Here is a 56,716-nt window from a genome sequence, read left to right as displayed (position 1 = left end):
CGGCTCCAGCGCACGTACAGGCGCTCCGTGGCGACGTTCAGGCTGGCCGCCTGCACGCCGGGCAGGCGCGTCAATTGACGTTCGATCAGCCAGACGCAGGCGGCGCAGCGGATGCCCTCGACGGAGAGCGTTGCTTCGCAACTGCTGGCGTCGCGCGCGAATTGCGCGTCGTCATTGCTGTACAGGCGCAGCTCGGGCGGCATCAGGGTGGCGTCAAACGCGTTGACGGCATATTCGTCGCGGTCGCGGTAATACGCGCTCTGGCCGATGTCGACGATGGTTTGCGCCACCGCTTCGCAGCCGGGGCAGCACATGGCACGCGGCACGTCGTCGATGGTGACGTTCCAGTTCGAGCCGCTGGGCACGGGCAAGCCGCAATGGAAGCAGGCGGACGGTTTTAAGACAGCATTCATACAATTCTTTTCATGGATGGCCCGTGACGCACAGGGCGTCGAGCCAGCCCAGCGACACGCCATTGGCGGCGCGCAGCAGGCCCAGCAAGCCAAAGCCCAGCACCAGCAAGCCGCTGGCGATGCGCACGGGGCGGCGCTGCATCTGCGTGCGCAAGCGCGTGCCCAGCAAGCCCATGCCCAGCAGGGTGGGCAGGGTGCCCAGGCCGAAGGCGGCCATGGCGGCCGCGCCGCGCAATGCCGAACCTTGCAGCATGGCCGTCAGCAGCGCGCTGTAGACCATGCCGCACGGCACCCAGCCCCACAGGCCGCCCACGGCCAGCGCCTTGAACGGCGTATCCATGGGCATCAGCGGTTTCAACAGGGGGCGCACGCGACGCCAGACGACGTTGCCCGCCGCTTCGACTCTAGCCAGGCCGCGCCAGGCGTCCATCAGGTACAGGCCCAAAGCCACCAGCATCAGGTTGGCCAGCCAGTAGCCGGCCACTTGCAGGGACGCCAGGTGCAGCATGCCCGCGCCCGCCAGGCTGCCGGCCATGGCGCCAGCCAGCATGTAGCTGCCTATGCGCCCGCCGTTGTAGGCCAGCACGCGCAGGACGTTAGCCTGCACGGTTGTCTGCAATGCCGGGCGCGCCACGGCGATGGCGATCACGGGACGCGCTGGTGCCGGCGCTCCGCCGCTGATCGACAGGGCGCCCACGATGCCGCCGCACATGCCGATGCAGTGCACGCTGCCGGCCAGGCCGACCATGAACATGGGCACGAGGCTGAGGGCGTTCATCGGGCGGTATTACACCGTTTTCGAGTAGCGCAGCGGCTGCGGCGCATCCGGCGTGGCGTTCGCGCGCGCCAGGGTCAGGTAGCGGTCGAAGACCATGCAGATATTGCGGATCAGCAAGCGCCCTTTCGGCGTCACCGTCAGCCAGTCTTCCTCGATGACGAGCAAGCCGTCACGCGCCAGTTCGCGCAGCTTTTCCAGCTCGGCGGCGAAGTAGCTGCGGAATTTCACGGGGTGGGCTTGCTCGATGGTGGCGATCGACAATTCGAAGTTGCACATCAGCATCTGGATGATGATACGGCGCAATAAATCATCGGTATCGAGCTTGATGCCGCGCGCGATCGGCAGCACGCCTTCGTCGAGCTTTTCGTAGTAGGCGTCGAGCGTCTTTTCATTCTGGCTGTAGACGGCGCCGACGGAACTGATGGCCGACACGCCGCAGGCGATCAGGTCCGCTTCCGCGCGCGTCGAGTATCCCTGGAAATTGCGGTGCAAGCGGCCCTGGCGCTGCGCCACGGCCAGGTCGTCCGTGGGCTTGGCGAAATGGTCCATGCCGATGTAGACATAGCCGGCGGCCGTCAGGCGCGCGATGCACAGGCCCAGCATGGCCAGCTTGGTGGCGCTGTCGGGCATGTCGGCGTCGAGGATGCGGCGCTGCGGCTTGAACAAATGCGGCATGTGCGCGTAGTGGTACAGGGCGATGCGGTCGGGGCTCGCGGAAATCACCTTGCGCAAGGTTTCCGTCATCGTTTCCAGGCTTTGCTTGGGCAGGCCGTAGATCAGGTCGATGCTGATCGAGCGGAAGCCGGCGTCGCGCGCCGCCTGCATGATGGCCACCGTTTCCGCCTCCGGCTGGATGCGGTTGACGGCTTTTTGCACGTCCGCGTCGAAATCCTGCACGCCCAGGCTGATGCGATTAAAGCCTTGCGCGCGCAGGGAAAACACGCGTTCGCGCGACACGGTGCGCGGGTCGATCTCGATCGAATATTCGCCGTCCTCATCGGAAGCGAATTCGAAATGCTGGCGCAGGTGCGCCATCAGTTCGTCCATCTGCTTTTCGCTCAGGTAGGTGGGCGTGCCGCCGCCGAAATGTAGTTGCTCGATCTGGTTCATGCCGGCAAACAGCTTGCCCTGCATGGCGATTTCCTGTTTCAGGTAGCTGAGGTAGGTGGCGGCCTTGCTGCGGTCTTTCGTGATGATCTTGTTGCAGGCGCAGTAGTAGCACAGGGTGTCGCAGAACGGCACGTGCACGTACAGCGACAGGGGACGGCGGCCGCCGCGCATGCGCAGCGCGGCCAGCGCTTCGAGGAAATTGCCATAGCCAAAGTCGGCGTGAAAACGGTCGGCGGTCGGATACGACGTGTAGCGGGGGCCGGACTGGCTCATCTTGCCGATGATGACCGGGTCGAATTCGACGACCGCATCGAGTTCGGCGGAAGCACTGCTGAGTAGTGTAGGCATGATGTGTTTTTTATGTCTTGAAAGGTTTAGGCGGCCAGGCGTTTCATGGCAGGTTTGCCGGCGTTCGCGGCGCCCGCAGCGCCCGATTTGCCGCCAGGCATGGCGACGCGGCGCGGTGGCGGCATCTTGCCGAAATTGAACAGGCTCACGGCTTGCGACAGGCTGGCTGCCTCTTCCGCCAGGCGCGTGGCGGCCGCGGCGGCTTCTTCCACCAGGGCCGCGTTCTGCTGCGTCACCTGGTCCATGTGGGCGATGGCCTGGTTGACCTGGTCGACGCCGATGCTCTGTTCGCGCGAGGCGATGGAAATTTCCTGCATGATGGCCGTCACCTGCTTGACTGAGCCGACCACTTGCTCCATGGTGGCGCCCGCGCGGTTCACCTGCAGCATGCCGGCGCCCACCTTGCCGACGGAAATTTCGATCAGTTGCTTGATGTCCTTGGCCGCCACGGACGAGCGCTGCGCCAGGTTGCGCACTTCGCCCGCCACCACGGCGAAGCCCCGGCCCTGCTCGCCGGCACGGGCCGCTTCCACGGCCGCGTTCAGGGCCAGGATATTGGTCTGGAAGGCGATGCCTTCGATCAGCGCGATGATGTCGACGATCTTCTTCGACGAAGTGTTGATCTCGTCCATGGTGGTGATCACTTCGGCCACGATCTCGCCGCCCTGCACGGCCACTTTCGAGGCGGCCACGGCCAGTTCGTTGGCTTGCACGGAGTTGTCCGCGTTCTGTTTCACCGTCGACGAGAATTCTTCGATGCTCGAGGCCGTCTCTTCCAGGCTGGCCGCCTGCGATTCCGTGCGGCCCGACAAGTCCATATTGCCGACGGCGATTTGCTTGGTGGCCACGGCCATGGTTTCCACGTTGATGCGCACATCGCGGATGGTGGCGATCAGGTTGCTGTTCATCTGTTGCAGCGCGCGCAGCAGCTGGCCCATTTCATCCGTGCTGTCCGTTTCGAAACTGCCCGACAGGTCGCCGGCGGCAATCGCCCGCGCGCCGTTCAGGGCCTTGCCCAGCGGCTTGAGCACGGACATGCGCAAGGTGTACCAGAGGAAGACGTTGATCAGGAAACCGAACAGGGTGGCGCCGAAGATGGCGTAATTGGTGATCTTGCCGCCGCTGGCGAACAGGCTGATGACGCACACCAGCAACTGCAGGCAGTTGACGATGGAGGTGGCGGCCCAGATGCGCAGGTTGAGCGACATGTGCGTCAGGTTGTGCAGCAGGTGCGCCAGGCCCGGACGCACGATCTGCCCGTGCTTGATGACGATGTTGCCGCCTTCCTTGTTGCGGATGGCCGCGTAGGCTTCCTCGGCCGCCTTGACCTGGTCCTTGTCGGCTTTCACGCGCACCGACATGTAGCCGATGGTCTTGCCCGCTTCGCGGATGGGCGTGACGTTGGCGCGCACCCAGTAGAAATCGCCGTTCTTGCAGCGGTTCTTGACCAGGCCCGTCCATGGCGTACCCGCCTGGATCGAGGCCCACAGGTCGGCAAACGCTTCGGCCGGCATGTCCGGGTGGCGCACGATATTCTGGGGCGAACCGAGCAGCTCTGCCTCGCTGAAGCCGCTGACCTGGCTGAAGTACGGATTCACATACACGATATTGCCGTTCATATCCGTTTTCGACACGATGGCCTGATCGTCCAAGACGAGGACTTCACGGTTAGTCACTGGCAAATTTTGTCGCATGGTCGCGGCTTCCTGATCGGTTAAATGAGCAATTGGTAAGTAAGACTTGCACGATTGCAAGAATGGAGATCAGTGTAAGGAGTCGCCTGCGCAAATTTATTGATGTAGATCAAAATCCTCCAGATTGGTCGTGCTTGTACGCATTTAGCGATAGCAATGCGGCATTGTTTGAAAGGTACTGCTTGCCGGCGGCGGCTAATCCACGCCCGCCGTCAGGGGGCGCAGGCTGCCCACGGCGTAGCCTTGCGCGTAGTCGATGCCCAGCTCGCGGATGACGGCCAGGGTTTCTTCGTCTTCCACATATTCGGCCACCGTTTGCAAGCCCATCACGTGGCCCACTTCATTGATGGCCTTGACCATGGCGCGGTTGATGGCATTGGTGGCGATGTCGCGCACGAAGACGCCGTCGATCTTCAGATAGTCGACGGGCAGGGCCTTCAGGTAGCCGAACGAGGAAAAGCCGCTGCCGAAGTCGTCGAGCGAGAAGCGGCAGCCCATGGCCTTGAGCTGGCGCATGAATATTTGCGCCTTGGGCAGGTTGGCGATGACGGCCGTTTCCGTGATTTCAAAGCAGATCTGTTCGGGCGCAATCGCGAATTGCACGAACTGTTCGGTGATGTAGTCGTGCAAGCCCGTGTCGGCCAGCGACATGCCCGACAGGTTGACGGAATACAGGGCCGGTGCGCGGCGCCGGCTTTCGGCCAGCGCTTCGAGCGGCGGCAGGCTGTCGCGCACGCTTTCGATATGCGCGCAGACGGCGCGGATGACCCAGCGGTCGATGGGCAGCATCATGTCGTAGCGTTCGGCGGCGGGGATGAAGGCGCCGGGCAGTATCAGGTCGCCCTTGCTGTTGCGGATGCGGATCAGCACTTCGTCGTGGTGTTCTTCGCTGTCGTGCAGGTGCACGATGGGCATGGCGTACAGGCGGAAATAATCGTGGGCGAACGCTTCGTTCAGGCGCGAAATCCACAGCATTTCGCCATGCCGCTGCGCCAGCATGACGTCCGATTCCTGGTAGACATGGATGCGGTTGCGGCCCTGCTCCTTGGCCAGGTAGCAAGCCTGGTCGGCGGCGCTCAGCAGCTCGCTCATGGATTTGCTGTCCTGGTTGATTTCCACGATGCCGATGCTCACGCCCAGCTCGAAGCTGCGGTTATCCCAGGCGAAGCGGAATTCGCGGATCGACTGGCGCAGCTGTTCGCCGATCTGGCGCGCGTGGTCGAGCGGACAGTGGGGCAGCAGCACGCCCAGTTCGTCGCCGCCCAGGCGCGCCAGGATGTCGCTGTCGCGCATGCGGCCCTGTAGCATCTTGGCCAGCAGCTGCAGCAGCACGTCGCCGGCACCGTGGCCGCAGGTGTCGTTGATGACCTTGAACTGGTCCAGGTCCAGGTACAGCAGCGCATGCGTGTGGCCGTCCTGCTTGGCCGTGTGCAGGGCGCCGGCCACCAGGTGTTCGAATTCGCGCCGGTTGATCAGGCCCGTCAGGGCGTCGTGCGTGGCTTGCCACGACAGCTGCTGGCTCAGCTTGCGTTCGTGGCTGACGTCGCGAAACACGACGACGGCACCGAGGATCTCGCCATCGCGCGACCAGATCGGTGCGGCCGAGTCTTCCACGGCGATATGCCGCCCTTCGCGCGTGACCAGCTGCGCATGCGTGGAAATGCCGATGGCCTGGCGCTGGCGCAAGCACTTGATGGCCACGTGTTCGAGCGCTTCGCCCGTGTGTTCATCGACGAGCTTGAGGGTTTCCCAGATGTCCAGGCCCTGCGCCAGCTCGTTGCTCCAGCCCGTCAATTGCTCGGCCACCCGGTTCAGGTAGCGCGTCTTGCCCTGAGGATCGGTGGTGATGACGCCATCGCCGATGGAGCTGAGCGTCACTTCGGCCAGTTCCTTGCTTTCGGCGATCAGAAGTTCGCGCTCCATGTGCTCGGTGATATCCCAGATGATGCCCAGGGTGCGTTCGGGATGCCCGTCGGCATCCATGAAAATTTGCGCCTTGGCTGCTAGCCAGTGTTCGCTGGCGTCGGGCCAGACGACGCGGTATTGCAGGGCATAGCCTTCGCAGCGGCGTACGCCGTCCTCCAGCACGCTCAGCACCTTCTCGCGGTCGCCGGGGTGCACGCAGTCGAGAAAGGCGCGGAACGGCTGCGTCAGGGGGCGTTCTTCCAGGCCCAGCAAGGTAGCGCCCTTGGCCGACCAGCTGACCGTGCCGTCGATGACCTGGCCATCGACGATGCGCGAATCCCAGATGGCCATGTGCGCCGCCTCCAGTGCCATCTGCAAACGTTTCTGCTGGTCGCCCATCATCCCCTCCCGACATGGATACGGAGATAGACGGGGCGGTGGCGTTTAAGTTCCCGGCACGTCCAGCGGTGCGAGCGGCGTGGCGCGGGCCACGTCGCGCACATTCTTTTGCACGGCCACGGCGGCGAACAGGCTGAGTAAGAACGCCATGGCATAAAACCCCTTTTCGCTGTTCTGCAGAGTGGCGTTCCACAGGCCCACCGTCAGCAGCAGCAAGGCCAGCAGCACGGAAATCCAGCACAGGCCAAAATAAATCCCCGTCACGGCGATGCCTTCCGCGCGGTCGCGCACGGATTTTTGCAGCGAGATGGCGGCGAACAGGCCGTACATGAGGATCGTAAAATAATAGCCCTTCTCGTTGAGGGCCATGCCGGCGTTCCACAGGCCGGACAGATAAGTGACGATGCCGATCAGCAATGCCGCCCAGGAAGCGCCGATAAAGGCGCTGCTGGGGCGTGGGGCGGGGGAAATCTGCATAGGGTCTCCATGGGCAGCGGGCGCCGCCGGCATGGCCGGGGCGGCAGGCACGGATGCGCCTGCCGCCTCATCAGACCAGAAAGTTTATTTGCCTGGCTTGATCATGCGCAACAAAGCCGACACGGCGGTGACGCCGGCCAGCACCAGGCCGCCGGCGATCAGGCCGGCCACCGCATTGATCAGGCTGGGCGTGACGGCGGCCAGCACGGGGCCGATGCCGGCCACGCTGCCCACCGCTTCTTCCGCATGGTGCAGCATGGCGCTGGCCCACGGCCAGCCGTGCGTCAGGATGCCGCCGCCGACCATGAACATGGCCAGGGTGCCCACGACGGACAGGAATTTCATCAGTTTCGGCGCCGCCGACACGAGCATGCGGCCAAAGCCGCGCACGCCGTCCATCAGCGCGCCCGCACCCTTGCGCGCGGACAAATAAAAGCCCGCGTCATCGAGCTTGACGATGCCGGCCACCAGGCCGTACACGCCCACCGTCATGATGATGGCGATGCCGACGACGACGGCCACCTGCTCGGCAAAGGTGGCTGCGGCCACGGTGCCCAGCGCGATGACGATGATTTCCGCCGACAAAATGAAGTCGGTGCGGATGGCGCCCTTGATCTTGTCCTTTTCCAGGGCGACGAGGTCGACCTGCGGGTCGCGCAGCGCCTGCGCCAGCTCGGCCTTGTGGCTGTCGTCCGGATGCAGGTATTTATGCGCGATCTTTTCGAAACCCTCGAAGCACAGGTAGGCGCCGCCCACCATCAGCAGCGGCGTGATGGCCCACGGCGCAAACGCGCTGATGGCCAGCGCGGCGGGCACGAGGATGGCCTTGTTCTTCAGCGAACCGACGGCGACGGCCCAGACGACGGGCAGTTCGCGCTCGGCGCGCACGCCGGCCACCTGCTGCGCGTTCAGGGCCAGGTCGTCGCCGAGCACGCCGGCCGTCTTCTTGGCGGCCACCTTGGTCATCAGGGAAACGTCATCGAGGATGCTGGCGATGTCGTCGAGCAGGGCCAACAGGCTGGAGCCGGCCATCTCAGCGCGCTCCCACGGTAGCGGCAGGAAATTGTGGAGCGAGGAAAGTGTTGTTTTTCATGATGTTATTCTTGGTTGTACGGCAAGGAAGTGTGTGACTGCGATCTTACCTCAGGGCGGGCCGGCAGGGCCGCACCGACCGGGTTAAAATTGCTCATCGTCACCATTTTTTGGACACCGCATGCATTTCGCCACCTGGATCACCTTTGTCATCGCCGCTTCCATCATCGCCGTCTCGCCCGGATCGGGCGCCGTGCTGTCGATGTCGCACGGCCTGTCGTACGGGGTCAGAAAGGCCAGCGCCACGATTCTGGGCCTGCAGCTGGGGCTGCTGGTGGTGCTGGGCATCGCCGGCGCCGGCGTCGGTTCCCTGCTGCTGGCCTCGGAAGTGGCGTTCAATATCGTCAAGACGGTGGGCGCCTTGTACCTGATCTATCTGGGCCTGTCGCAATGGCGCGCCAAGGTGGCCGTCACGGGCGACCTGCATGCGGACGCCGTGGTGCCTTCCATGGGCCGGCGCGTGCTGACGGGCTTTCTGACCAACGTGACGAATCCGAAGGGCATCATTTTCATGGTGGCGGTATTGCCGCAATTTATCAGCCCCACGGCGCCGCTGCTGCCGCAATTGCTGATCCTGGCCGTCACCATGTGCACGATCGATCAGATCGTCATGCACAGCTACGCTTTCCTCGCCTCGTCGATGCAGCGCTTTTTCCGCGACGCGCGCGCCGTGAAAAAGCAGAACCGCTTCTTTGGCGGCTTGCTGATGGCCGTCGGCGCCGCCCTGTTCTTCGTCAAGCGCGGTGGCCAGGCGGCATCCTGAGCGAGATGAATATGCAAACATTTGTAAGCCCGCTTGCGATGCCGGCACGATGCGGATGTAATCGACAGCATGTTGTCCTTGTAAGTCCTGCCTGGAGCGCTGCCATGCGTCCTATCCTGTCTTTCCCTCTGCTCAACACCGTGTGCGCCGTGCTGCTGTCGTCGGCATGCTCCCTGGCCTTGGCCGAGGATCCGCCCGCCCGCGTGGGGCGTATTTCCACCGTCGAAGGGCAGGTGTTGGTGCGCGCCGGCGATGGCGATGCGCAAAACGCCCTCTTGAACTGGCCCGTCACGACGGATAACCGTTTGAGCACCATGCGCGGCGCGCTGGCGGAATTTCGCGTGGGCGCGGCCGCCGTGCGGCTCGATGGCGATTCCGAGCTGGAAGTGAGCGAGCTCGATGACGACAGTTTCAAATTGCACCTCGGCTATGGCACGGTCAGCGTGCGCGTGCGCAATCCCGATGCGTTGCGCGGCTTCGAGCTGACCACGGCCCAGGCCCGCGTGATCCTGACCCAGCCGGGCTGGGTGCGCATCGAGGCGGGGCGCCAGCCCGGCACCAGCGTCGTCAGCGTGCTCGAAGGCGCGGCCGACGTGGATGGCGCGACGGGCAGCGTGACCTTGCGTGCCGGCAAGCGCGCCGAGCTGACGGACGAGGAATTGCGCACGGGCACCGTGCAGCGCGTGGCGTTCGACAACTGGCCCGAAGCCTTGCCCGCCGCCGCGCCGGCCTTGCGCTATGTCACGGACGATACGACAGGTTATGAAGAACTGGACCGCTACGGCGCCTGGCAGGACGACGCGCAATACGGACCCCTGTGGCTGCCGAGCAGCGTGCCAGCTGGCTGGGCACCGTATAGCGACGGGCGCTGGACGTGGATCGCGCCATGGGGCTGGACCTGGGTCGACAATGCGCCGTGGGGCTACGCGCCCTCGCATTACGGCCGCTGGGTGCTGCTGGGCCACCGCTGGGGCTGGGCGCCGGGACGCGAGCGCGGCCGCGTGCCCTGGGCGCCGGCCCTGGTGGGCTGGGTCGGCGGTAATCATGGACCACATAACGGACCACAGCATGGCCAGCGCCCCGGCGTCGGCTGGTTTCCTTTGTCGCCGCACGAGCGCTACGTGCCCGGCTACCGCGCCAGCGCCGAGTATGAACGCCGCATCAATCGGGTGGCCGAAGGGCGCCGCCCCGTGGCGGGTGAGCGCGAACGGCGCGAAGGCATGACGATGCTGCCCGGCGAGCGTTTTGGCGGCTCGCGGACGGTTGACGTGCCGCGCCGCAACCGCACCACCATGCCGCCGCCTGTCATGCAAAGCTTGCCGTTGAGCACGGCGCCTGCGCCGGCTGGCAATTGGCAACGTCCCATCGAGGCAAGGGAGCCCCGGCGCGACTGGGTCAATCGTCCCGGCCGCTTGCAGACGGACGATGGGCAGACGCACATGGCGCCGCGTCCCATGCAGCCGAACCGGCCGCCCGTGCCAGCCCAGCCTCAGCAGCCGCAACAGCCGCCGGTGCCGCAACAGCCCCTGATGCCGGCCATGCCGGCCTTGCCGTCCGTGCAAGATCATGTGGCCCGCCCCGGGTGGCGTGGCGAGGAGCGGCCCCGCGCCGACTGGCACCGCGCCGAACGTGGCCCCCGCCGCGAAGAAGTGCTGCAGACGGCGCCGCCGGTCTTGCCTGCCCCGCCGCCTGTGGCCCAGCCGCGGCCCGCGCCGCCGCCGATGCCCGCGCCGGCCGCCCGTCCGCCCCAGGAAGCGCGCGGTGCCGAGCGCCCCAATGCGCCGCATGAGCGTAACCATGAGCGCGGCAATCCCGGTCGCAACAGCCGGCTGCAGCCGGAAGCGGAGCGCTGACGGCGGCGCTCCCGTCTGTCGCGCCGTATCGACATTCAAGCCGCAAAATGCGCAGTTCGTCACATACCGGAGGCAAAGCTGCCGTCGTTTGTCTACAGTACGACCACTGCTTATCCTCCAAGTGACAGCATCGCTTTTCCGGCTATTTTGTCCAAACGAAATAGTTTTCCGCCAGCTTACCCAGCTGGCTTTTTTTTTGCCTTGCCGTCTGCGCCATGGCGGCCGGCGCAGTCGCCCTCAAAGTTGGCTACAATACGCTTTTATGCAGCCGCCGCGCGATAAGCGCTGCCTGTTCTGACCGGCACTGATTGGATTTCCCATGCAAACGACCCCACCGACCGAAGTGACGATTCCCCCCAGCGAATCGCTGATCGAATACCCGAGCGACTTTCCCATCAAGATCATGGGCCCGACGCATGTCGACTTCGCGCCGACCATGCTCGAGCTGGTCATCAGCCACGATCCGACCTTCCACGCGGGCCGCATGGAAGAGCGCCCATCGGGCAAGGGCAATTACACGGGCTTGACCGTCACCGTGCGCGCCATCAGCCGCGAGCAGCTCGACGCCCTGTACACGGCGCTGTCGGGCCACCCGATGGTGAAGATCGTCATGTAAGACATGCCGCCGTCGTGCTGGCCCGCTTCCTCGTGAGCAGCCAGACGGCGGCAAAGGCCGCGCTGGCGGCCGCCGTCACCCACAGCAGCGGCTTTTCGCTGCCGTCCGTGATGGCGGCGATGACGGCGCCGCACACGGCCGTGATGAGCATCTGCACGAAGAAGAACAGGCCCGAGGCGCTGCCCGCTTGGGCGCCATACGGCTGCAGCACGGCCAGCTGGCAGGCGGGAATGGCCATGCCCACCGACACCATCACCAGCAGCATGGGCGCCACCAGCGAGGCCATGTGCTGCGGCGCCAACGTACCCGCCAGCAACAGGCTGGCCGCGCCCGCCACATTGATCAGTACCGCCACGCCCAGCATGTAATCGGCGCCCAGGCGCGGTCCCAGCGCGCGAAACAGGCTCGAGCCCGCGATATAGCCGCTGACCGTCAGCGCGAACACCAGCGCATAAGAGTGCGGCGACAAATGCATGCCCCTTTGCAACAGCACGGACGATTCCGCAATGAACGGAAAATACGTGCAATACACGCAGCCGATGGCCAGCGCATAGCGCAGGAAATACGCATCGCCCAGCAGGCGGCGGTACAGCGCCAGGGTATTTCCTTGTGGCGCGACGCCGGCCGGCCTGGTTTCCGACACATAGGCGGCGATCAGCCCCAGCGACAGCGCTCCCAGCAGGCACAGCACGCCAAACACGGCGCGCCAGCCGAATGCCGCGTCGAGCACGCTGCCGGCCAGCGGCGCCACGATAGGCGACAAGCCCATCACCATCGAGATTTTCCCCAGCATGCGTGCCTGCGTGGCGGGATCGAAACGGTCGCGCACCATGACCCGGCCGATGATGGTGCCGCTGCAGCCGCCGAACGCCTGCAGCACGCGCGCGGCGATCAGCACGTGCACGTCGGTGGTGACGGTGCAGACAATGCTGGCGAGCACAAAAATGCCCGTGCCGGCCAGCAGCACGGGACGGCGTCCGTAGCGGTCGGCCAGCGGCCCGCAAGCGAGCATCGAGGCGGCCGAACCGGCCATGAACAGGCTCAAGGTCAATTGCAACTGCGCATCGCTGGCATGCAGGGCATCGGCCATGGCCGGCAGCGAAGGCAAATAGATGTCGATGCTGATGCGCGACAGGCAGACCAGCAGCAGCACGATGCCGCCCCAGGCCCATAAAGCGATTTGTTTCTGCATTGTTTATACGATCCATACAAGCGTGCGCCCCGCTGGCGCACCGGAACGGTGAGAGTAGGATGGTTGTGGTGTAATGCGAAGTGCCACTCATCAGAAAACTTATTGGACCACTTGGACGATTATCATGCCGCGAGGAAAATCACCGCACGCCCTGGACTTGCCTCGCCCAACCAGCTGGCTCGACAAGGAGGGCGTCAACAAGCAGGATGGCGCGTATGAAGCGCTGCGCTCGGCCATCCTGACGAAGATGCTGCCCGCAGGCAGCCGTTTGCCGTCCAGCCGCACCCTGGCCGAACGGTGGGAGTTGTCGCGCGGCACCATCGAAACCGTGTTCGACCGCCTGCACGCGGAAGCGTACGTGACGCGCGTACCCGGCTCCGGCACGCGCGTGTGCGCCGTCGTGCCGGAACGTTTCTTGATGGCAGGCTTCGGCGATACCACCCTGGCCGTACCGGCCGCCGCGCCCGCTCCCGCTTCGGACACGGGCGTGCGCGACGGCTTGCCGTTTGTTGCGCGGCGCGCTGACGCCAGCCTGTTTCCCATGGCCGCCTGGTCCAAGTGCGCCACGCGGGCGCTGGCCGCCGCCACGCCGGAGCAGCTGTGCAGCGCCGACCCGGCCGGCTTGCCCCAGCTGCGCCAGCAGATCGCCGATTTCCTCGCCAAGTACCGCGGCATCCGCTGCGACCCGCAGGATATCGTCGTCACGACCGGCATCCGCCACGCGATCGACTTGCTGGCGCGCGGCATCGTGCGCGATGGCGATAAAGTCTGCCTGGAAGAACCGGGCTATCCTGCCGCGCGCGCCCTGTTCGCCCTGGCGGGCGCCGTGCCGGTGGACATTGCCGTCGACGCCGAAGGCATCGATTGCGCCGCCCTGGCCGCGCACGCGGATGCCTGCCTCGCGTACGTGACGCCGGCGCACCAGTCGCCGCTGGGCGTGACCATGTCCGTCACGCGCCGCCTGGCCTTGCTGGAATGGGCGAACGACCACGGCGCCTGGGTGGTGGAAGACGATTACGACAGCGAATTCAATTACCACAGCGCGCCGCTGGCGGCCCTGAAGGCGCTGGACCAGTACCAGCGCGTGATTTACTGTGGCAGTTTTAATAAAACCCTGTTTGCCGGCCTGCGCGTGGGCTTCATGGTGCTGCCGCCCGCCTTGCGTCCGCAGCTGCTGCGCATCGTGCAGTTGACGGGCCGCTCCGTGGGCGTGACGGAACAGCTGGCGCTGGCCGCCTGGATGGAGGAAGGCGCCTTCGTGCGCCATCTGCGCCAGGCGCGGCTGGCCTACAAGGAGCGGCGCGACCTGCTGCTGGCCTGTCTCGAGCAGACCGCGTCCGGGCGCTACACGATTTCTGGCCAGCAGGCGGGTTTCCATTGCGTGCTGTGGCTGCCGCCGGACAGCGACGAACGGGCGTTTTGCGCGCGCGCGGCGCAGGACGGGCTGGCGCTGCAGCCGCTCGGTGATTTTTGCCACAGTGCAAAATTGGCGCCGGCCGTGCTGCTCGGTTACACGGCCTTGAGCCTGGCTCAGGTGCGCCATGCTGCACAAAAATTGGGCAGATTGCTGTTGTTGCCGGCGCCCACGGCTGAATGAAACGGCGGCCTGGCTTATAATCACGGCTTCGCCGCAGCGTCCGCAGGGCGCCGGCAGTTGATTACAGAACCTGTCATGACCACCACCCGCACCGAAACGGCCCTGATCCGCGAGCTGGGCCGCGTCGATTACGAGCCCACCTTTGCCGCCATGCGCGCTTTTACCGACGCGCGCACGACGGAGACGCGCGACGAACTGTGGATCGTCGAGCATCCGCCCGTATTTACGTTGGGCCTGGCGGCCGACCGCGGCCATCTGCTGGCCGGCGCAGATGCGATCCCCGTGGTGCAGACGGACCGGGGCGGCGAAGTGACGTTCCACGGTCCTGGCCAGGTGGTAATTTACCTGCTGATGGACTTGCGCCGCAACAAGCCGGGCGGCAAGCTGTATGCGCGCCAGTTCGTGCATAAAATCGAGCAAGCCATCATCAACGTGCTGGCGGCGTATAATCTCGCAGGCGAGCGCATCGATGGCGCGCCTGGCATCTATATTGCCGGCGGACCAAGCAAGGGTGCGAAGATCGCCGCGCTGGGCTTGAAAGTGCGCGGCAACGGCTGCACCTACCATGGCGTATCGCTCAACGTGGCGATGGACCTGGCGCCGTTTTCCTGGATTAACCCTTGCGGCTATTCCGGACTGAAGACGGTGGACATGCGCAGCATGGGCGTCGTGGCGCCGCTGGCCGAAGTGCAGCGGGCCCTGGCCCATGAATTGACCGTATTACTCGATGTAAGCGAAGCAAACAGCGCCGCAGGCGCGCCTCAGGCAGCGGATGCCTGAGCAAACAAACCAACACTGCCCGTCAAGGGCTTGCAGCCATGACTTCTGAGACCATTTCCAGCACCGCCCCCGCCGCTCCCGCCTACAACCCGAGCGAAAAGCAAAAAGGCGCCAGCAAGACTTCGCGCATCCCGATCAAGATCATTCCGATCGAGCAAGTCGAGCGCCTGAAAAAGCCGGACTGGATCCGCGTCAAGGCCGCGTCGGCCTCGACCCGTTTCTATGAGATCAAGGACATCCTGCGCGAAAATAAACTCGTCACTGTGTGCGAGGAAGCCAGCTGCCCGAACATCGGCGAATGCTTCGGCAAGGGCACGGCCACCTTCATGATCATGGGCGACAAGTGCACGCGCCGCTGCCCGTTCTGCGACGTCGGCCATGGCCGTCCTGATCCGCTGGACAAGGAAGAGCCGGCCAACCTGTCGAAAACCATCGCCAAGCTGCGCCTGAACTACGTCGTCATCACCTCCGTCGACCGCGATGACTTGCGCGACGGCGGCGCCGGCCATTTCGTCGAGTGCATCCAGCAAACGCGCGCCCTGTCGCCGAACACCCGCATCGAAGTGCTGGTACCGGACTTCCGCGGCCGCCTGGAAAAAGCGTTGTTGTTGTTCAAGGATGGCTTGCCTGACGTGATGAACCACAACCTGGAAACGGCCCCGCGCCTGTACAAGGAAGCGCGTCCCGGTTCCGACTACATGCACTCGCTGAAATTGCTGAAAGATTTCAAGGCCATGTATCCGGACGTGAAAACCAAGTCCGGCATCATGGTGGGCCTGGGCGAGACGGACGAGGAAATCCTGCAAGTCATGCGCGACATGCGCGAGCACGACATCGACATGCTGACCATCGGCCAATACCTGGCGCCATCGAACAGCCACTTGCCCGTGCGCCGCTATGTGCACCCGGACGTCTTCAAAATGTTTGAAGAAGAAGCGTACAAGATGGGCTTCACCCACGCCGCCGTCGGCGCCATGGTGCGCAGCTCGTACCACGCGGATGAACAGGCGCACAGCGCCGGCGTGGAATCGGCGCTGAATTTCTAAGCCACTTGTGCCGCATCAAGCCGCCCGCTGCAAAGCCGGGCGGTTTTTTTTGCCTGATCGTATCGTGCCCACTTCATGCGGCTGAGCGTCTATACTGGCATGCTGAAAAAGCATGGTTGACGGATAAGCTATGAGGTGACGCATGGACGTACGCATCGACGCATCGTGGAAGGGGCGGCTGGAGGGTGAGTTTGCCCAGCCCTACTGGGAACGCCTGGCCGCCTTCGTGAAGGAAGAATACGCGGCCGGGCCGTGTTTTCCGCCGGGTAAAACCATTTTCCGGGCGTTCGACCTGACGCCGTTCGAGCAAGTCAAGGTGGTGATCCTGGGGCAAGACCCGTATCACACGCCTGGCGCGGCCATGGGCCTGTGTTTTTCGATTCCCGAAGGCACGCCGCCGCAGCCTAGCCTGCAGAATATCTTCAAGGAATTGCACAGCGACATGGGCGTGGCGCGCACGCGCACGGATTTGTCCGACTGGGCCGAGCAAGGCGTGTTCTTGCTCAACAGCGTGCTGACGGTGCGCGCGGGGGCGGCCGGCTCGCACGCGGGCAAGGGGTGGGAAAAACTGACGGACAGCGCCATCCGCCACCTGTCCGCCGAACGGGACAATCTCGTGTTCATCCTGTGGGGCGGCTATGCGCAAGCCAAGCGTACCCTGATCGACCCCGGCAAGCACCTGGTGCTGGCGGCGCCGCACCCGTCTCCCTTGTCGGCCAGCAAAGGTTTCTTTGGCAGCAAGCCGTTCAGCCAGGCGAATGCGTATTTGCAGGCGCACGGCCAGGCGCCCATCACCTGGGGATAACTCCTTAGTTGACGGCAACCGACAGCGGCAGGCGTTGCTCCCTGCCGCTGTCTTCGCGCGTAACGGTTAAAAACTGGTCGACAGGCCGGCATAGATGCTGCGGCGGGCGCCGTACTGCGGCGCTCCCACGCCCACGCCGGAACCGTCGCGCAGCAGATACGATTTGTCGAACAGATTGATCAGGGCCAGGCGTCCTTCCACCTTGCCCACCGGCGTGTTTTTCCACGTGTGCGTGAGGGCCGTGTTGACGGTGAAGTAGCTCGGCAAATGGCCGGAATTCGGGGCGCCGCCGTCCGGCGTCATGCGCAGGCCGCTACCGTAGAGGAAGTCAGCACTCACTTGCGAATCGCCAAAGTGATAATGACCGCCGCCCGACAAGGTGTATTTCTGGTCATGATCGAGGTAGACATAGTGCTTGCTGATGTAGTTCAACTCATCGGCGCCAAACAAGGCCTGGCCCGAATTGATGTTGCGGCCCTGCGCCTTTTGCGTGCTGGCGTTGAGGAACAGGCCCCAGTTTTTCTCGCTGTAGATGGCCGATAACTCCAGGCCCTTGGCGTAGCCGTCCGCATAGTTGAACGGCGTCAAAATCAATGCCTGGCCGAACTGGCCTTCGTCGAGCAGGTTGCTGATCTTTTTATAGTACACATCGGCTGTCACGGTCAGTTTCGAATTGACCTGGTGGCTGATGCCCACGTCGTAGTAATGCGTGCGCTCGGCCTTGACGTTGTCCGACTGGCCGATTTCCGGCGCATTCGTCGTGTTCGCATACAGGTCGATGCTGCCCTGCGCCGCCAATTCCTGCGGCGGCGGCGTGAAGTAGCGCGAATAGCCGGCGTGCAGGGCCGTGCCCGGCGCGATCTGGTACGCCAGGTTGACGCGCGGGCTCCATTGCTGCTCGCTCGTGTAGGCCGACACCTTGTCGAAACGGGCGCCATAGTTCAGGGTCAGCGGCTTGCTGATGTGCCATTCATCCTGCAGGTAAAAACTGGCCAGGGTACCCGTCTTGCCGCTGTTGTCCAGCACCGTGATGGGCGTGGTGGACGTTTGCGCGCCGTCCATGGCGGGGAAGACGGCCACCGTGTTGTCGCTCGTCGTCTTCTGGCGCATGTAGGCCAGGCCCGCGCGCACGGTGTGGTCCTGGTGCCATTTGTAGCTGATGTCGAACTGGACACCGGAGGCGCTGTTTGCGCGGCGCGAGTCCGAGGCCACGCCGTTGTAGATCAGGTCGCCAATGGAATCGGGCGTGAAGTGCAGTTCCGAATACTGGTGGAAGGCCGACACCTGGTAATTGACGTCGCCCAGGCTTTTTTGCAGCGACAGCACGAGGAAGCGGTTCACTTCGCGCTGGTTTTCATTGAGCTGCGACGACGGCAACGTGGCCGTGCCCGCCTGCGCATCGCTGCGGCCATCGAGCGAGAAGGCGGGCGCCTGGTTCGGGTTGTTCGGGATCTGGAAGCGGCCGTTATACGTGCCGAACATGGCGCCCAGGCGCGTGTTGTCATCGAGGAAATACGACAGGCTGCCGAACGATTTGTTCTGGCGCGTCTTGTCGTGCAGGGCGCTGCGCGTGTCTTGCGGGTTTTCCACGCCCAGGGAATTACCGAGGTAGCTGCCGGACAGGTAGTAATTGAACTTGCCGACGCTGCCGAAAAATTCGGCACTCGGCTCCACGTGGTCGTGGCTGCCGACCATAATGCCGATGCGCCCGCCAGGCGTCATGCCGCCCTCCTTCGTTTCAATATCGACAATGCCCGCCGTGCGCAGGCCGAACTGGGCCGGCAAGGCGCCCGTCATGAAATCCGTCTTGTCGATCAAGCGCGTGTCGATCGACTGGCCGAAGCCGGTGATGCTTTCCGGCAGTTGCACGCCATTGATGCGGTATTGCACGTTGGCATGGTCGTCACGCACGTGCAGGGCGCCGGAACCTTTCGAGTCCTGCGACACGCCCGGCAGGCGTAGCAGCACTTCATTGAATGGCGTGTTGTCGCCCTGGCCCAGCATGTCGACCATGTGGCTGTCGATGCTGTAGATGGTGGTGCCGACTTTCGGCGACAGCTCGATGCGCGCGCTTTTCAGGTGGGCGGACGTGACTTCGACCTTTTGCATGTCTTGTGGGGCAGCATCGGTATTGGCCTCGGCAGGCTCGGCGGCATGGGCGGAAACGGTAAACAGGCTGGCAAGGGCGAGCGACAGCGCGCTCAGGCGTGGTGTGTGTTGCATGATGAACCTCAAAATAGTCAACGCCAGGCGGCCCGGCGCGCATGATCGCGCGACAAGGGGCAGCCTGAAAAAGGAAAAACAGCGTGGGAACTACAGTGAGGCGGCAGGCGGGCCGCGCACGGGCGGCAGGATGAGGGTGGCGGCGGGCGCCAGGGTGGCGGGCGCAATGGCCAGCAGACGGTACGGCAGTAACTGGGCGGGCGGCTCGGTGATGGCCGGCGGCACGGCGATGTCGGCCACCTTGTCGATGGCCGTGGCGCACAGCGCGCATTCTTCCGCGTCGAGGGTGGTCTTGTGCAGGTGCGAGGCGGCCGTCGACAGCAGGAACACGAGGGCCAGCGCACTGAACAGCGCCACGCACAGCCGCCACGGCGTGCGCGCGAGGGCGGCGGCACCGTGATGAGCAAGCTTGCGGGTGGGCTGGCGGGAAGACATGGGCGCATAGTAGCAAGAAAATCGCCCCGCTGTCAGCGCTTGTTGCAATTCATTTGCGCTAAGAGGACCTTACAGCGTGGCGCGCAGTTCGCGTGGAGACAGGCCGTAGTGCTGGCGGAAACGGGCTGCGAAGCGCGAGGGCGAGGCGTAGCCGCAGGCGGCCGCGATATCGCTGATGGGTAAGATGCCAGATTGCAATTCCTGCAAGGCCAGTCCCAGCCGTACGTCTTCCAGAATGGCGCGGAAGTGGCGCTGTTCCAGTGCCAGCTGGCGGCGCAGGGTGGACGCGCCCAGGTGCAGATGGCTGGCAACTTTGGCCACGCTCCAGTCGGCGCCCGGGTCCAGCAGCAGCACTTGCTGCACGCGCGCGGCCAATGGATCGCGGCGGTCCAGCAACAGCGGGCCGCAATGGCCACCCAAGGCCAGGGCCAGCAGCAAGCCTTCCGCCTGGTGCGCCAGCAACGCGGGCGGTGCGCTACTCGCCAGGCTGGCCATCAACTGGTCCCAGGCCTGCGCCGCGTGGGTATCGAGCGGCACGCACAGGCTGGCCGTGGCCGCCTGGCGCAGCTGGGCATCGACGAGGCCGCCATGGCGCGCGCGGAAACGGGCGATCAGGGCCGGTGAAAAACTCAGCACTTCGGCCCGGTAGCCTTGCGCGCCGGGCAGGTTGGCCACGCCCAGTTCCTGTCCCGCCGGCATCAGCACCACATCGTGCGTGCCGGCGCGCGCTTGGCGAATGCCCCATTCCAGCAGCTTCGTACCCTGCCGCACGCGGCACAGGGCACTCTGGAAGACGGGCACGCGGCGCAGGGTTTGCGCGCGGCGCGCCTCGATGGTGCCGTGGGCGATGCGCAGTTCGCTCAGGGCCACCGCGTCGATCTCATCGGCCATACAGTCCCGTCAGCTGCGCCTTGCCCAGCGCGTTGGCGTTGAGCATGTAGCCGAGCATGGCGCCGCTGGCGTGCTGGTCCAGCGGCAGCTTGCCCACGCTCAATGCCCACACGGTGATCTGGTAACGGTGCGCCTTGTCGCCCGGTGGCGGGCAGGCACCGCCGTAGGCGCTGTCGCCGTAATCGTTGCGTCCTTGTGTGGCGCCCGCCGGCAGAGTGCTGGCCGTGGCGCCGCCTGGCAAGGAAGTGGTGCTGGCGGGCACATTAAACACGCTCCAGTGCCACCAGCCGCTGCCCGTGGGCGCGTCCGGGTCGTACAGGGTGACGGCGTAGCTTTTGGTGCCGGCCGGCGCGCCGCGCCATGACAATTGCGGCGACAGGTTGCCGCCCGTGCAGCCGAAGCCCTGGAATATTTGCGCCCGCGCCAGGGTCTGGCCAGGGGAGATGTCGGTGCTGGTGACGGTAAAGTCGGCGGCGTGGGCGCCCAGGTGCAACGCGAGACCCAGCGTGACGGCGAGCAAACGGGAGGTGGTCATGGTTTTCCTTTCGATGAAGTATAGGGGAAAGTGTATGTCCTGCAACAGTTACCCGCGATGCCGATGCGCTCGATGATGGTGCTGAAACGCTCGTTTCCACCTGATTTCAATGTTCCCATGAGCGTGTTGTTGCGTTTGCCGCTTCCTTCCTGCGCATGATTTTCACTGCCGAGCTTTCATGCTATCGTTCTGCAGCCCAAATTTCCCCGAGTCGCCTCCCCATGTCCAAACGCCCGATCAAGTGGTTGTTCACCAAGCTGCACCTGTATGCGGGCCTGTGGTTCGGCGCCCTGTTCGTTTTGCTGGGCTTGACGGGTTCCGCCATCGCCTGGATGCCGGAGCTTGACGCGTACCTGAATCCGACCCTGTTGCAGGCGAGCACGCCCGCGCCCGGCCAGGTGTTCCAGGTGACGCCGCGCACGGTGCAAGCGGTGGTCGATGGGCTCGCAGCCGACCCCGCCTACGGCAAGCCGGCCCAGCTCAATCCGCCCGCCGATGCGCGTGACGTGTACGTGGCCTCGTACCGCCAGCCGGACAAGCCTTCCCCTTTCAGCCAGGCCATCGTGCGCCAGGTGATGGTCGACCCCTACACCCTGCAAGTCAAAGGCGAGCGCGACTGGGGGCGTTTCGGCTTCACGCGTCCGCTGCTGATGTCGGGCATGTTTCATTTGCACCGCTATTTATTGTCCGGCGAAGTGGGTAAAACCATTACGGGTATCTCGGGCGTGATGCTGCTGCTGATGGCCTTGAGCGGCATCTATCTGTGGTGGCCGCGCCTGCAATGGACGGCCATCAAGCGCGCTTTGACGGTGTCGCATGGCGGTTCCTGGCCCCGCTTCAACTACACGTTTCACAAGGCGGCCGGTTTTTTTGCCGCGCCCGTGCTGGCCATGCTCGCCTTTTCCGGCATCTATTTCAATTTGCCGCAATTGGTCGTGCCGCTGGTGGAGCTCGTGTCGACGGCGCCGGACAAGGCCAAACTTAAAAATCTGCAACAGGATGGCGACCTGCTCGATGCGGGCCAGGCCATGGCCGCCGCGCAACAGCTGTATCCGCAGGCGCGCGTGTCGCGCATCGTGCTGCCGGCCAAGAAGGACCAGCCGTATGACGTGCGCGTACGCCAGCCCGGTGAAATCGCCGAGGGCGACGGCGCCACGCGCATCACCCTCGACGCGCGCAGCGGCTTGCCCCTGCGCATACGCGATCCCTTGCGGGCGCCGGCCGGAGATGTCTTCCTCGGCTGGCAATTCCCCCTGCATTCGGGCCAGGCCTTTGGCGTGGCCGGGCGCAGTTTTATTACCGCGTTCGGCCTGATGCCGTTGCTGTTCATGCTGACGGGGACCTTGGTGTGGTGGAAACGGCGGCGCGGCCGGAAATAAGCGGCCGGCAGACCGATGCGGGAAAAGTTGCTATCATCATAGTATTTTCCGGCGTATCCCGGCCTCCCCCGCACAAGGACCAGCATGAGCAATCCCGACATCACCGTAGCAATGTTGAATGAACGCGGCACGGGCCGCCTGCCCGGCCACCTGGGCATCGTCATCACGGAAGTGGGCGACGGCCAGTTGACGGCGGAATTGCCCGTGCTGCCGCATCTGCTGGCGCCGAATGGTTATTTGCACGCGGGCAGCGTGGTGACCCTGGCTGACACGGCTTCCGGCTATGGCTGCATCGTCAACCTGCCCGAAGGCGCGAGCAATTTCACGACCATCGAACTGAAATCGAACCACCTGGGCACGGCCCGTGAAGGCACGCTCACCTGCACGGCCAAGGTCGAGCACAAGGGCCGCAACACGCAAGTGTGGGATGCCGTCGTGAAAAGCAAGGAAACGGGCAAGACGATTGCCCTGTTCCGCTGCACGCAGATGATTTTGTATCCTAAATAAATCCGCACCCCAAATCAACTGCTGGGGTCAGACCCGGCGGGTCTGACCCCGGATTTTTGCATTCGGGTTAGATTTTTACCCAGTTACCCTTGTAGAGAATCGGTCCCGTCGGCCCATTCGGATTCGGCGAACCGCCTTTCGGCTCCAGGGTGACGGCCAGCAAGGCCACGTCGTTGCCGATGGCGCGCTGGGACAAGGCCAGTTTCACGTTGCCCTTGTCGGCCAATAAACCCAGGGAGCGCGGGTTGCCGCTCTTCGGCACGGCCCACAGTTCCAGGTCCTTATCGCTCGGTACGGGCGCGTTGCCGACCATGCGCACCTCAAGGGCGCCGTGGCGGCTGTCGGCCGTCAGCAGCAGGGCCGTTTGCGCCTTCTCGTCCGTCAGGCTGGCTACATAGCTGATTTGCGGCGCATCCATCACGCGCGTGGCCACGACGATGACCAGCAGTGCGGCGATGGCGCTCGAGGCCATGCCCAGCGAACGCCAGAACGACAGCGAATCGCGCAACCACGACCAGCCGCCCTGCGGCTTCAGGTGCAGGCGCTGTTCGATCTGCTGCCACACGCGCTTGGGCGGCGCCACGGGCGTGGCAAATTCCGCCATCGGTTCCAGGCGCTGGCGCCATTCGGCCGTGATATTGCGCAAGTCGGCGTCGTTGTGCAGCCAGCCTTCGAAACGCCGCCGCGCGCCCCCTTTCAGCGTGCCCAGCACGTATTCGGACGCCAGTTTCTGGCGCAGGGTGTCATTGCCGCGGATATTCATGATGCCTCCCGTTTCGCCAGACACGTGCGCAGCCGTTCCAGGCTGCGGCGTATCCAGGTCTTCACGGTGCCGATCGGCAGCGACATCTGCTGCGCCACTTCGCTGTGCGACAGGTCATGATAGAACGCCAGGGCGACCACCTGCCGGTGCAGCCCTTCCAGGGCGGACATGCAAAACGCCAGCGCCTTGGCGTCACCGCTCAGTTGCAGTGACTCGATCGGCGTGGCCTGGGGGTCTCGGAGTGCATTCATGACTTCGCTATCAAACTGTTCGGCATCGATTTCCACGGTATCGTCGCTGCGCCGCAGCACATCGAACGCCTTGTTGCGCACGATGGTGGCCATCCAGGTCATCGGCGCCGCCAGATGGCTTTGATACGTGGCGGCGTTGTTCCAGATGGCGACGAAACCCTCTTGCAAGGCTTCTTCTGCGAGCTCTTGCTTATGCAATATACGCAGCGCGAAGCCAAACAGTTTCGATGAGGTGGAGTTATATAGCTGGCGGAACGCGGTGGCGTCCTTGTTGCCGGTGGCGAGCAGCCAGGTTTTCAGTTGCTGCGGGTCGAGCGATTGAGCGGCTAGGGGCACGGCTGGCCTTCACAAGGTGAGTGGGATCACGCCTGGGAAGGTTATAACAGGTTGATAACACTTGGCAACAAGGTTTTGTGCGGTGCCGAGCCTTAGCCGGCGATAGCAGATTCAAGCAGCTTGTGCAGTTCGGCGAATTCCGGCTTGCCCACGTAGCGCTTGAGGATCTTGCCCTGCTTGTCGAGCACGAAGGTGGTGGGCGTGAGGGCCACGTCGCCATACGCCTTGGCCGCCTCGCCCGTCACGTCGAGCGCCACCTTGAACGGCAGCTGGCGCGTTTCGGCGAAGTTCAGCACGTAGTTGGCCGGATCGTATTTCATGGCCACAGCCACGAATTCCAGTCCCTGCCCCTTGTACTTGTTGTAGGTGTCGACCATGTCCGGCATTTCCGCCACGCAGGTGGTGCACGAGGTGGCCCAGAAATTGACCATCACGACCTTGCCGCGCAGGCTGGCCGACGTGATTTTTTCGCCATGGATGCCGTGGAAGGTCACGTCCGGCGCGCTTTGCTTGTCATTGAGCGACAGATAGCCTGCCGCCGCCACGCCCGCCACGAGGACGGCGATCAGGGCTGGCTTGATCCAGGACTTGCTTGCGGATGGCGAAGTTGACATGGTTTTCATTTGAAAAGCGCGACGATGCGGCCATTATAGCCGTATCGCCGCATCAAAGCCGTAGGTCAAACGGAGGAGGCGTTCGGTGGAGACGCTTATTGCTGCGCCGTGTCGCCGGTGCTGGTGGTGCGTGCTGGCGCCGGCTCGGGCTGCAATTGCTTCAGTTCCGCTTCCGAAATGTAGTCGAACAGCTTGACCACTTTCTGCACGCCGCCCACGCCGCGCGCCACGTCGGCCGCGACCGTGCCTTCGCGCTGGGTGACCCGGCCCATCAGGAAGACGGTGGCGTTTTCCGTGACGACCTTGAACGAGGCGGCCGAGATGGTTTTCATGTCGACCAGGCTGGCCTTGACCTTGGTGGTGATCAGCGCGTCGTTCGAGCGCGAGGTGTAGCTGGCCGGACCGGCGATGATCAATTCATTGGCCACCGATTCCACGCCTTCGATATTGCGCACTTCGCGCTCGACGGCGTTTTTCATCGCCTCGTCGCGCACTTCGCCCGTCAGCAGGACGCGGCGGTTGAAGCTGGTGACGTTGACGTGGCCCACGTCGCCGACGATGGAGGGGATGCGCGACTCGCCTTTGAGGGCGATCGACTTGTCTTCGGTCTGGGCGCCCAGGGTGCGGCGGTCCGCTGCGGCAACGCCGCCCATCACCGCGCCGCCGACCATCAATTCGATGCAGCCGGTGAGCGAAGTGAGCATGGCGCCGCACAGCAGTGCGGTGGCCAGCGGGCGTTGTACGCGTTTCCAGCCTGGGCCAGTACCGAATTTAGTCATTCACGTCTCCTCCGAATAGCGCGACATCGATGCCGTCGCAGATGCAATGTATGGTGGTCAGGTGGACTTCCTGGATGCGCGCCGTGCGCTCGGCCGGCACGCAGATATGCACGTCGGCGTCCGTCAGCATCTTGCCGATGGCGCCGCCGTCCTTGCCCGTCAGCGCCACGACGCGCATTTCGCGCTCGAGCGCCGCTTCCACGGCGGCCATCACGTTGGCCGAATTGCCCGACGTGGAGATGGCCAGCAAGATGTCGCCGGCCTGGCCGAAGGCCTGCACCTGCTTCGAGAAAATCTCACGGTAGCTGTAGTCGTTGGCCACGGCCGTCAGGATCGACGTATCCGTCGTCAGCGCCAGGGCAGGCAGGGGAAAGCGCTCGCGTTCGAAGCGCCCCACCAGCTCGGCCGCGAAATGCTGGCAGTCGGCGGCGGAACCGCCGTTGCCGCAGGCGAGGATCTTGTTGCCGTTGGACAATGCATAAAACATCAGGTCGATCGCCTGCGCAATGGGTTGCGCCAGTACGGTGGCGGCCTGGATCTTGAGTTCGGCACTTTCGTGGAAGTGCGAGAGGATGCGTTGATTATTCATAGTCTGCCGATTATAGTGCAGGCGCGCGGCATGGCGGACAAGCACTGTTAAAAATGCTTACATATCGAGGATGTTCTTCAGCCAGCTGATGCGCCCGCCATCGATGGCCAGCGCGTCGAAACGGCAGGGCGGCACGGTTTTTTGCCCCAGCAGCCAGGTTTGCGCGGCCACCGTCATGCGCCGCTGCTTGGCTGGGGTGATGCTGGCCAGGGCGCCGCCGAAGGCAGCGCTGCTGCGTAGCCGTACTTCGACGAAGACGATGGATGAGTCATCGCGCATGATCAGGTCCAGCTCGCCGCCCTTGCACAGGTAGTTACGTTCCAGCAGCACCAGGCCTTGCAGCAGCAGATACGCGAGCGCATCGTCTTCCCCTTGCCGTCCCCGTGCCTGTTTATTCTGGAAAGGCAGGGGTGGCATGGTGTGTCCTTATTGGGCCGGCGGCACGGCGACAGGCGCCGGCGCGGCCGGTGGCCAGGTGCCCAGCACGCCCTGCTGATAGGTGGCGGCTTGTTCCGTGCGCTCGAACACGCTTTGCTCATTCTCGAAGCGCACGGCCAGACGGCCCGTCACGCCGTCGAGGGTAAATGGCGCGTTCGGCCGCAGCGCCACTTCGCGCGCCACGCGGAAGGCATCGATGCCCAGCGCATACAGTCGTTCCATGTCGGCCGTCAGGCGGCGTTCGGCAGGCTGCTCCGGCTGTGGATACACCATCACTTGCGGATGGTCGCGCTGCACTTGCCATGGCAAGTCCAGCAGGCGCGCGCCGTCGAGTTCGGGGCCGCTGGCGCCGCGCCCGGCGCCGGGATTCAGTGACGAGGTGCCATACAGGGGCAAATCGCCGCCGATGGCCACGCGCAGCTGGCGCGCCTGGTCGGCGTCGAGCGCGGCAAACAGCAGGCCCGGCGGCGTGGCGGCCAGGCGCGCGCGCAGCTGCACCAGTTCCGCATCGCTCAGGTAGCCATTCGTGGCCGTCAAGTCCATCGTCTCGATCTTGCCGCCCTGGCGCAGCCATTCCTGCTTGAAGGCGGCGCTGATGCGGCGCTGCGAGGGCGAACCGGCCGACAGGATCAGCGCGCTGGCGCCCGGCTGTTCGCTGGCGGCCCAGGCGGCGACCTGGCGCGCTTCCGCCTCGATCGACAGGCCCATCACCAGCAGCTTGGCCGGCAGGCGCGCCTCGCCGCGGTTGTCGGGGTGGTTCAGGGCGATCGTTGGCTTGCGTACCAAATCGCTGTTGGCCACGGCTGTCACCGCCGAGCGCGACAAAGGACCCACGACGATGTCCTGCTCTTCCTGTGCTTGCGCAAATTTGTTCAGCACGTCGCTGCTGCCGTCGCCCGTATCGATCACCGTCACTTCAAAGCCGCTGCGGTCGCGTTCGTACGCGGCCATGAAGCCGGCGCGCAGCAATTCGGCGGCCGGCCCCAGGGAAGCGGAGCGCAGCGGCAGCAGCAGGCCGATGTGGTGGACCTTGCCGTCGGATGGTGCCGGCGCCGTGGCGGCCGGCATGTCTTGCGGCGTGCCGGTGGCCGGCTTGGTATTGATGGGCGACAATGGGGCGCCGTTGCCGTCGTAGGCGGTAATATCGGGCACGGCCACGGCAAACGTCACCGGTTCGGGTGCGGGCGGCTTGGGCGGCACGGGCGGAGGCAGCGGCTTCGGTGGCGGCAGCGCCCTTGTGTTAGATTCAATAGGCGCGCACAATTGCCCGGGCGCGTCGCAAGGCGTGCTGCAAGCGCTCAGCATGCCGGTCGCGGCACAAACAAGCAGTAACTTCACACTATTAGCAAGCATTTAACCTCCAAAATGACCGTACAAGAAATCAGTTCCATCGCCAGCCTGCCCATCATGACAGAGGCGGCGCACCAGGTCTATCCTATCGCAACATTGTATATAGTGGCCACGCCGATCGGTAATGTGACCGATATCAGTCTGCGCGCGCTGCATTTGCTGAGCCTTGCCGATGCCGTCGCCTGTGAAGATACGCGCAACACGGCGCACCTGCTGACGCGCTTTGGCTTGAACAAGCCTCTGATTGCGGCGCATCAACATAACGAACGCGAAGTGGCGCAGACCCTGATCGCCCGCCTGCACGCCGGCGAGCGCATCGCCCTCGTTTCCGATGCGGGTACGCCTGCCGTGTCCGACCCCGGCGCGCGCATCGTCGACGCCGTGCGCGCGGCCGGCCTGCGCGTGCTGCCGCTGCCCGGCCCGTCAGCGGCGATCACCGCCATTTCCGCCAGCGGCCTGTTGAACGACCAGTTCTACTTTGTCGGCTTCCTGCCAGCCAAGGCCAAGCAGCGTGAAAACATGCTGCACAGCTTGCGCGGCGTGACGGCGACGATGGTGTTTTATGAGGCGCCGCACCGCATTCTCGATTGCGCCACGGCCCTGGTGGAAGCGTTCGAACCGACGCGCCAGGTGGTGTTCGCGCGCGAGCTGACGAAACTGTTCGAGGAAATCCACCGCTGTCCCCTGTCCGAAGCGGAAAGCTGGATCCGCGCCGACGCGCACCGCGAAAAGGGAGAATTCGTCGTCCTGCTGGAAGGGGCGACGGAAGCGCAGGACGCGGAAGACGTGGAAGCGGAGCGCATCCTGAACATCTTGCTGGCCGAATGCAGCGTCAAGCAGGCGGCGAATCTGACGGCGCAGATCACGGGCCGCAAGAAAAACGCCTTGTATGAGCGGGCCTTGCAGTTGAAGGGGCAGGAATAAAGTGACCGCGAAATACCCAGATTGGGTATGGTCGTACCCAATCTGGGTATGTTGTCAGGCTCACCACTTGCAGCCGCTATCCTTCTTGTCCAACAACATCAACACGGGCGCCAGCAAGCCTGCGCCTGAGTAGGCGGTGCGGCAATCGCCGCGCTTGCCTTGCGCGATGTCGCGCGCCAGCTGGGTTTCCGTTTGCAGCGGCTTGTCGGGAATTTGCCCCACGGCCGTGCCCACCTTGGATGGATCGCGCTCGCCCGCCATCTTGCGCGCCGTCCTCCTGGCCGCTTCCATGTCGAATTTCGGGGTTTCTTGCGTGATGGTATCGGGACTGGCCGCCGGCGTGGCCGGTGATGCCGGTACGACCGTGATGGCTTGCGGGGTCGATGCTGGCGCCGTGGCCGCCGCCGGCGTTTCCCGGGCAGTGGCGAGTTTCGGCTTGCTGATGGGCTTGGGCTCGCGCTTCGGCTTGACGACTTCGACGGGCGGCGGGGGCGGCCTGGCGGCCAGCGGACGTATCCACACGGCGATCGACTCCACGCGCGGGGCCGTGTCCGGTGGCGCTGCTGGCTGCACGTGGCGCCACAGAGTGATCAAGGCGCCATGCAGCAGCAAGGACACGGCGATGCCCAGCACGATGCCGCGGCGGTTCGGCACGGGCTGGCCGCCGCCGCTTCTTTCTATCCTGAACTCCATTGCCGTCGTCGCCTTCATGTCTGATCGGGAAAACTTGCCAAGCCAGTGTCGCATATTTCCGGCATGTTGAAAAATACATGGGTCTCAGTGCCGCGCGTAAATAATTTACACAGAGTTTCACCTGACCCTTGACCGAAGTCGATACGGCCTGTATTATCTTGGTCTTCGGAGTGTGGCGCAGCCCGGTAGCGCACCTGGTTTGGGACCAGGGGGTCCAAGGTTCGAATCCTTGTACTCCGACCAAATTTGTAGAAAAAAACCCAAGAGTTTAGGCTCTTGGGTTTTTTTTCGCCTGTACGGTCGTGGTAGGTCGGGTTAGCGCAAAGCGCGTAACCCGACAACAGTGTTGGCCCTGGCGGCGTCGGATTACGCGCGGCCTTGCCGCGCTAATCCGACCTACGCTCAAACAGCTGCGCGCTTCGCGGCAATGGCGTTACCCGCACGGCTGGAACCCTTACGGCCCAGCTGCTGCGAGATGAACTGCCCCGCGTCCACCACCAGGTCCAGGTCGATGCCGGTGGCGATCCCCAGCCCCTGCATCATGTACAGCACGTCCTCGGTGGCCACGTTGCCGGTGGCGCCCTTGGCGTACGGGCAGCCGCCCAGGCCGGACACGGACGAGTGATAGATGGCGATGCCCGTTTCCAGGCTGGCGTAGATATTCGCCAGCGCCTGGCCATAGGTGTCGTGGAAGTGGCCGGACAGCCCGCCCACGTGGAAGGCGGCAATCGCGCGCTCCATCACCGCCTGCGTCTTGCGCGGCGTAGCCACGCCGATGGTGTCGGCGATGTCGATCTCGTCGCAACCGAGGTCGCGCATGCGGCCCACCACGTCGGCTACGGCGTCCAGCGGCACGTCTCCCTGGTAGGGGCAGCCGAAAGCGCAGCTGATGCTGCCGCGCAGGCGCAGGCCGTGTTCCTTGGCCGCCTTCGCCACGCCTTCGAAGCGGGCGATCGATTCGGCGATCGAGCAATTGATGTTCTTTTGCGAGAAAGCTTCGGACGCGGAACCGAAGATCACCACTTCATCGGCCTTCGCCGCCAGTGCCGCATCAAAGCCTTGCATGTTCGGCGTCAGCGCCGAGTAAATCGTGCCGGGGCGGCGCGCGATCTTTTCCATCACTTCCGCGCTGGTGGCCATCTGCGGCACCCATTTCGGCGAGACGAACGATGCCGCCTCGATATTGACGAAGCCGGCCTGTGTCAGGCGGTCGACCAGTTCGATCTTGACGGCGGCGCTGATGGTTTCCTTTTCGTTTTGCAGGCCGTCGCGCGGTCCCACTTCGACGATCTTGACCTGCTTGGGCAGACTGGTAGTAGGGTTCATCTCAATATCCTTGCAAACGGTTGACGATGCCGGCGACGACTTCTCCGGCTTGCAGGCGGCGCATCTTGGCGGCGATCTGCGCCACGCTTTCGCGGCGCAGGGTGGCGGCCGAAATATGCGGCGTGATGGTGATGCGGGGTTCTTGCCAGAACGGGTGCTGCTGCGGCAGCGGCTCGTTGCGGAACACGTCAAGTGTCGCGCCGGCGATATGCCCGGAGCGGATCAGGGTCAGCAGATCCGGCTCGGCGATATGCGCGCCGCGCGCCACGTTGATGACGTAGGCGCCTGGCAGCAGCATCGACAGGCGCGCGCGGTCGAGCAGGTTGTGCGTCTCCGGCGTGAGCGGCAGCATGCACACGAGCACGCGCGTACCGCGCAAGAACGCTTCGAGTCCCTCTTCGCCCGCAAAACACGCCACGCCATCGGCGTGTTTTGGGCTGCGGCTCCATCCGCGCAGCGGGAATTCGAACTGCGCCAGCGCTTGCAGCACGCGCGTGCCCAGCACGCCCATGCCCAGTACGCCGACGGGAAAGTCCGCCTTGTCGAACGCGGGCAGCGGCTGCCAGATGCCCGCGCGGCCCTGCGCCTCGTAATCGTCGAAACGGCGGAAGTGGCGCAGCACGGCGTGGCTCACATATTCGGCCATTTGCACGCCCATGCCCGCGTCGTCCAGGCGCACCAGCGGCACGTGGGCCGGCAACGCGTCGCCGAATTTCAGCAGCGCGTCGACGCCGGCGCCCGTGTTGAAGATGGCCTTGACCTTGGCCAGCTCGGGCAGCATGGCGGCGGGGGGCTGCCACACGACGGCGTAGTCGCATGGTTCAACCGCTTCGCCTTCGCGCCAGAAGAGGATTTCTGCTTCGGGCAGCAAGTCGCGCAAGTCGCTGATCCACGCCGCTTCCTTGCCGTCCGAACGTTGTAACAGGATGCGCATGTGCTTACCTTTATGCGGCAGCCTTGAAGGCCAGCAGCGGCGCGCCATCGGCCACCTGGTCGCCGACCGCATACAGCACGTCTTCCACCAGGCCGTCGTGCGGCGCGGCGATCGTGTGCTCCATCTTCATCGCTTCCATGATGACCAAAGGCTCGCCCTTCTTGACGTCCTGGCCCTTGTTCACCAGCACGGCGACGACCTTGCCCGGCATCGGCGCCGTCAGTCGCCCGCCTTCCGCTTCCACTTCGCCCGCATGCGCCATCGGATCGTTGTAGTGCAAGGTGTAATGCAAGCCGTTGGTAAATACGTGGAACTGTTCGCCGTCGCGGCGCACGGTGCCGTGCACGGCACGCTCGCCGAGCTTGATGTGCAGTTCCAGGCCAGCGTTCGCCGTCAGGGAGAGTGGCTGGCCGTTGAACAACCAGCCATCCGTTTTGTAGGCAACGCGTGCCGCGTAGGCCTTGCCCTCGCCGGCCAAGGTGAATTCATCGGCGAACGACAGGCTGCGACCCAGGGTGCTGTTCAGACGCCAGCCCAGGGCATTGCCCCACGGGTCGGCGCGGTTGGCCGATTGCGTTTCGGCCGCCGCTTTTTCTTCCAGCAGCAGGGCGACGGACGCCAGCGCCAGGGCCGTGTCGGGCGCCGCCTGCAGGGCGGGGAACAGCGACGCTTGATTGCGCTCGATGAGGCCCGTATCGAGATCGGCGCTGGCAAATGCCTGGCCTTCGACGAGGCGTTTCAAAAAGGCGATATTGCTGGCCAAACCGACGATCTGGTAGTCGGACAGCGCCTGCGCCATGCGTGCCAGCGCTTCGCGGCGGTCCGCGCCCCAGACAATCAACTTGGCGATCATCGGATCGTAGAATGGCGAGATCGCGTCGCCTTCGCGCACGCCCGAATCGATGCGCACGGCGGCGGGAACTGTCGTGCCACCGAGCTCGAACGTGACGGCCGACGGCGACTGCATGTGGCGCAGGGTGCCAATCGATGGCAGGAAACCCTTCTCCGGATTTTCCGCATAGATGCGCGCTTCGATGGCGTGGCCGTGGATGGTCAATTCATCCTGTTTTTTCGGCAGCGGCTCGCCAAAGGCGACGCGCAGCTGCCATTCCACCAGGTCGGTGCCGGTGATCATTTCCGTCACCGGATGTTCCACTTGCAGGCGCGTGTTCATTTCCATGAAGTAGAACGAGCCATCCTGGTTGGCGATGAATTCCACCGTGCCCGCACCGACGTAGCCGACGGCCTTGGCGGCGGCAACGGCCGCTTCGCCCATGGCCGCGCGTCGGTTAGCTGGCATGCCCGGTGCCGGTGCTTCTTCCAGCACCTTTTGATGGCGGCGCTGCACCGAGCAATCGCGCTCGAACAAATAAATGCAGTTACCGAGCGTATCGGCGAACACCTGGATTTCGATATGCCGCGGACGCGACAGGTATTTTTCGGCCAGCACCTTGTCGTCGCCGAAAGAGCTGATCGCTTCGCGCTTGCACGAGGCCAGCGCGGCCTTGAAATCATCGGAATGCTCGATGACGCGCATGCCCTTGCCACCGCCGCCGGCCGAGGCCTTCAGCAGGACGGGGTAGCCGATCTTGTCGGCCTGCCCATGCAGGAAGTCCGCATCCTGTTCTTCGCCGTGGTAGCCGGGCACCAGCGGCACATTGGCTTTTTCCATCAGCGACTTGGCGGCCGACTTCGAACCCATGGCGCGCATGGCCGATGCCGGCGGACCGATGAAGACCAGGCCCGCAGCGTGGCAGGCGTCGGCAAAGTCGGCGTTCTCGGACAGGAAACCATAGCCGGGGTGGATCGCCTGCGCACCTGTCGCCAGCGCCACGGCGATGATCTTGTCGCCGCACAGATAGCTTTCCTTGGCCGGCGCGGGGCCAATCAAGACGGCTTCGTCGCACACGGCGACGTGCTTGGCATTGGCGTCCGCTTCCGAATACACGGCGACGGTCTGGATGCCCATGCGGCGCGCGGTAGCGGCGACACGGCAAGCGATTTCGCCGCGGTTGGCGATCAGGATTTTAGTGAACATGGTCTCTCTCTATTCTCTCAAAAAGGGGCAGCTGTCTCTTGGCGGACCTTGTCTGCTGGTGTGTCGGCTTACGCGCTTTGCGCCAAACCGACCTACGCATGGTGAGGCGGTATTCGTAGGTCGGGTCAGCCGGCACGGCGTAACCCGACAAGGCTGGCATCAGCAGCCGCACTTCTCTTTCTGCACCGATTCGAGCATCGCGCCGCGCGTCTGCAAGCCCAGTTTGCCGAGCAAGACGCGGTCGTCTTCCGCTTCCGGGTTGTCGGTGGTGAGCAGCTTGTCGCCGTAGAAGATGGAGTTGGCGCCAGCCAGGAAGCACATGGCTTGCACGGCTTCGCCCATCTGGCGGCGGCCGGCCGACAAACGCACGCGCGCTTTCGGCATGGTGATGCGGGCAACGGCGATGGTGCGCACGAATTCGAACGGGTCCAGCGCTTCCAGGCCAAACAAAGGCGTGCCTTCCACCTGCACCAGGTGGTTGACGGGCACCGATTCCGGATATGGATTGAGGTTTGCCAGCTGGGCGATCAGGCCCGCGCGTTGCAGACGCGTCTCGCCCATGCCGACGATGCCGCCGCAGCACACTTTCAAGCCAGCTTCGCGCACGCGGCCCAAAGTATCGAGGCGGTCCTGGTATTCACGCGTGGAGATGACGTTGTCGTAGAACTCGGGCGCCGTATCGAGGTTGTGGTTGTAGAAGTCGAGGCCCGCGTTTTTCAGGCGGTCCGCTTGTCCTTCTTCCAGCATGCCCAGGGTGGCGCAGGTTTCCAGGCCCAGCGCTTTGACTTTGCTGACCATCTCTTCGACTTTATCCATGTCGCGGTCCTTCGGGCCGCGCCAGGCGGCGCCCATGCAGAAGCGCGTGGCGCCGTTGGCTTTCGCCTGGCGGGCCGCGTCGAGCACGGTGTCGATGTCGAGAATTTTTTTTGCTTCCACGCCCGTGTCGTAGCGGGCCGCCTGCGGGCAGTAGCCGCAGTCTTCCTCGCAGCCGCCCGTCTTGATCGACAACAGGGTCGCCAGTTCCACGTCGCCGTCAGGGAAGTTGATGCGGTGGGTTTGCTGGGCCTTGAACATCAGGTCATTGAATGGCAGGTCGAACAGGGCCAGCACATCATCGATGGGCCAGGTGGCCGCTTCGGGCAGGGTGATGCGCGCCGCAGGGCGGTGCAGTTCGACGGTTTTTGCTGCTTCTTGGACTACGGACATGGTGATTCCTTCGCTTCTATTTTTTAGCTACGTTAAGTGTTCGGTTTAATTCTGCTGCGCCGGCCAGTTGGGCAAGCCGGTGAAATCGAGATAGGACGCCGCCGCTTGCGCGCTGGGCTGCGCCAGACGCGGCACCCTGCCCAGCAGCGGCGCCGGGATGCGCTCGATCAGCGCATCGATATTTTCGTCGAGGAAGCGCATTTCCACTTCCAGGGTGTTGGCGACCCAGCCGATCACCGTCAAGCCGCGCGCTTCGATGGCTTCCACTGTCAGCAAAGCCTGGCTGATGCAGCCCAGGCGCATGCCGACCACGAGGATCACGGGCAGGTCGAGCTGCTGCGCCAGGTCGGCCGAATCGAAATCGCTGGAGAGCGGCACGCGGAAACCGCCCACGCCTTCGACCACGACGGCGTCCGAGGCGGCGGCAATTTCCAGGTAGGCGGCCAGGATCGGCACGGACTCGATGCTCACGCCTTCAAGCGCGGCGGCGATGTGCGGCGCGGCCGGTTCCTTCAGCATATAGGGCGTCGTCAGGCTGCGCAGCATGGTGACGTTGCCGGCGGCGATCAGGCTGTCGGCGTCTTCATTATGCAGTTCGCCGTCGCGCATTTCGGCGCCGGCGGCCACGGGCTTCATGCCGCAAGCGCGCACGCCGCGCGCGACCAGCGCGTGCAGCAGGGCCGACGACGTCAAGGTCTTGCCGATTTCCGTGTCGGTGCCGGTGACGAAACAGGCAAAGCGCGATGGCAGGCCGGTGGCCGCCGGCGCCGTTTGCACGGCTGGCGCCAGGTCCGCCAGCACGTCCGCCACGATAGGGTCATCAAGGCTCATGGCGAGTCCTTTCCAGGGTGTTGACTGCATTGATCAATTGCGCCACTTCCTGCGCCGTATGGCCGGCCGACAGGGTCACGCGCAGGCGCGCCGTGCCAGCTGGCACGGTGGGCGGGCGGATGGCGCCGACCCACAGCCCCTGTTCGTACAGTTGGGCGGCGACGGCCAGCATGTCCGCATTCTCGCCAATGATGACTGGCTGGATGGCGGTCACCGACGGCAAGGCTTGCCAGCGCTGCAGCTGCAAGCCGTCGTTCCATTGCGCCACCAGCGCGGCCAAGTGAGCCCGGCGTTGTTTTCCTTCTTCCCCGGCGATGATGTCCAGGCTGGCCAGCAGCGCATGCGCCAGCGCGGGCGGGGCCGCCGTCGTGAAGATGTAGGGGCGCGCCTTCTGGATCAGGGTGTCGATCACGGCTTCGTGCGCACACACAAAGGCGCCGCCCACGCCAGCCGATTTGCCCAGGGTGCCCACATACACGAGGTAGGGCGAACGCAGATTGAAATGTTCGAGCGCGCCGCGGCCATCGGCTCCCAGCGCGCCAAAGCCGTGCGCGTCGTCGACCACCAGCCAGGCGCCATAGCGTTCGCACAGGGCCAGCAGCGCGGGCAGCGGCGCCAGGTCGCCATCCATGCTGAAGACGCTGTCGGTGACGACGATTTTCGTCTGTGCCGTGCTGGCCGCCAGCAGGGCCGCCAGGGCATTTAAGTCCGCGTGCGGATACACGCGCGTCTTGACGCGGGCCAGGCGCGTGCCGTCGATCAGCGAAGCGTGATTCAGCGCTTCCGAGAAAATCTCGGCGTCAGGATCGCCCGCCGACAGGGCCGTCAGCACAGCCAGATTAGCCATGTAGCCGGTGCAGAAATACAGGGCGCGGGCCTGTTCCAGGTTGGCGCCCACGAACGCCGCCAGGCGTTCTTCCAGCTGCGCGTGCGCGCGGCTGTGGCCGCTGATCAGGTGCGAAGCGCCGCTGCCGGCACCATACAGATCGGCGCCCTCTTTCAGCGCTTCCACGATGCGCGGATGCGCGGCCAGGCCCAGGTAGTCATTGCTGCAAAAGGCCAGCATCTTGCGCCCATCGACCGTCAGGCGCGGCGCGCACGGCGTGTCGACGGTGCGGCGGCGGCGGATCAGGCTGCGTTCTTCCAGCCCTTGCAACTGCTGTTGTAATCGCGCGATCAGTTCCATCTCAGGCCCCGATCACATGATTGAAGACGGCCAGGGTCTGCTGGCCCAGGCCCGCGATTTCCTCATCGTCGAGGATGTATGGCGGCATCAGGTAGACGGTGGAGCCGATGGGACGCATCAACAGTTCATGTTCCAGCGCCGTACTGAAGAAGCGGCGCGAAAAATCGGGCGCCGCGTCCACCGCATCGAAGGCCCAGATCATGCCCTGCTGGCGGAAGTGTTTTACACGCTCGTGCTGCGCCAGCGGCGCCAGGGCGTGCGTGATCTTGGCGGCGCGCGCGCGGTTGGCCACCAGCACATCGTCTTCCTCGAAAATCGACAGGGTCGCCAGCGCCGCGCGGCAGGCCAGCGGATTGCCCGTGTACGAGTGCGAATGCAAGAAGCCGCGGCGCACGTCGGTGCTGTAGAACGCCTGGTAGATGTCTTCGCGCGTCATCACGAGGGACAGGGGCAGATAGCCGCCGCTGATGCCCTTCGACAGGCAGACGAAATCGGGCCAGATGCCGGCCTGCTCGCACGCAAAGAAGGTACCCGTGCGGCCGCAGCCGACGGCGATTTCATCGAGGATCAAATGGACTTGATAACGGTCGCACAGGGCGCGCACCAAGGACAAATACAGCGGATCGTGCATGGCCATGCCGGTCGCGCACTGCACCAGCGGCTCGATGATGATGGCGGCGATCTTGTCGGCTTTTTGCTGGAACAGCTGCTCGACTTCTGCGGCCGCGCGGCGCGCCACGTCCTCGGCGGACTCGCCTTCTTGCGCCTGCCGGAAGTCGGGCGACATCACCGTCTGCGTGGCGCGCAGCAGGGGGCCGTAGGCATCCTTGAACAGGGCGACGTCCGTGACGGCCAGGGCGCCGATGGTTTCGCCGTGGTAGCTGCCCTTCAGGCAGACGAATTCCTGTTTCTCGCTCTTGCCGCTGTTGCGCCAGGCGTGAAAACTCATTTTCAGGGCGATTTCCACGGCCGATGCCCCGTCGGACGCGTAAAAGCTGTGACCGAGCACGCCGCCCGTCAAGGCGGAGAGTTTTTCCGACAGCTCGATCACCGGTTCATGCGTGAAGCCGGCCAGCATGGCGTGTTCCAGGCGGTCCAGCTGGTCCTTGAGTTCCGCATTGATGCGCGGATTCGCATGGCCGAACAGGTTCACCCACCAGGAGCTGATGGCGTCCAGGTAGCGTCGGCCTTCATGGTCGTACAGCCAGGCGCCGCGGCCATGGCTGACGGGGATGAGCGGTACAGTCTCGTGATGCTGCATTTGCGTGCACGGATGCCACACGCTGCGCAGACTGCGTTCGACCCAGCCCGATTGTTTTTCTGCTTTCAAAACTGCTCCAATGATATTGCTAGCCCATGAGCCAACTCGGCTTGCGCTTGTCGAGGAAGGATTGCACGCCTTCGCGGCCCTGCTCCGAGGCGCGGATCTGCGCGATGCGCTCGGCGGTATCCGCCAGCAGCGCGTCGTCGACCGGCTGGCCAACGATCTCGCGCACCAGCGTTTTCGCTTGCGCCACGGCGTGCGGGCTGTTGCCCGTCAGCGCTTTGAGCACCTCGGCCGTTTTCGCGTCCAGCGCGCTTGCCTCGACTACCTCGTGGGCAAAGCCGATGCGTAGCGCTTCCTGAGCGGAGAATCGCTCCGCGGTCAGGAAATAGCGGCGTGCCGCGTTTTCGCCCATGGCCTTGATGACATACGGTGAAATAGTGGCCGGGATCAGTCCCAGGCGCACCTCGCTCAGGCAGAAATGCACGTCTTCCGCAGCCAGAATGATATCGCATGCGGCGACCAGGCCCATGCCGCCCGCATAACAGTCGCCCTGGATCTTCGCCACGACGGGTTTCGGACACAGGTAAATCGTGCGCAGCATCTGCGCCAGCTGCAGTGCGTCGGCCTGGTTTTCGGCATGCGTGTAGCCTGCCATCTTCTTCATCCAGTTCAAGTCCGCACCGGCGCAAAAGGCCGCGCCATTCGCCGCCAGCACGATGGCGCGCACCATGTCGCTGCGTCCCAGCCCTTCGAAGGCGCGCGCCAGTTCGGCGATCGTCGTCTCGTTGAAGGCGTTGCGCACGTCGGGACGGTTCAGGGTCACGGTGGCGACATTGCCCTCGATGACCAGCTTTAAGGTTTCAAATTCCATGGTCTTCTCCCCTTACATGCGGAATACGCCGAACTTCGTCTCCGGGATTTCGGCGTTGAGCGCTGCCGACAGGCCCAGGCCCAGCACCATGCGGGTGTCGGCCGGGTCGATCACGCCGTCGTCCCACAGGCGCGCGGTGGCGTAGTAGGGGTGGCCCTGGTGTTCGTATTGATCCTTGATCGGCTGCTTGAAGGCCGCTTCCTCGTCCGCGCTCCACTGTCCGCCTTTGCCCTCGATGCCGTCGCGCTTGACGGTCGCCAGCACGGAAGCGGCCTGGTCGCCGCCCATGACGGAGATGCGCGCATTGGGCCACATCCACATGAAACGCGGGGAAAACGCGCGGCCGCACATGCCGTAATTGCCGGCGCCGAAGCTGCCGCCGATGATGACCGTGAATTTCGGCACGGCAGCCGTCGCGACAGCGGTCACCATCTTGGCGCCGTTGCGGGCGATGCCCTCGTTTTCGTATTTGCGGCCCACCATGAAGCCCGTGATATTTTGCAGGAACACGAGCGGGATCTTGCGCTGGCAGCATAATTCGATGAAATGCGTGCCTTTCAGCGCCGATTCCGAGAACAAGATGCCGTTGTTGGCGATGATGCCGACTTTGACCCCATAGATGTGCGCAAAGCCGCAGATCAGGGTGGTGCCGTAGCGGGCCTTGAATTCGTCGAAATCGCTGCCGTCGACGATGCGCGCAATGACTTCGCGCACGTCGAACGGCTTGCGCGTATCGACGGGGATCACGCCATACAGTTCCTGCGTCGGGTATTTCGGTTCGACGGATGCGCGCAAGTCCATCTGCTGCGGTTTTTTACGGTTCAGGTTCGAGACGATGGTGCGCGCCAGCGACAGCGCATGCAGATCGTTCTGCGCCAGATGGTCGACCACGCCGGACAAGCGCGTGTGCACGTCGCCGCCGCCCAGGTCTTCGGCCGTCACCACTTCACCGGTGGCCGCTTTTACCAGCGGCGGACCGCCGAGGAAAATCGTGCCCTGCTCCTTGACGATGATCGATTCGTCGCTCATGGCCGGCACGTAGGCGCCGCCGGCCGTGCAAGAACCCATCACGACGGCGATTTGCGGGATGCCCTTGGCCGACAGGTTCGCCTGGTTGTAGAAGATGCGGCCGAAATGGTCGCGGTCGGGGAAGACGTCGTCCTGGTTCGGCAGGTTGGCGCCGCCCGAGTCGACCAGGTAGATGCAGGGCAGGTTGTTCTGGTCGGCGATTTCCTGGGCGCGCAAATGTTTTTTGACCGTCATCGGGTAATACGTGCCGCCCTTGACAGTGGCGTCGTTGCACACGATGACGCATTCCTGGCCCGAAACCCTGCCGATGCCGGTGATGATGCCGGCGGAAGGGGCCGCATCGACGCCCTTGGCGTCCTGGTACATGGCGTAGGCCGCCATCTGGGAAAACTCGAGGAAGGGCGTGCCGGGATCGAGCAGCATCTGCACTCTGTCGCGCGGCAGCAGCTTGCCGCGCGCCAGGTGCTTGGCGGCAGCCGCGTCGCCGCCGCCGGCCGCGATCTTTTCCACCTTGTCGCGCAAATCGTCGACGATGGCTTGCATGGCCGCGGCATTGGCCTTGAAATCTTCACTGCGCGGATTGAGTTTGCTTTCGATGTGCGGCATTGCGGTTCCTTTTTATTATCGCCCGGTCTCTCGGGTCGCGCTATTCGGGAAAACTGCCGTCGAGATAAAACCAGCGCATGCCACCGTCACCAGCTTCACGCACGAAGCGGCTCACTTCATGCAGGCGGTGCGCGCGGCCGTTGGCCTTGTAGCGGGCCACGAATTCCACGCTGTCGCGATTTGTCTCTTCGGCTTGATCTGCTGATGTTGCTTTACGTTGACGTAAACGTAAAGCAGATTTTACCTCAAGTCCCAGCCAGTGGACTTTTTCTTCTTCGGCAAATAAAGCATCGGTGGGACGGGTGCTGGCATGCCAGGTGGCAAGCAGATACGGCTCGTCGCGCAAGGTAAACGCCGTGTAGCGCGAACGCATCAGGATTTCGGCCGTGGGCGGCAAGGCGTCGCCCGCGATATACGGGCCGCAGCAACTGGCGTAGGCGGCGCCGCCACAGGGGCAGGCGGCAGATGTCGAGAGTGTGGGCATGCGCTGGCAAATAGGGAACTGAAAAGTTCCGCAATTATCCGCCATAACGGCGGCGCCGGTCGCCGCTGCCGCCGGTCCGCCTATTTTTTAAGCGCGAGGAAGTCCAGCGCGAATGGCGGCGCCTTGCCGGCCATCAGATCGGCCAGGATGCGCGCCGTGCCGGCGGCAAAGGTAAAGCCCAGCGGGCCGTGACCAACGTTGAGCCACAAGTTCGCCACTTTGCTGGCGCCCACCAGCGGCGCGCTGTTCGGCGTGGCGGGGCGCAGGCCGGCCCAGGCCGTGGCCTGGTCGTAGTCGGCGCCGTGCGGCATGGCTTCGCGAGCCAGCCGCGTCAGGCCGGCGATGCGGCCCCAGTCGATGCTGTTGTCGGCGCCCACCATGTCGACCATGGCAGCCACGCGCAGGTCGCTGCCGATGCGCGCATACAGCACCTTGCGCTCGAAATCCGTGATGCTGATCTCGGGCGCGCGGTGCTGCGCGCGGATGGGCGCCGTCAGGCTGTAGCCTTTCAGCGGATACAGGGGCAGGTAAATGCCTGCCGTGGCGGCCAGGTCGCGGCTCTGGATGCCAGCCGCCAGCACATAGTGATCCGCTTGCAACAGGCCCAGGCTGGTGTCGACGCCCGTGATCCTGCCCTTGTGCATGACGAGGCGGCGCGCCTCGCCTTTTAACAAGAGCGAACAATTCGGGTGCTGCAGCAGGCGCGCTTCCAGCGCCAGGCAAAAGGCGTGGCAATCGGCCACGGCTTCGCCTTCGGTAAAAATGCCGCCCGCCAGGGAACCCTGCAAGGCCGCCAGCGCCGGTTCGCGCTGCACGGCTTCCAGCGGCGACAAGACGATGCGCGCCTCTTCCGATTCGGGCCGCGCCACGGCACGCTGGAAAATCGCCGGCGAGCGGTAGACGATGAGCTTGCCCGCATCGCGCCGGGCATACGCTTCGGGCGGCACGGTCAATTCCAGTTGCGCCATGCCGGCGCGGCTCCATTCTCCCAGTTGCAGCAGCTTGGCCGTCGTGCGGGCATTGCTGGTGCTGTTGCAATTGCGCAGGAAACTGGCCATCCAGCGCCACTGGCGCCAGTCTGCCTCGGGGCGGAAGCGCAGCGGGCCATCTTTCTGCAGCAGCCATTGCAGGGCCTTGAAGGGCACGCCCGCGTCCGCCAGCGGTGCCACATAGCGATAGCTGAGCTGGCCGCCATTGCGGTAGCTGGCGGCGATCGCCACCTGTTCATTGCGCTCCAATAAGGTGACCTTGTAGCCGGCCTCGGCCAGCCACCAGGCCGATGTCAGACCGACGACGCCGCCGCCGATGATGATGACTTGTTGCTGCATGTTGCCTCGCTGCGTTGCGCTCCCATGGTGCGGGAGCATTCGGGAAGAGCTTAGAGGCTGGCCGCCAACGCAGCCAATGAAACATCATGGTGCAGCCATAACTTTCAGGAATGCACCATTTCAAGGCAAGGGCTGATTGTTGGCAATCGCACCACGGTATAGCGCGGTGAGTATCAATTCCTCGCTGCGCCCCATGGCGGAATACGTGCCCGGATAGCGTTCCGGATCGCTGCCCGTGCCGCCCACCAGCATCACCATGCCGTTCCTGTTCTTGAAATCGAGCACGAAGGCGGAGACGAGGCCATACGCGTCGCCCAGGTGGCCCACGGCCGTGAAACTGGCACCCTCGACCAGCCGGTTGCCCTGCCCGGCCACCGCATCGAACTGCTGGTTGCCCAGGCCCCAGGCGCGGTACAGGCCCCGTTCGCTGTCGCCATTGCCGGCATCGGGCGCCAGCTGCCATTGGCGGCCAAACATCAGCGCGATGCTGGCCGGCTGCAATAGCTGCGTATTCCGGTAGCGGCCGCCGTCGAGCAGCATCTGCATGACCTTGCCCAGTCCCGCGGCGGAAATGCGCAAGCCCCCCGTGGGACTGAAGACGGTGGCGTTGCTGCCGATCACATAGTTGGCCAGGCCAGACGGCGGGCGTGCATGAAAATCGTCGGCCTGCGCGATCCATGGCCCTTGCGGCTGCCAGGTTTCCGTGTCCAGGGTGCGCTTGCGGTACAGGGTGGCCGTGTTCGCCACGTCTTCCGCCGGGAATGCGGCCGGGTTGTAGCCGCCGCGCACATCGAGCGGATCGAGCAGCAGGCGCCGCATCAGCAAGTCGAAGCGCTCTCCCGTGACTTTTTCCATCACGGTGCCGATCACGCCCCAGTTCAGGTTGGCGTACGTGAAATAGCGGCCCGGCGCCGTTTGCTTGTCCCACATGCTGTTGCCGCCAGCCGTAAACACGTCGCGCAGGCTGCGTTCCGGCCCCCATGCATAGCCGCCCGCGTCGCGCAGCGAGGAGGTATGGCTGAGCAGGCTGCGCAAGGTCAGCGCTTGCAGGGGGAAATGCGGGTTGCGCAGGGAAAAGCCCAGGTAGATGCCCACGTCCTGGTCCAGGCTCAGTTTGCCCTGCTCGACCAGCCGCATCAACCCCAGTGTGGTCATCATCTTCGAAACCGAGGCGATGCGGAACAGGGTGGCCGGCGTCACGGGCAAGCTGTCCGCTGACGTGGCGCCGATGTACCGGTCGCCGAATTGCTGCTCATACGACACCTTGCCGTGGCGGATGGCCAGCACGGACAGGCTGGCCAGCGGGTGGAGCGGATCATCGACGATGGCCGATAGCGTGGCATCGAGCGCGCGCTGCTGGTCGTTGCCGTTGCCGCTGCCGGGCGGGGCGGCCAGCGCGCTCCAGGTGGTACCCAGCAGCAGCAAGCCCAGCAAACCCGTCATTTTATTGTGCATGTTTCCCTGTTCACGGCGTAGTGGAGGCATCGCCAGCATAGGGCGGGATGCTTCACGACGCCAATGAAAATTGCATATTTATCTATAATGCAAAGCTATACGTACGGTAAAACATTGTTTTTTTAAATGTATAACCGTTATTTATGGTCATTTTCCATTTATTCATGGGTGGACGGGCTACGCACAAGCGCCATCGCTATTACACTAGGAGGACAAGGAGAACTGTATGAGCCAGACCAGCGTAGAACTCAAGGTCGATTTAAATGACAATTCGCCTTTATATATGCAGATCGCCCGCAAGTTGAGCGATGACGTACGCAACGGCCGCTACCAGGTAGACCAGGCCCTGCCATCCGAACGTACCCTGTCCGAACTGCTCGACGTATCGCGCGTGACCGCCCGCAAGGCCATCGACCAGCTCGTTGAGCAAGGCCTCGTCGTGCGCCGCCGTGGTTCGGGCAACTATATTGCCCCGCGCATCGAGCAGCCGCTGTCGAACCTGTCGAGCTTTTCCGAGCAGCTGCAGCAGCGCGGCTATCGCCCCGGCTCGCGCTGGCTCAAGCGTGAAGTCGTCATCGCCAGCAGCGATGAGCAGCTGAGCCTGGGCCTGGCGCAGAACACGAAAGTGGCGCGCCTCGAGCGCTTGCGTCTGGCCGACGACGTGGTGATGGCGTATGAAGTGAGCGTGCTGCCGTTCAGCGTGGTGCCGGACCCGGACGCCATGGGCGATTCGCTGTATGAATACTTGAGCAGCATCAAGAAGGCCCCCGTGCGCGCCTTGCAGCACATCCGCGCCATGAATGCGACGGACGTGCTGGCCAAGCAACTGGGCATCCCCGATGGCCAGGCCGTGCTGTTCATCACGCGCATCGCCTACCTGGACACGGGCGAAGCGGTGGAACTCACGCATTCGTATTGCCGCAGCGACCATTACGACTTTGTGGCGGAAATGCGCCGCGCGCCATAAACTTACTGCTCGATCAGGCGGATCATGGATTCCGCCACCCCGACGGACGACTCCCAGCTCATGCCGGTCACCAGCCGGCCATCGACCTCGACGTGGCTCTGTCCGTTGGCGCCGTGCCTGAATATGCCGCCATGGCCCTTGATGCTGCCTTCCGCCGAAAAGGGATAGGCCTTGTAGATCGGCGATTCCTTGTTGAGAAACGCATCGGGGAACGAGGTGAGCGTTTTGCCCTGGATAAGGAAAGTACCGTCGCTGAGCTTCAGGTTCTTGATGCCCTCGGTGCCATGGCAGATGGCCGCGATCACCCCGCCCTGTTGTTCATAGATACGCAAGGCGATGTCCTGTAATGGCTTGTTGTCCGGGACGCCGACGATGGCCGCGCCGCCGCCGACGAAAGCCATGCCCGCATACTCGTCCGCCCTGACTTCCGCCACGGGCCTGGTATGGGCCAGTGCCCACATGAAATCACTGTCGTACAGATACTGCTTGAGCAGCGCATCCGACGTGACGATCATTTCCAGGGGAACGGCGCCACCCTCGGGACTGACGAAGTCGACCGCGTACCCTGCTTTGCGAAAGGCATCATAGGTATAGGCCAGCTCGGGAAAATTATTGCCAGCGTTAATTTTCGTGCCCGGATATTGATGCACGTTCGACACGACCAGCAGCACCTTGCGTGCGTGGCGCGCAGTTGCTGGCTCGCGATCGGCCGACTTGCTGACGATCTTCCAGTTGCCGGCGATCTTTTTCAAAAGGAAGACATCCACATAGCGCCCCCCTTGCTGGGGAATGTGGATCTCGGCCTTGGCGGTGGCCACCTTGCCGCTCACTTCCATCTTGATCAGCCGCCCGTGGCGCCCATTGAATTGCCCTTTTTTCTCCTCGCTAAAGAGTTTGGCATATTCCGGACCGCTCAACTGCCATTGCGTACCGTCTTTGCCGTCCAGGTAAAGGCGGGCGTTGGCATAGAAGGCCTGCTTGATCTCGTCCTGCACATTGAAGCTGGTGCCATGCAGATACAAGCGTATGGTCTCCCGGATGGCATGTTCGTCCTGGTCCGCAGTGGCGGCGGTGCCGACGGCGGAGATGCAAAACAAGCAACCGGCGAGTATCGTTCGCACTAAAAACTGAATCATGGATTTACCCTGCATGTAGAACTGCGTTTATCGGAGCAACGACTATTTCAGGTCGCTGGTGGTCGATAATTTATCGAAATGCAGGGAAATTGATGTCGCCAAACAGGATGTCAGACTCCGGAATGGCGATTCAGGAGTGGTTTCACGCGGAAACGGCCCCGGCCGACTGGCTGGATTGGGCCCGGAAGCTGGCGGGAGTCTGCCCAGCCACTTTCTTGAAGGTCGAGTAGAAGGTGGAACTGGAGTTGAAGCCGCAGCGCTCGGCAACGGTATCCATGTTCAGTTGCGGTTCGCCGCTCAATACCTGTTTCGCCTCGGCGATACGATATTCGTTGACGTAGGTCGTGAAGCTCTTGCCCAGCTTGTCATTGAGTACTTGCGACACTTGCGCCTGCGTACATCCCGCCCGCTTGGCCAGTTGGGCCAGGGTCAGATTCGGATTCAGATAGGATTTCTGCCCGCTCATCTGTTGTTCCAGTGCGGCGAGCACGGCAAGCCCAACCTCGTGCGTCATGCGGTTATGCTGGTACTTTTCCTTCGGCTCGGCAGGCGTCGAGGTTTCCTTTCTCAGCAGAAAGACCATGACCGCGACATGCAGCGAGAAGGTGAACGACAAGGCGCCGACGATATAGGATGTGAACGGCGTGCTCGCGTACGCCGCCAGCATGACACCGCTGCCTGCAAAGACGCTCAGCAGGAGCACGTTGCTGGTCGCCATCCGCTGTCCGTCGTTCCACCATGCACGGCGGCTGTGCCAGAGCAGCCTGGCGGTTGCCAGCAGGTAGCCTAGCCAGAACACATGAATCGCATGGCTCGACTGGTCCCACACAGAACGATACGCGGAATAGGGAAAGGCAACGCCGATGCCTATCAGCAGGAAGGACACGCCCAGATGCCAACGCCATTGTTGTCCAGCAGGCAATTGTCCGAGCCCGGCCAGAAAAGCGCGCACATACAGATAGGTCAAGGGACCGATCGGCAAGCAGGCCGACAGGCCCAGCTGGCGGAACTCGATGGCGATCGCAGGGTTGAAGTAGAGAAAGGCGGATTTGGCGGTGCGCACCCCGACGGCCAGCAGTAATGCGCCGAGCAGGCAGTCGGCGAGGCAGCGAGGCCGGCGGCTGAAAAAATAGACGGCCAGGAAAATGCCGTTGATGGCGCCGAGGGCGCTAAACAGGAACAGCAATTGGCGAGCGATCATGGCGCGTGTCGTGGATTAGGGCGTCGAAGCCAAGTATAGACACAAACGGCACCGTACCGAAGTACAAGTATCCTGCATCAGCCATAAACTCCCGTTATGCCCGCCCGTCATCCTTTCATGGCTGATCTTGCACATCGGTATTAAACTGGTTTCACCTTCAACCATGTTCTGAAATCATGTTGAAAACTGAAACCCCGAGCCGGCGGCATCCGGATCTGGACCTGTATCCGGTGGAGCAACTGGTGGCGGCGCTGGTCGATGACCAGTTCTGGGCCGTCGAGGCCGTGCGGCTGGCGTCGCCCGACATTGCCTCCGCCATCACGGCCGCCCTGCCCCGCATCGCGGCCGGTGGACGGCTGCTGTACGTGGGCGCGGGCACGTCGGGCCGCCTGGGCGTGCTCGACAGCGTTGAACTCAATCCCACGTTTTCCTGGCCGCCCGAGCGGGCAGTCGCCATCCTGGCCGGCGGCGCGGGCGCCATGTTCACGGCGGTCGAAGGGGCGGAAGATGATTTGCAGCAAGGTGAGGCGGACTTGCTGGCCTTGCAGCCGCAAGACAATGACGTGGTGATCCTGCTGGCCGCCTCCGGCGCCACGCCGTATGTGCTGGGTGCCCTGCTGGCCGCACGCAAGGCAGGCGCCTTGACCATAGGCATCGCCAACAATGTGGACGCCCCCGTGGCGCACGAGGCGCAATGCGGCATCGTGCTCGACACGGGCACGGAAGTCATTTCCGGCAGCACGCGCCTGAAAGCGGGCACGGCGCAAAAAATCACCTTGAACACGATTTCCAGCGCCCTGATGGTCGGTTTGCACAAAACTTACGGAAACTTGATGGTAGACTTGAAGCCGACCAACGCCAAGCTGATCTGGCGGGCGGTGCGTCTGACCATGCATGCCACCGGCGCCAGCGAGGCGCAGGCCAGGACCGTGCTGGAGCAATGCCAATTTCATGTCAAGGTGGCGATTGTTGCCTTGATCAAAAAAATCAACACAAACCAGGCACAGGCATTGTTGGCCGGCGCGAACGGCAGTGTGCGGGCGGCACTGGCGGCGTGATCCGATGGCGCGGCATTCTTCTGTCTGGGAGACAAAGAAGGATGTATGGAGCTAGTGAAACAAACCGCCCCGGCGCGCGTGAATAAGCCGTCAAATAAGCCGTGGCTGTGGATCCCTTCCCTGTATTTCGGCCAGGGCATCCCTTATGTAGTGGTCATGACCTTGTCCGTGATCATGTACAAGAACTACGGTTTTTCCAATACCGATATCGCGCTGTATACCAGCTGGCTGTACTTGCCGTGGGTCATCAAGCCCCTGTGGTCGCCCTTCATCGATATGTACCGCACCAAGCGCTTCTGGATCGTCGGCTTGCAGCTGGTGATCGGCGCCGCGCTGGCGCTGGTGGCCCTGACGACTTCGCTGCCGCACTTTTTCCAGATCAGCCTGGCCATTTTTTGGCTGATGGCCTTCAGTTCCGCCACGCATGACATCGCCGCCGACGGCTTTTATATGCTGGGCCTGGAAGAGCACCAGCAGGCGGCATTCGTTGGCGTGCGCAGCACGTTTTACCGCCTGGCGATGATCGCCGGCCAGGGCGGCCTCGTGTATCTGGCCGGCTACCTGACGCATGCGACGGGCAATGTGCAGCTGGCCTGGTCCGTCGTGTTTGCCATTCTGGCGGGCTTGTTCATCGCCCTCTTCCTGTACCACTACTTCGTTTTACCCAAGCCCAAGGATGACCGCCCCAGCATCCAGGGTGCCGGTGTTTCTCCTTTGCAAGAATTCGTCGCCACCTTTGCTTCTTTTTTCAAGAAGAAGGATATTTTCGTCATCCTGGGCTTCTTGCTGCTGTTCCGCCTGGGCGAAGCGCAACTGCTCAAGCTGGCCGCGCCCTTCCTGCTCGACCCCGTCGCCAAGGGCGGCCTGGGCCTCAGCACGGAACAGGTGGGCCTCGTCTATGGCACCATCGGCGTGATCGCCCTGACCCTGGGAGGCTTGCTGGGAGGATTCATCATTTCCCGCTTCGGCTTGAAACGCTGCCTGTGGATCATGGTGTTGTCCGTCCACCTGCCCGACCTGGTGTTTGTTTACCTGGCCAGCGCCTTGCCCAGCAGCATTTATGTGATCGCCGGTGGCATTGCGTTGGAGCAATTCGGCTATGGCTTCGGTTTCGCCTCCTACATGTTGTACATGATCATGGTCTCCGATGGTGCGCATAAAACGGCCCATTACGCCATCTGCACGGGTTTCATGGCTCTGGGCATGATGTTGCCGGGCATGGCCAGCGGCTGGATCCAGCAAATGCTCGGTTACCAGCACTTCTTCATCTGGGTCTGCATCGCCACCATTCCGGCTTTCATCATGGCCGCGCTGGTCAAGATCGATCCCGAATTCGGCAAGAAGGCCGAGGCCTGATTCTTTTGAAGCGTGCGTCCGCATGGATGGCGGGCGCACAGTAAAATGCCCGCACCGATAGACCTGCGCTTCACCACTGCAAGGAATTGTTTTGTTGTCTACTTTCAAAAAACGCCTGGGCGCCAGCGCCGGCGTATTGGCCGCGCTGGCCACCGCCACATTGCTCAGCAGCTGTACCAGCACCAAGCTGCCCTCCGCAGTGACACCGGGCGAAGCGGGTTTGCCGGCCGTGCCGCCCGTGCAGCACATCACGGGCGAAGTGCCGCCGCCGGCGCCGCGCGAATTCCGCGCCGCCTGGGTCTCGACGGTCGCCAATATCGACTGGCCCAGCCGCAGCAATTTGCCTGTCACCAAGCAGCAAGCGGAAGCGCTGGCCATCCTCGACCGCGCCAAGTCCTTGAATCTGAACGCGATTGTGTTGCAAGTGCGCCCTAGCGCCGACACGATTTACCCATCGCAACTGGAACCGTGGTCGGAATACCTGACCGGCAAGCAAGGCCAGCCGCCGTTACCGATGTATGACCCGCTGGCCTTCTGGGTGGCGCAGGCGCATGCGCGGGGCCTGGAATTGCACGCCTGGTTCAACCCCTACCGTGCGCGTCACGCGACGGCCAAGTCGCCGCTGGCGCGCGACAGTTTCGCGTCCACCAACCCGGCGTCCGTCAAGCAATACGGCCGCTACCTGTGGATGGACCCGGGCGACGCCGCCGCGTCCAAGCACACGACGGACGTGGTGCTCGATGTGGTACGCCGCTACGATATCGATGGCGTGCACATCGACGATTATTTTTATCCGTATCCGATCGACGCGCCTGGCGCCGGCGCCGGTGCTGAAACAGCCGCGCTGGACGCGGGCAATGGCGGCGCCAAGCGCGAACTGCCGTTTCCCGATGAGCCTTCCTGGCAGCAATATCTGCTGGCCGGTGGCCAGTTGGACCGCCCTTCCTGGCGCCGCCAGAACGTCAACCAGCTGATCGAAGCCTTATACACAGGCATCCACCGCGAAAAGAGCTGGGTGCGCTTCGGCATCAGCCCGTTCGGCATCGGCCGTCCGGACCGCCGCCCTGCCGGCATCGTCGGCTTCAGCCAGTACGATAAATTGTATGCGGATGCGGAACTGTGGCTGGCCAAGGGCTGGCTCGATTATCTGTCGCCGCAGCTGTATTGGCCCGTGGCGCAGGCGCCGCAAGCGTTTGGCGTGCTGCTCGACTATTGGCTGGCGCAAAACCCGTATGGCCGCCACGTGTGGCCGGGTTTGTATACGAGCCGCATCGACAATTCCGCCAAGTCTTTCACGCCGCAAGAGATCATCAAGCAGATCGAAGTGACGCGCACGCGCCCCGGCGCGAATGGACAAGTGCATTTCAGCATGGTGCCCCTGATGCAGAACCGCAAGGGTGTCAGCGAGCAACTCAAGGCGACCGTGTATCAAAGCCCTGCCCTGATTCCCGCCACGCCGTGGCTGGGCAAGGAAGCACCGGGTACGCCCGTGCTGGCTCTGCGCCGCGATTCCGCCAGCCTGAACGTCAAATTGACGGCGGGCGGCGGCAAACCCGTGGCGCAGTACGCGGTCTGGGCACGCTACGGCGAAGACTGGCGTTTTACCGTGGTCACGGGCGTGCAAGGCGAGCTGACCCTGGTCGACGATGCCATTGGTAAAGTCAATGCGGTGGTGGTCAGCGCCGTGGATCGCCTCGGCAATGAAAGCCCCCGCGTTACCGTGCGCGCACCGTTTACGGTCGCCGCCAAGTAATTGTTGAACTTTCTTCGCTAGTCCATAACCTGCAGGCATGAAACATGCGCAAGCTTTCATGCCTGCAAGCTCCGCTTGGCTTTACACTCATGCCATGATTTCCTTCCCTGCAACCAATACTGACACTGCCGTGCTTGGCCTGGGTATCGACGCGGGCGGCACGCAAACGCGCTGGGCCCTGGCCAACACGGACGGTGTCATCGTGGCCGACGGGGCCGTGGAAGGCTTGTCTGCCTTGCAAATGAGCAGCGATGTGGGGCGCGCAGCCGTGCACGCCACGTTTGCGAAATTGTCTCAGGCTGTGCTGACCGTTGGCCAGCCGCGCGCCGTGGTGGCGGGCTTGACGGGCTTTGGCGGCGACGATGTGGCGCTGGCGCACATGCTGGCGGACTTGCTGGCGCTGGACGCCGGCGACGTCCGCTTGGGCAACGATATCGACATCGCCTATCGCGACAGTTTTGAACCAGGCGAAGGTTATCTGGTCTACGCTGGCACGGGCTCGATTGCCGCCTGGATCGATGCGGACGGCGTGTTTCACCGCGCGGGCGGGCGCGGCGTGCTGCTCGACGATGGCGGCGGCGGTTACTGGATCGCGCGCGAAGCCTTGCGCCACATCTGGCGCCGCGAAGACGAAGCGCCCGGCAGCTGGCAAGCGTCGCCCATGGCCGAGGCCGTGTTTACGCAACTGGGCGGCAGCGACTGGTCGCTATCGCGCGCCTTCATGTATGGCCAGGACCGGGGCGCCATCGGCCGGCTGGCGCTGGCCGTGGCCGCGAGTGCGGATGCCGACCCGCTGGCGCTGGACATCTTGCAGCGCGCGGGACAGGAGCTGGCGCGTCTTGCCCTGGCACTGGTATCTCGCCATGGTCCGCGTCCCGTGGTGCTGGCGGGCCGCGCGGCGCAATTGCACCCGGCCATCGCGGCAGCCATGCGCGCCGCTTTGCCTGTATCGTTGACGATGGAACAGAAAATTGCCCGTCCACATGAAGCGGCGGCCAGGATCGCCGTCAAGGCGGCGGTCAAGACACAGGCCAACACTGAACATTTTATTAACCCGAACACGGATCTTTCATGAAAAAAATCGCCCTCGCCCTGTTGGTGGCCCTGCTTTCCGCCTGTACCACGCCCGCGCCGCACCTCGACCATAGCTTGAATGCGCGCAGCCAGAGCCCGCGCGTGAAATTCATCGTCATCCATTACACGGTCAGCGACCTGCCCCGCTCGATCAAGATCCTGACGGAACAAGTGGTCAGCAGCCATTATTTGCTGACGGACACGGACAAGCCGAAGTTTTACGTGCTGGTCGACGAATCGCGCCAGGCCAATCACGCGGGTGTGAGTAACTGGAAGACTTATACACAGTTGAATGTCAGCTCGATCGGTATCGAGATCGTCAACCCCGGCTACAAGGACACGCCGGAAGGCCGTCTCTGGTATCCGTTTCCCCAGGCACAGATCGATGAGCTGATTCCACTGTTGAAAGATATCCAGGCCCGCTACAACATCGCGCCGGAAAATATCCTCGGCCATAACGAGATCGCCCCGCAGCGCAAGCAGGACCCGGGTCCGTTGTTTCCTTGGCGCCAGCTGGCCGATGCCGGCCTGATCGTCTGGCCCGATGCGAACCGTGTTGCCGCGCAACGCCTTATTTTTGAGCAGCAAGTGCCGGACGCCGTCTGGTTCCAGAAAAAGCTGGCCCAGCACGGCTATGCGACGCCGAACACGGGCATTTTCGATGAAGCGACGCGCAATGTGCTGATCGCCTTCCAGATGAAATACCGCAACACCTTGTTTGATGGCACACCCGACGGCGAAACGGCGGCCTTGCTGGAAGTATTGACGACGCCGGCGCCAGCTGTTGTTGCAAAGTAGCATAGCCGTTCCAGCCCATGAGTTTTTCTTATATGCTGAACGTTGACGGCCCAGGCGGCCACGGCAAGGTAAAGGAATAGCTCATGCGGCTGCGTCATATCGAAGTGTTTCACGCCATCATGCAAGTTGGCACCATCAGCGGCGCCGCCCAGGTGCTGCATATCTCGCAACCGGCCGTGACCAAGGTCTTGCAGCATTGCGAATTGCAACTGGGCATGCCGCTGTTCGAGCGCGTGCGGGGCAAGCTGTATCCAAAACCCGAGGCGCACCGTTTGTTTGTAGAAACAGAAAAGCTTAACCGCGATTTATTGGGCATCCGCCGCCTGGCGGCCAGCCTGAAGGGCCATGCGGTGGAAACCATCCGCCTGGTCTCCACGCCGACGATCGCCATCAGCGTCTTGCCGTTTGCCATGACGGAGTGGCGGCGCGACTTTCCCCACACGCGTTGCCAGCTGGCTACCCACCACACGGGCGAGATCGTCAATACCCTGCGCCTCGGTGAAGCGGACCTGGCCGTGTCGCTGCAAGACCCGCGCCATCCGGGCATCGTGGCCGAACCGATCGCGCAGGGCGTCATGACGGTCATCGCACCGGTCGGCACCTGGCGCGCGGCCGATTGCGGCACCCCGTTGACGGCGCATGGCCTGAACGGCGAGCTGATCGGCCATGCGGACAATGATCCGCTGGGCGAAATGGTGGTCGCCGCCTGCGAAGCGCAGGATATCCATCCCGTCTTTTCTACCGTGGTGCAAACTTATCAAATCGCCCGCTCGCTGGTGGAGGCGGGCGCCGGCATGGCTGTGGTCGATCCGTTTACGGCCGCGTCCGGCTCGCCCGAGCTGTTGCAGCGCCGTCCCTGGGCGCCCACGATCCCGATCCAACTGTATTTATTGACGGCGAGCCATTCGCCGCTGTCGCATGGCGCGCGGCGCCTGGCCGACAGCATTGGCGTGGCGGCGCGCAATTGCCTGGAAAGAGGAGTCTGATGTCTGTTGCAAGTCTGCAATTGGAAGCGGTGAGTAATGATCCGCAATTTCGTCATCTGAGCAGCATCGCCGGCATCGCCGTCGATTTGCGCTATGCCACGCCCGACAATTTTGTCGGCCGCGACTTATACAGCCCCATCGATTGCGCCTGGCTGCACTGCGATGCGGCAGTGGCGCTGGAGAAAGCCGTGGCGTGGCTGGGCGAACGGCGGCCCGATCATCATTTGCTGGTGCTTGACGCCCTGCGCCCGCAGCGGGTGCAGCAGCAACTGTGGGATGCGCTGCAGGGAACAGAGTTGCTCGGCTATATCGCGGAACCGTCGCGCGGCTCGATCCACTCCTTCGGCATGGCGCTCGACATCACCATCGTCGGGCCGGACGGGCAGGAACTGGACATGGGCACGGGTTTTGACGACTTGAGTGAGCGCTCGCATCCAGCGCTGGAGCTGGTGATGCTGGAAAGGGGGGAAATTACGGAGGAGCAAGTGGCGCATCGCCGATTGTTGCGCGACGCCATGTTTCAGGCGGGCTTCTTCGGTATCAACAGCGAATGGTGGCATTTCGATTGCGGCGACCGGGTGCTGGTGCGCCAGACCTACACCCGGGTGCTCTGATTAAAAGACCTTCAAACCCTTCAGCATCACGATCAGGATCAGCACGGGCGAGATAAAGCGCAGCAGGAACAGCAGCACATGTGCCAGTTGCCTGTTCTGCAACTGGTCGTGATTGCTGATCGCATCGATGAAATGCTGCTTGCCCCAGGCCCAGCCTGTAAACAAGGCAATCGCTATGCCGCCCATGGGCAAGAAGATATTCGACGAGACGAAGTCGAACAGATCAAACATATTCAAATCAAACAGCTTGAAGTCCGCCAGGGTGCTGTTACTCAAGGCGCACACGCAACCGAGCACGGCCAGCAGCAGCATGGTCACGACCGTTGCCTTGGTGCGCGTCCAGCCAAAGCGTTCATGGAAAATCACCACGGGCACTTCCATCAGCGACAGCATCGCGCCTGTAGCGGCCACGGCGGCGAGGATGAAAAACACCACCATCAGGGCTTGCCCCATGGGGATTTGCGAGAACACGGCGGGAATGGTGATGAACACCAGCGACGGTCCCGCACTGGGAGCAAAACCAAACGTGAACACGGCGGGGAAGATGGCGATGCCGGCCAGCATCGATACGCCGAGGTCGGCGGCCATCACGCGCAAGGTCGTGACGGGGATATTCTGGTCATCGCGGAAATAGCTGCCGTAGGTCATCATCGTGCCCATGCCGACGGACAATTTGAAGAAGGCCAAGCCCATGGCTGTCAGCACGACGGAAGCCGTCAGCTTGGAAAAATCAGGACGGAACAGGAAGGCCAGGCCTTCGCCCGCCTTATCGAGCGACAGGCTGACCGCACAGAGCAGCAGGAGTAACAGGAACAGCAGCGGCATGAGTTTCTTGGCGATCGCCTCGATACCCTTGGTTACGCCCAGCATCAATATGCCGCCGATAAACAGCAGCACGCCCCATTGCCACAACAGCGATTGGAGGGGATTGCTGATCAGGGAGGCGAAGGCCGCTTCCGTCACCAGCTTGTCGCTGCTGAGAATGGAGCCATCGATGGCCTTGGCAATATAGGCAAACACCCAGCCCACCACTTCCGAATAGAACGCGACGATCAGGAAGGCGGCGACCATGCCGATGAAGCCGACCAGCCACCAGGGCTTGCCCTTCGGTGCCAGCTGCTCCATGGTCGAGATGGGATTGACCTTGGCCCGGCGGCCGAGGGTGATTTCCGCGATCATCACGGGCAGCCCCACTAATAAGGTAGCGAGCAGATAGATGAGCAGGAAGCCGGCGCCGCCATTGGCGCCTGTCAGATAGGGGAATTTCCAGATGTTGCCGAGACCGACTGCGGAACCGAGGGTGGCGGCGAGGACGCCGAAGCCAGTGGTAAAGCCAGCCCGTTTCAGGGGCAGGCCTGATCCTTGAGCTTGTTGTTTCATGGTGAATCTTCTATGGTGGAACGCGAATTTGCGCTGAGGGGGCGAAATTGTAGCAGTTGGCCGCAAATACCCCGGAAAAGCCTTGCTACTACGGGGGCGCTTTGCTATAGTTCGCCTCCCCAATGAGACGCACTAGTTTGCGGCACAAAAGGGACAGTCTTCAGAGGCTGGGTAGTAGAAAAGAAGGAGTTGACGATTGTGCTGAAATGCTTCATACTCTTCCTTCTTCGCAGCTGACAAACACAACGCTTTGTCGA

The 56,716-nt window shown here is 63.4% G+C and carries 53 protein-coding genes and 1 tRNA gene (1 of these 54 cut by a window edge); 19 read left to right on the top strand and 35 right to left on the bottom strand.

Features of this window, described 5'->3' with window-relative positions; all coding sequences use genetic code 11:
• From VM94_RS00820 to VM94_RS00790, 7 genes are all read right to left on the bottom strand, one after another.
• Window positions 1-413: the start of a heavy metal translocating P-type ATPase gene (locus VM94_RS00820; protein ID WP_046681773.1), read on the bottom strand. The gene continues 2,017 nt to the left of window position 1, outside the view; 413 of the gene's 2,430 nt are visible here — the first part of the coding sequence; it begins with the start codon at window positions 411-413; the stop codon falls past the left edge of the window.
• A gap of 10 nt (window positions 414-423) precedes the next feature.
• Window positions 424-1,191 (bottom strand): sulfite exporter TauE/SafE family protein, encoded by a 768-nt coding sequence (locus tag VM94_RS00815; RefSeq protein ID WP_046681772.1) that lies wholly within the window; start codon window positions 1,189-1,191, stop codon window positions 424-426.
• Window positions 1,192-1,200: 9 nt separating this feature from the next.
• Window positions 1,201-2,649, bottom strand: coding sequence for an oxygen-independent coproporphyrinogen III oxidase (hemN, locus tag VM94_RS00810; protein ID WP_046681771.1), 1,449 nt, complete (start codon window positions 2,647-2,649; stop codon window positions 1,201-1,203).
• Between the two features lie 26 nt (window positions 2,650-2,675).
• Window positions 2,676-4,343 carry a methyl-accepting chemotaxis protein gene (locus tag VM94_RS00805; RefSeq protein ID WP_046681770.1) on the bottom strand — a complete coding sequence of 556 codons (1,668 nt, stop codon included), beginning with the start codon at window positions 4,341-4,343 and terminating at the stop codon, window positions 2,676-2,678.
• Between the two features lie 195 nt (window positions 4,344-4,538).
• Window positions 4,539-6,620 carry an EAL domain-containing protein gene (locus tag VM94_RS00800; protein WP_235432793.1) on the bottom strand — a complete coding sequence of 694 codons (2,082 nt, stop codon included), beginning with the start codon at window positions 6,618-6,620 and terminating at the stop codon, window positions 4,539-4,541.
• Window positions 6,621-6,692: 72 nt separating this feature from the next.
• Entirely contained in the window at window positions 6,693-7,124 is a 432-nt protein-coding gene (gene yiaA, locus VM94_RS00795) for an inner membrane protein YiaA (RefSeq protein WP_046681769.1), read from the bottom strand.
• Between the two features lie 84 nt (window positions 7,125-7,208).
• Complete coding sequence (locus VM94_RS00790) at window positions 7,209-8,156, bottom strand: DUF808 domain-containing protein (protein ID WP_046681768.1); 948 nt, start codon at window positions 8,154-8,156, stop codon at window positions 7,209-7,211.
• Between the two features lie 181 nt (window positions 8,157-8,337).
• Here VM94_RS00790 and VM94_RS00785 point away from each other — a divergent pair, with 181 nt between their 5' ends.
• From VM94_RS00785 to VM94_RS00775, 3 genes are all read left to right on the top strand, one after another.
• Window positions 8,338-8,979 (top strand): LysE family transporter, encoded by a 642-nt coding sequence (locus VM94_RS00785; RefSeq protein ID WP_046681767.1) that lies wholly within the window; start codon window positions 8,338-8,340, stop codon window positions 8,977-8,979.
• A 104-nt stretch (window positions 8,980-9,083) separates the two neighbouring features.
• The gene (locus VM94_RS00780) at window positions 9,084-10,832 is read left to right on the top strand and encodes a DUF6600 domain-containing protein (RefSeq protein WP_052755447.1); all 1,749 of its coding nucleotides are present in this window, start codon (window positions 9,084-9,086) and stop codon (window positions 10,830-10,832) included.
• A 319-nt stretch (window positions 10,833-11,151) separates the two neighbouring features.
• A complete protein-coding gene (locus VM94_RS00775; protein ID WP_034752493.1) occupies window positions 11,152-11,448 on the top strand; it encodes a DUF493 family protein in 297 nt (98 codons plus the stop codon).
• On the opposite strand, the gene VM94_RS00770 is transcribed toward VM94_RS00775, so the two are convergent.
• Complete coding sequence (locus tag VM94_RS00770; RefSeq protein WP_046681766.1) at window positions 11,441-12,640, bottom strand: multidrug effflux MFS transporter; 1,200 nt, start codon at window positions 12,638-12,640, stop codon at window positions 11,441-11,443. The genes VM94_RS00775 and VM94_RS00770 overlap by 8 nt on opposite strands.
• A gap of 124 nt (window positions 12,641-12,764) precedes the next feature.
• On the opposite strand from VM94_RS00770, the gene pdxR reads away from it, so the two are divergent.
• From pdxR to ung, 4 genes are all read left to right on the top strand, one after another.
• Window positions 12,765-14,237 (top strand): MocR-like pyridoxine biosynthesis transcription factor PdxR, encoded by a 1,473-nt coding sequence (gene pdxR / locus VM94_RS00765; protein WP_046681765.1) that lies wholly within the window; start codon window positions 12,765-12,767, stop codon window positions 14,235-14,237.
• A 75-nt stretch (window positions 14,238-14,312) separates the two neighbouring features.
• Window positions 14,313-15,017 carry a lipoyl(octanoyl) transferase LipB gene (lipB, locus tag VM94_RS00760; protein WP_046681764.1) on the top strand — a complete coding sequence of 235 codons (705 nt, stop codon included), beginning with the start codon at window positions 14,313-14,315 and terminating at the stop codon, window positions 15,015-15,017.
• Window positions 15,018-15,055: 38 nt separating this feature from the next.
• Entirely contained in the window at window positions 15,056-16,063 is a 1,008-nt protein-coding gene (lipA, locus tag VM94_RS00755; RefSeq protein WP_034752483.1) for a lipoyl synthase, read from the top strand.
• Window positions 16,064-16,205: 142 nt separating this feature from the next.
• The gene (ung, locus tag VM94_RS00750) at window positions 16,206-16,868 is read left to right on the top strand and encodes a uracil-DNA glycosylase (RefSeq protein ID WP_046681763.1); all 663 of its coding nucleotides are present in this window, start codon (window positions 16,206-16,208) and stop codon (window positions 16,866-16,868) included.
• Window positions 16,869-16,934: 66 nt separating this feature from the next.
• On the opposite strand, the gene VM94_RS00745 is transcribed toward ung, so the two are convergent.
• From VM94_RS00745 to VM94_RS00730, 4 genes are all read right to left on the bottom strand, one after another.
• Window positions 16,935-19,091 (bottom strand): TonB-dependent receptor, encoded by a 2,157-nt coding sequence (locus VM94_RS00745; protein WP_046681762.1) that lies wholly within the window; start codon window positions 19,089-19,091, stop codon window positions 16,935-16,937.
• A 90-nt stretch (window positions 19,092-19,181) separates the two neighbouring features.
• Entirely contained in the window at window positions 19,182-19,526 is a 345-nt protein-coding gene (locus VM94_RS00740) for a hypothetical protein (RefSeq protein ID WP_046681761.1), read from the bottom strand.
• Between the two features lie 69 nt (window positions 19,527-19,595).
• Window positions 19,596-20,417, bottom strand: a complete 822-nt coding sequence (locus VM94_RS00735; RefSeq protein WP_046681760.1) for a helix-turn-helix transcriptional regulator — start codon at window positions 20,415-20,417, stop codon at window positions 19,596-19,598.
• Window positions 20,407-20,952, bottom strand: a complete 546-nt coding sequence (locus VM94_RS00730; protein ID WP_046681759.1) for a YbhB/YbcL family Raf kinase inhibitor-like protein — start codon at window positions 20,950-20,952, stop codon at window positions 20,407-20,409. Before VM94_RS00730 ends, VM94_RS00735 begins: the two co-directional genes overlap by 11 nt.
• Before the next feature lie 221 nt (window positions 20,953-21,173).
• Here VM94_RS00730 and VM94_RS00725 point away from each other — a divergent pair, with 221 nt between their 5' ends.
• Window positions 21,174-22,331, top strand: a complete 1,158-nt coding sequence (locus tag VM94_RS00725) for a PepSY-associated TM helix domain-containing protein (RefSeq protein ID WP_046681758.1) — start codon at window positions 21,174-21,176, stop codon at window positions 22,329-22,331.
• A gap of 84 nt (window positions 22,332-22,415) precedes the next feature.
• Entirely contained in the window at window positions 22,416-22,838 is a 423-nt protein-coding gene (locus VM94_RS00720; RefSeq protein WP_034752471.1) for a PaaI family thioesterase, read from the top strand.
• 67 nt (window positions 22,839-22,905) lie between these two features.
• Here the strand turns inward: VM94_RS00720 and VM94_RS00715 are convergent, their stop codons facing one another.
• The 7 genes from VM94_RS00715 to VM94_RS00685 all read right to left on the bottom strand — a co-directional run bounded on the left by VM94_RS00715 (window position 22,906) and on the right by VM94_RS00685 (window position 27,808).
• Complete coding sequence (locus tag VM94_RS00715) at window positions 22,906-23,601, bottom strand: anti-sigma factor (protein ID WP_046681757.1); 696 nt, start codon at window positions 23,599-23,601, stop codon at window positions 22,906-22,908.
• A complete protein-coding gene (locus VM94_RS00710) occupies window positions 23,598-24,188 on the bottom strand; it encodes a sigma-70 family RNA polymerase sigma factor (RefSeq protein WP_034752469.1) in 591 nt (196 codons plus the stop codon). The genes VM94_RS00715 and VM94_RS00710 overlap by 4 nt, the downstream gene beginning before the upstream one ends.
• Before the next feature lie 92 nt (window positions 24,189-24,280).
• Window positions 24,281-24,802 carry a peroxiredoxin family protein gene (locus tag VM94_RS00705; protein WP_046681756.1) on the bottom strand — a complete coding sequence of 174 codons (522 nt, stop codon included), beginning with the start codon at window positions 24,800-24,802 and terminating at the stop codon, window positions 24,281-24,283.
• A 95-nt stretch (window positions 24,803-24,897) separates the two neighbouring features.
• Complete coding sequence (locus tag VM94_RS00700; RefSeq protein ID WP_046681755.1) at window positions 24,898-25,581, bottom strand: BON domain-containing protein; 684 nt, start codon at window positions 25,579-25,581, stop codon at window positions 24,898-24,900.
• Window positions 25,574-26,170, bottom strand: a complete 597-nt coding sequence (locus VM94_RS00695; protein WP_034752465.1) for a phosphoheptose isomerase — start codon at window positions 26,168-26,170, stop codon at window positions 25,574-25,576. The genes VM94_RS00700 and VM94_RS00695 overlap by 8 nt, the downstream gene beginning before the upstream one ends.
• Window positions 26,171-26,227: 57 nt before the next feature.
• On the bottom strand, window positions 26,228-26,587 hold the full coding sequence (locus VM94_RS00690) for a YraN family protein (RefSeq protein WP_046681754.1): 360 nt from the start codon (window positions 26,585-26,587) through the stop codon (window positions 26,228-26,230).
• Window positions 26,588-26,596: 9 nt separating this feature from the next.
• Window positions 26,597-27,808 carry a penicillin-binding protein activator gene (locus VM94_RS00685; RefSeq protein ID WP_082127494.1) on the bottom strand — a complete coding sequence of 404 codons (1,212 nt, stop codon included), beginning with the start codon at window positions 27,806-27,808 and terminating at the stop codon, window positions 26,597-26,599.
• Between the two features lie 165 nt (window positions 27,809-27,973).
• Between VM94_RS00685 and rsmI the strand changes: the two genes are divergently transcribed.
• The gene (gene rsmI / locus VM94_RS00680) at window positions 27,974-28,882 is read left to right on the top strand and encodes a 16S rRNA (cytidine(1402)-2'-O)-methyltransferase (protein WP_046681752.1); all 909 of its coding nucleotides are present in this window, start codon (window positions 27,974-27,976) and stop codon (window positions 28,880-28,882) included.
• A 60-nt stretch (window positions 28,883-28,942) separates the two neighbouring features.
• Here the strand turns inward: rsmI and VM94_RS00675 are convergent, their stop codons facing one another.
• Window positions 28,943-29,575 carry a hypothetical protein gene (locus tag VM94_RS00675; RefSeq protein ID WP_046681751.1) on the bottom strand — a complete coding sequence of 211 codons (633 nt, stop codon included), beginning with the start codon at window positions 29,573-29,575 and terminating at the stop codon, window positions 28,943-28,945.
• A gap of 166 nt (window positions 29,576-29,741) precedes the next feature.
• On the opposite strand from VM94_RS00675, the gene VM94_RS00670 reads away from it, so the two are divergent.
• A tRNA-Pro gene (locus VM94_RS00670) sits at window positions 29,742-29,818 on the top strand.
• Between the two features lie 159 nt (window positions 29,819-29,977).
• Here VM94_RS00670 and VM94_RS00665 read toward each other — a convergent pair.
• The 12 genes from VM94_RS00665 to VM94_RS00610 all read right to left on the bottom strand — a co-directional run bounded on the left by VM94_RS00665 (window position 29,978) and on the right by VM94_RS00610 (window position 44,136).
• The gene (locus VM94_RS00665; RefSeq protein ID WP_046681750.1) at window positions 29,978-30,901 is read right to left on the bottom strand and encodes a hydroxymethylglutaryl-CoA lyase; all 924 of its coding nucleotides are present in this window, start codon (window positions 30,899-30,901) and stop codon (window positions 29,978-29,980) included.
• Window position 30,902: 1 nt separating this feature from the next.
• The gene (locus tag VM94_RS00660) at window positions 30,903-31,835 is read right to left on the bottom strand and encodes a 2-hydroxyacid dehydrogenase (protein ID WP_046681749.1); all 933 of its coding nucleotides are present in this window, start codon (window positions 31,833-31,835) and stop codon (window positions 30,903-30,905) included.
• Between the two features lie 10 nt (window positions 31,836-31,845).
• Window positions 31,846-33,873 (bottom strand): acetyl/propionyl/methylcrotonyl-CoA carboxylase subunit alpha, encoded by a 2,028-nt coding sequence (locus tag VM94_RS00655; RefSeq protein ID WP_046681748.1) that lies wholly within the window; start codon window positions 33,871-33,873, stop codon window positions 31,846-31,848.
• Between the two features lie 159 nt (window positions 33,874-34,032).
• Entirely contained in the window at window positions 34,033-35,079 is a 1,047-nt protein-coding gene (gene bioB / locus VM94_RS00650; protein WP_046681747.1) for a biotin synthase BioB, read from the bottom strand.
• A 45-nt stretch (window positions 35,080-35,124) separates the two neighbouring features.
• Window positions 35,125-35,910 carry a dethiobiotin synthase gene (gene bioD / locus VM94_RS00645; RefSeq protein ID WP_046681746.1) on the bottom strand — a complete coding sequence of 262 codons (786 nt, stop codon included), beginning with the start codon at window positions 35,908-35,910 and terminating at the stop codon, window positions 35,125-35,127.
• Window positions 35,900-37,096 carry an 8-amino-7-oxononanoate synthase gene (bioF, locus tag VM94_RS00640; protein ID WP_046681745.1) on the bottom strand — a complete coding sequence of 399 codons (1,197 nt, stop codon included), beginning with the start codon at window positions 37,094-37,096 and terminating at the stop codon, window positions 35,900-35,902. Before bioF ends, bioD begins: the two co-directional genes overlap by 11 nt.
• Before the next feature lies 1 nt (window position 37,097).
• Window positions 37,098-38,426: an adenosylmethionine--8-amino-7-oxononanoate transaminase gene (gene bioA / locus VM94_RS00635; protein WP_046681744.1), complete on the bottom strand. Its 1,329-nt coding sequence runs from the start codon at window positions 38,424-38,426 to the stop codon at window positions 37,098-37,100.
• Window positions 38,427-38,445: 19 nt separating this feature from the next.
• Window positions 38,446-39,234 (bottom strand): enoyl-CoA hydratase/isomerase family protein, encoded by a 789-nt coding sequence (locus VM94_RS00630; protein ID WP_035823218.1) that lies wholly within the window; start codon window positions 39,232-39,234, stop codon window positions 38,446-38,448.
• Window positions 39,235-39,246: 12 nt separating this feature from the next.
• Entirely contained in the window at window positions 39,247-40,869 is a 1,623-nt protein-coding gene (locus tag VM94_RS00625) for a carboxyl transferase domain-containing protein (protein WP_046681743.1), read from the bottom strand.
• A gap of 40 nt (window positions 40,870-40,909) precedes the next feature.
• On the bottom strand, window positions 40,910-41,353 hold the full coding sequence (locus VM94_RS00620) for a YchJ family protein (RefSeq protein ID WP_046681742.1): 444 nt from the start codon (window positions 41,351-41,353) through the stop codon (window positions 40,910-40,912).
• An 80-nt stretch (window positions 41,354-41,433) separates the two neighbouring features.
• Window positions 41,434-42,720 (bottom strand): D-amino acid dehydrogenase, encoded by a 1,287-nt coding sequence (locus tag VM94_RS00615; RefSeq protein ID WP_082127493.1) that lies wholly within the window; start codon window positions 42,718-42,720, stop codon window positions 41,434-41,436.
• Between the two features lie 81 nt (window positions 42,721-42,801).
• On the bottom strand, window positions 42,802-44,136 hold the full coding sequence (locus VM94_RS00610) for a serine hydrolase domain-containing protein (protein WP_052755444.1): 1,335 nt from the start codon (window positions 44,134-44,136) through the stop codon (window positions 42,802-42,804).
• Between the two features lie 226 nt (window positions 44,137-44,362).
• On the opposite strand from VM94_RS00610, the gene VM94_RS00605 reads away from it, so the two are divergent.
• On the top strand, window positions 44,363-45,103 hold the full coding sequence (locus VM94_RS00605; protein ID WP_046681740.1) for a GntR family transcriptional regulator: 741 nt from the start codon (window positions 44,363-44,365) through the stop codon (window positions 45,101-45,103).
• 2 nt (window positions 45,104-45,105) lie between these two features.
• Here the strand turns inward: VM94_RS00605 and VM94_RS00600 are convergent, their stop codons facing one another.
• A complete protein-coding gene (locus VM94_RS00600; RefSeq protein WP_160309261.1) occupies window positions 45,106-46,239 on the bottom strand; it encodes a nuclear transport factor 2 family protein in 1,134 nt (377 codons plus the stop codon).
• Window positions 46,240-46,381: 142 nt separating this feature from the next.
• Window positions 46,382-47,440: a helix-turn-helix transcriptional regulator gene (locus VM94_RS00595; protein WP_046681739.1), complete on the bottom strand. Its 1,059-nt coding sequence runs from the start codon at window positions 47,438-47,440 to the stop codon at window positions 46,382-46,384.
• A 176-nt stretch (window positions 47,441-47,616) separates the two neighbouring features.
• Between VM94_RS00595 and VM94_RS00590 the strand changes: the two genes are divergently transcribed.
• The 7 genes from VM94_RS00590 to VM94_RS00560 all read left to right on the top strand — a co-directional run bounded on the left by VM94_RS00590 (window position 47,617) and on the right by VM94_RS00560 (window position 55,079).
• A complete protein-coding gene (locus VM94_RS00590) occupies window positions 47,617-48,498 on the top strand; it encodes an N-acetylmuramic acid 6-phosphate etherase (RefSeq protein WP_046681738.1) in 882 nt (293 codons plus the stop codon).
• Between the two features lie 45 nt (window positions 48,499-48,543).
• Window positions 48,544-49,854 carry an MFS transporter gene (locus VM94_RS00585; protein ID WP_046681737.1) on the top strand — a complete coding sequence of 437 codons (1,311 nt, stop codon included), beginning with the start codon at window positions 48,544-48,546 and terminating at the stop codon, window positions 49,852-49,854.
• Between the two features lie 91 nt (window positions 49,855-49,945).
• Window positions 49,946-51,607: a glycoside hydrolase family 10 protein gene (locus tag VM94_RS00580; protein ID WP_082127490.1), complete on the top strand. Its 1,662-nt coding sequence runs from the start codon at window positions 49,946-49,948 to the stop codon at window positions 51,605-51,607.
• 94 nt (window positions 51,608-51,701) lie between these two features.
• Window positions 51,702-52,682, top strand: a complete 981-nt coding sequence (locus VM94_RS00575; protein ID WP_046681735.1) for an N-acetylglucosamine kinase — start codon at window positions 51,702-51,704, stop codon at window positions 52,680-52,682.
• Complete coding sequence (locus VM94_RS00570; protein WP_046681734.1) at window positions 52,679-53,479, top strand: N-acetylmuramoyl-L-alanine amidase; 801 nt, start codon at window positions 52,679-52,681, stop codon at window positions 53,477-53,479. The genes VM94_RS00575 and VM94_RS00570 overlap by 4 nt, the downstream gene beginning before the upstream one ends.
• A gap of 83 nt (window positions 53,480-53,562) precedes the next feature.
• A complete protein-coding gene (locus tag VM94_RS00565) occupies window positions 53,563-54,465 on the top strand; it encodes a LysR family transcriptional regulator (RefSeq protein ID WP_046681733.1) in 903 nt (300 codons plus the stop codon).
• A complete protein-coding gene (locus tag VM94_RS00560; protein ID WP_046681732.1) occupies window positions 54,465-55,079 on the top strand; it encodes a M15 family metallopeptidase in 615 nt (204 codons plus the stop codon). The genes VM94_RS00565 and VM94_RS00560 overlap by 1 nt, the downstream gene beginning before the upstream one ends.
• On the opposite strand, the gene VM94_RS00555 is transcribed toward VM94_RS00560, so the two are convergent.
• Window positions 55,080-56,459, bottom strand: a complete 1,380-nt coding sequence (locus VM94_RS00555; protein WP_046681731.1) for a sodium-dependent transporter — start codon at window positions 56,457-56,459, stop codon at window positions 55,080-55,082.
• Between the last annotated feature and the right edge of the window lie 257 nt (window positions 56,460-56,716).

This window comes from Janthinobacterium sp. KBS0711, from assembly GCF_000988085.1.
Lineage (GTDB): Bacteria > Pseudomonadota > Gammaproteobacteria > Burkholderiales > Burkholderiaceae_D > Janthinobacterium > Janthinobacterium lividum_E.
Note: the sequence above shows the minus strand (reverse complement) of the source record. Positions and strands in the feature narration are given on the sequence as shown.

Coding starts and splice junctions, on each gene's coding strand:
- VM94_RS00815 (WP_046681772.1), bottom strand. CDS start 1,191: ATGAACGCCCTCAGCCTCGTGCCCATGTTCATGGTCGGCCTGGCCGGC.
- hemN (WP_046681771.1), bottom strand. CDS start 2,649: ATGCCTACACTACTCAGCAGTGCTTCCGCCGAACTCGATGCGGTCGTC.
- VM94_RS00805 (WP_046681770.1), bottom strand. CDS start 4,343: ATGCGACAAAATTTGCCAGTGACTAACCGTGAAGTCCTCGTCTTGGAC.
- VM94_RS00800 (WP_235432793.1), bottom strand. CDS start 6,620: ATGGCACTGGAGGCGGCGCACATGGCCATCTGGGATTCGCGCATCGTC.
- yiaA (WP_046681769.1), bottom strand. CDS start 7,124: ATGCAGATTTCCCCCGCCCCACGCCCCAGCAGCGCCTTTATCGGCGCT.
- VM94_RS00790 (WP_046681768.1), bottom strand. CDS start 8,156: ATGGCCGGCTCCAGCCTGTTGGCCCTGCTCGACGACATCGCCAGCATC.
- VM94_RS00785 (WP_046681767.1), top strand. CDS start 8,338: ATGCATTTCGCCACCTGGATCACCTTTGTCATCGCCGCTTCCATCATC.
- VM94_RS00780 (WP_052755447.1), top strand. CDS start 9,084: ATGCGTCCTATCCTGTCTTTCCCTCTGCTCAACACCGTGTGCGCCGTG.
- VM94_RS00775 (WP_034752493.1), top strand. CDS start 11,152: ATGCAAACGACCCCACCGACCGAAGTGACGATTCCCCCCAGCGAATCG.
- VM94_RS00770 (WP_046681766.1), bottom strand. CDS start 12,640: ATGCAGAAACAAATCGCTTTATGGGCCTGGGGCGGCATCGTGCTGCTG.
- pdxR (WP_046681765.1), top strand. CDS start 12,765: ATGCCGCGAGGAAAATCACCGCACGCCCTGGACTTGCCTCGCCCAACC.
- lipB (WP_046681764.1), top strand. CDS start 14,313: ATGACCACCACCCGCACCGAAACGGCCCTGATCCGCGAGCTGGGCCGC.
- lipA (WP_034752483.1), top strand. CDS start 15,056: ATGACTTCTGAGACCATTTCCAGCACCGCCCCCGCCGCTCCCGCCTAC.
- ung (WP_046681763.1), top strand. CDS start 16,206: ATGGACGTACGCATCGACGCATCGTGGAAGGGGCGGCTGGAGGGTGAG.
- VM94_RS00745 (WP_046681762.1), bottom strand. CDS start 19,091: ATGCAACACACACCACGCCTGAGCGCGCTGTCGCTCGCCCTTGCCAGC.
- VM94_RS00740 (WP_046681761.1), bottom strand. CDS start 19,526: ATGTCTTCCCGCCAGCCCACCCGCAAGCTTGCTCATCACGGTGCCGCC.
- VM94_RS00735 (WP_046681760.1), bottom strand. CDS start 20,417: ATGGCCGATGAGATCGACGCGGTGGCCCTGAGCGAACTGCGCATCGCC.
- VM94_RS00730 (WP_046681759.1), bottom strand. CDS start 20,952: ATGACCACCTCCCGTTTGCTCGCCGTCACGCTGGGTCTCGCGTTGCAC.
- VM94_RS00725 (WP_046681758.1), top strand. CDS start 21,174: ATGTCCAAACGCCCGATCAAGTGGTTGTTCACCAAGCTGCACCTGTAT.
- VM94_RS00720 (WP_034752471.1), top strand. CDS start 22,416: ATGAGCAATCCCGACATCACCGTAGCAATGTTGAATGAACGCGGCACG.
- VM94_RS00715 (WP_046681757.1), bottom strand. CDS start 23,601: ATGAATATCCGCGGCAATGACACCCTGCGCCAGAAACTGGCGTCCGAA.
- VM94_RS00705 (WP_046681756.1), bottom strand. CDS start 24,802: ATGTCAACTTCGCCATCCGCAAGCAAGTCCTGGATCAAGCCAGCCCTG.
- VM94_RS00700 (WP_046681755.1), bottom strand. CDS start 25,581: ATGACTAAATTCGGTACTGGCCCAGGCTGGAAACGCGTACAACGCCCG.
- VM94_RS00695 (WP_034752465.1), bottom strand. CDS start 26,170: ATGAATAATCAACGCATCCTCTCGCACTTCCACGAAAGTGCCGAACTC.
- VM94_RS00690 (WP_046681754.1), bottom strand. CDS start 26,587: ATGCCACCCCTGCCTTTCCAGAATAAACAGGCACGGGGACGGCAAGGG.
- rsmI (WP_046681752.1), top strand. CDS start 27,974: ATGACCGTACAAGAAATCAGTTCCATCGCCAGCCTGCCCATCATGACA.
- VM94_RS00675 (WP_046681751.1), bottom strand. CDS start 29,575: ATGGAGTTCAGGATAGAAAGAAGCGGCGGCGGCCAGCCCGTGCCGAAC.
- VM94_RS00665 (WP_046681750.1), bottom strand. CDS start 30,901: ATGAACCCTACTACCAGTCTGCCCAAGCAGGTCAAGATCGTCGAAGTG.
- VM94_RS00660 (WP_046681749.1), bottom strand. CDS start 31,835: ATGCGCATCCTGTTACAACGTTCGGACGGCAAGGAAGCGGCGTGGATC.
- VM94_RS00655 (WP_046681748.1), bottom strand. CDS start 33,873: ATGTTCACTAAAATCCTGATCGCCAACCGCGGCGAAATCGCTTGCCGT.
- bioB (WP_046681747.1), bottom strand. CDS start 35,079: ATGTCCGTAGTCCAAGAAGCAGCAAAAACCGTCGAACTGCACCGCCCT.
- bioD (WP_046681746.1), bottom strand. CDS start 35,910: ATGAGCCTTGATGACCCTATCGTGGCGGACGTGCTGGCGGACCTGGCG.
- bioF (WP_046681745.1), bottom strand. CDS start 37,096: ATGGAACTGATCGCGCGATTACAACAGCAGTTGCAAGGGCTGGAAGAA.
- VM94_RS00630 (WP_035823218.1), bottom strand. CDS start 39,234: ATGGAATTTGAAACCTTAAAGCTGGTCATCGAGGGCAATGTCGCCACC.
- VM94_RS00625 (WP_046681743.1), bottom strand. CDS start 40,869: ATGCCGCACATCGAAAGCAAACTCAATCCGCGCAGTGAAGATTTCAAG.
- VM94_RS00620 (WP_046681742.1), bottom strand. CDS start 41,353: ATGCCCACACTCTCGACATCTGCCGCCTGCCCCTGTGGCGGCGCCGCC.
- VM94_RS00615 (WP_082127493.1), bottom strand. CDS start 42,720: ATGCTCCCGCACCATGGGAGCGCAACGCAGCGAGGCAACATGCAGCAA.
- VM94_RS00610 (WP_052755444.1), bottom strand. CDS start 44,136: ATGCACAATAAAATGACGGGTTTGCTGGGCTTGCTGCTGCTGGGTACC.
- VM94_RS00605 (WP_046681740.1), top strand. CDS start 44,363: ATGAGCCAGACCAGCGTAGAACTCAAGGTCGATTTAAATGACAATTCG.
- VM94_RS00600 (WP_160309261.1), bottom strand. CDS start 46,239: ATGATTCAGTTTTTAGTGCGAACGATACTCGCCGGTTGCTTGTTTTGC.
- VM94_RS00595 (WP_046681739.1), bottom strand. CDS start 47,440: ATGATCGCTCGCCAATTGCTGTTCCTGTTTAGCGCCCTCGGCGCCATC.
- VM94_RS00590 (WP_046681738.1), top strand. CDS start 47,617: ATGTTGAAAACTGAAACCCCGAGCCGGCGGCATCCGGATCTGGACCTG.
- VM94_RS00585 (WP_046681737.1), top strand. CDS start 48,544: ATGGAGCTAGTGAAACAAACCGCCCCGGCGCGCGTGAATAAGCCGTCA.
- VM94_RS00575 (WP_046681735.1), top strand. CDS start 51,702: ATGATTTCCTTCCCTGCAACCAATACTGACACTGCCGTGCTTGGCCTG.
- VM94_RS00570 (WP_046681734.1), top strand. CDS start 52,679: ATGAAAAAAATCGCCCTCGCCCTGTTGGTGGCCCTGCTTTCCGCCTGT.
- VM94_RS00565 (WP_046681733.1), top strand. CDS start 53,563: ATGCGGCTGCGTCATATCGAAGTGTTTCACGCCATCATGCAAGTTGGC.
- VM94_RS00560 (WP_046681732.1), top strand. CDS start 54,465: ATGTCTGTTGCAAGTCTGCAATTGGAAGCGGTGAGTAATGATCCGCAA.
- VM94_RS00555 (WP_046681731.1), bottom strand. CDS start 56,459: ATGAAACAACAAGCTCAAGGATCAGGCCTGCCCCTGAAACGGGCTGGC.